We start from the raw sequence: 55,705 nt of genomic DNA, 5'->3' as shown, positions 1-55,705 counted from the left end.
TGGGACGATTTCGCTATGGTGCCGGCGAATTTGATTGAAGTGGAGTTTTCGTATGGCGGATGAGCGCGTATCGGCGGGTGGCGGGATGGAGACATCCTTCGGCTTCCGCGAAGTCGGCGCGGACGAGAAACAGCCGCTCGTCAACGACGTCTTCCACAAGGTCGCCAAGCGCTACGACATCATGAACGATGTGATGTCGGCAGGTCTGCACCGCATCTGGAAGGATGCGATGATCGCCGCGCTGAACCCGCCAAGCCGGGAAGATTATCGCGTTCTCGACGTGGCCGGCGGCACCGGGGACATCGCCTTCCGCATCGTCGAGGCATCGGACCGAAAGGCGCACGCGACCGTGCTCGACATCAACGGTTCGATGCTCGCCGTCGGCGCCGAGCGCGCCCGCAAAAAGGGTCTTCTCGCCAATCTCGACTTTGTCGAGGCCAATGCCGAGGACCTGCCCTTCCCGGCAAGTTCCTTCGACGCCTATACGATCGCTTTCGGCATCCGCAACGTGCCGCGCATCGAGGTGGCGCTGAAAGAAGCATACCGGGTGCTGAAGCGCGGCGGGCGGTTGCTCGTGCTCGAATTCTCCGAGGTCGAGATGCCGCTGCTCGACAGCTTTTACGACGCTTGGTCGTTCCATGCGATCCCGAGATTCGGCAAGCTCATCACCGGCGACGACGCGCCCTACCAGTATCTGGTCGAATCGATCCGGAAATTCCCGAACCAGCGCGATTTCGCGACCATGATCGGCAATGCCGGCTTCTCCCGCGTTTCCTTCACCAACTATACCGGCGGTATCGCGGCGCTGCATTCCGGCTGGAAAATCTGACCGCATGAGCACGCCTGGAGCATATTTCCGTCTTGTGCGGATCGGCTGGGTTCTGGCACGCGAGAACGCCTTTGCGGCGGTCCCGTCCGAACACCTTCCTCCGCTGGCGCGTCTCGTGCAAAGGCTCGCCGGTCTGCTTGCGCGCCGCGAGGCGCGGCTCGAGGCGCGCAGTGGTCGGCTCGCTCGTGCCGTCGAGCGACTCGGCCCCTCCTATGTCAAGATCGGGCAGTTTCTGGCGACGCGCCCGGATGTCGTCGGCGCCGAGCTCGCCGCTGACCTCTCGCTCCTGCAGGACCGGATGGCGACTTTTCCGCAAAGCGACGCCAAGGCGGCGATCGAAGCCTCGCTCGGCCGCCGCATCGAGTCGCTCTTCACGGAATTTGCCGAACCGATGGCCGCGGCATCGATCGCCCAGGTGCATCCGGCTGTAATCCTGCGCGACGGCCGTCACGAGAAAGTGGCCGTCAAGGTTATCCGCCCGGGTGTGCGCCAGCGCTTCGCCGCCGACATCGAGGCGATGTATCTCGTCTCGCGCATGCAGGAGCGCTTCCTGCCCTATACGCGCCGGCTGAAGCCGGTCGAAGTGACGAAGACGCTCGAGCAGACGACCAAGGTCGAAATGGACCTGAGACTCGAGGCCGCGGCGCTTTCCGAACTTGCCGAGAACACCAAGGAAGATTCCGGGTTTCGCGTACCCAAGGTCGACTGGGAACGCACGGGCCGCGACGTCGTGACGATGGAATGGATCGACGGCGTGAAAATGTCGGACATCGAAGGCCTGAGGGCCGCCGGCCATGATCTGAACCGGCTTGCCGAAACGCTGATCCAGTCCTTCCTGCGGCACACGTTGCGCGACGGCTTCTTTCACGCCGACATGCATCAGGGCAATCTGTTCGTCGATGAGGCCGGCCATATCGTCGCCGTCGACATGGGTATCGTCGGCCGGCTCGGCCGGAAGGAGCGCCGCTTCCTTGCCGAGATCCTCTACGGCTTCATCACGCGCGACTACCAGCGCGTCGCCGACGTGCATTTCGAGGCCGGCTATGTCCCCTCGCATCACGACGCCGCGAGCTTCGCTCAGGCGATCCGCGCCATCGGCGAGCCGATCCACGGTCAGCCGGCCGAGACGATCTCGATGGCGAAGCTGCTGACGCTGCTTTTCGAGGTCACCGAACTCTTCGACATGCAGACGCGGCCCGAGCTCGTGATGCTGCAAAAGACGATGGTCGTCGTCGAGGGCGTCGCGCGCACGCTCAATCCGCGCTTCAACATGTGGCGGGCGTCCGAACCGGTCGTCGGCAAATGGATCAGGGACAATCTCGGGCCGAAACGCATCGTCGCGGATTTGCGCGACGGTCTGCATGCGGCGCTCAGGGTCGCCGAAGCGGCCCCCGAAATCGCCGCCCGCACGGAACGCTTCTCCGCGGAAATCATGGCCATGACCGAGAACGGTCTGCGCTTCGATGCGGAGACGGCCGAAGCGATCGGCAGGGCGGAGGCGCGCCACACCCGCTCCGGCCGCATCGCCCTTTGGCTCATCGCGGCAACGCTTCTTTATATCGCCTGGCACCTTGCTTGAGAGATCGTGCCGTGGTGATTTGCCCCTCACCTACGGCGCCGTGCGTCTTTTCAAACGTACAAAGGACGCGGTAGCACTCTAAATTGCCGCATGTTTTTGTCCTTAAATCAGCTACGATTCAAGGAAACATGCAGTAGCCCTCTCCCGGCAAGCGGGGGCGAAGGGTAAGGGCAGTGCGGCAAATTACTTTCTTGTCCACCGAAGAGGAAATGATGAGCACACCTTCTCTCCGTATCCGTGCCGCCTCTGTCTCCGATTGGGAGGCGATCGCTGCCCTGCGGGACCTGCCCGGCGTTCGCGCCGGCACGCTGCGCCTGCCCTTCGCGCGTCCGGAACAGACGCGGAAATGGCTCGAAAACTTCACGGAGACTGACACGCTCATCGTCGCCGAGCTCGAAGGCATCATCGTCGGGGTCGCCGGCTTGCACCGGCACAGGGGCCGGCGGCAGCATGCTGCCGATCTCGGCATGTCAGTCCATGACGACTACAGGCGCCGCGGCATCGGCAAGGCATTGCTCGAGGCGCTGATCGAGGCGGCAGACCGCTGGCTCGGCATTTCCCGCATCGAACTCACCGTCTTCACCGACAACGAGGCCGCGATCGCCCTCTACCGGCAGGCGGGCTTCGTCACCGAGGGCACCCTGAAGTCCTACGCCATGCGCGACGGCGTGCTTGCAGACGTCTTGGCGATGGCGCGCCTACGCCCGTGATCGCAAAGACAGTCCCGCCCGCCTTTGACCGGGCGGAGCAAGCTTCAACGGCGGGAACTGGAGACGGAGGTAACGAACCATGGATCTCGGCATCGGAGGCAGACGAGCTCTCGTTCTCGGCGGCAGCAAGGGACTCGGACGCGGCATCGCCGAAGCGCTCGCGGCCGAAGGCGTCGCCGTCGCGTTGACGGGCCGGAACGAAGAAGCGGCGATGAAGGTCGCTAGCGAGATCGGGCCTGCCGCGGCGGGCTTTTCGCTCGACCTTGCAAATCCGGAAGCCATAGACCCGTTCCTCAACCGGTTGGCGACCTTCGGCACGATCGACATCCTGGTCCTGAACGGCGGCGGACCGCCGCCGACGCTCGCCGCAGATGTCGATTCGGAATTCTGGCGGGCACAGTTCGAGGCGATGGTGCTTTCGGGCATGCGCATCGTCCACCGTCTGCTGCCGGCGATGCGGGCGCGCCGCTTCGGCCGCATCATCGCCGTTGCCTCCACCAGCATCCGCGAGCCGATCCCGAGCTTGACCGCTTCCAATGCGCTACGCAGCGCACTAGCCGGTTGGATGAAGACGCTCGCCGGCGAGGTCGCGGTCGACGGCGTCACGGTCAACATGCTGCTCCCCGGGCGGCTCGCGACAGACCGGACGCTGAGCTTCAATCGAACGGATGCTGCGAGCGAGGGCGTGAGCGTCGAGACGGTCGCCGCGCGCAGCCAGTCCGAGATCCCTGTCGGCCGTTACGGAACGCCCGCCGAATTCGGGGCCGCCGCGGCTTTTCTCGCGAGCCGCCAAGCTGCCTACATCACCGGCGTCGCGCTCCCCGTCGATGGCGGGCTCTGCCGGTCGATGCTTTAGATAAGCGCGGGATGCGGGCGAAAAACCGCGCACACTTTTTCCTCGTCCCACGCTGATGCACGTCGAATGGCGCCAACGGGCCAGACGCGGTGCTTCCGAGCGGAGGCTTGCCTCAATGCATGTCGAAGATCAGCGAACGGTGCGCAGCCATGCCTGCCGTGACGCCGTCGCCAACGGCATGGGAGACAGAGCCCGCCGCCCGTGCCGCATCGCCGCAGGCATAGATGCCGGCGACGCTCGTCTCCTTTGCCTCATTCGTCCGGATGTAGGGGCCGAGCGGCCCCTCGTCGAAAGCGCAACCGAGCGCGGCTGGCAGGTCGCTCGCCATGCGCATCCGCGGAGTGACGAACAGACCGTCGAGCGAGACCTCCCGCCCGCCGGCCAGGATCACGATCGCTTTTGACCCTTCAACGGCGACGACGCCTTCCCTTGCGATCTCCACACCGCGTGCCGCGAGCATCGCCTCCTCAGCGGCATCAGGCTCGAACGTGCCATTGACGAAAAGCGTGGTCGGTCCCCAGTCCGGCAGCATCATCGCCTGATGGAAGCTGTGGTCTCCCGTCGCCAAGATGCCGATCCTGCCCTGGCCGAGTTCATAGCCGTGGCAATAGGGGCAATGAAAGACGCTGCGGCCCCAGCGTTCCTCAAGTCCCGGTATCGGCGGCAATTCATCGACCACTCCCGTTGCCAGGATCAACCGGCGTGCTCCGATCTTCTCGTCCCGAAGCGAAACCAAGAAGTCGGCTCCCTCTCGTCCCGCCGTTTCGGCCGTCCCTTCGACGAAGCGCACATTGGGATAGGCCAGCAATTGTCGTCGGCCGCTCTCGGCGATCGCCGAGGGCGCCTCGCCGTCACGGCTCAAGAAACCATGGGAGGTTCGGCGAAACGGTTCCTGCGCAACCCGGCGTCGATGATGACGACGGAGCGCCTCGCCCTCGCCAGTTGCAGCGCCGCCGAGAGCCCCGCATAGCTTCCACCCACGATCGCCACATCAACCGCCATAATTCGACTCCTTCATGTTCTGGTGACGAAGCGCCATGCGGCGCTGAAAATCCTCCGAAAGATCCGCAAGGCTAATCCCCCGCAGCCGCTCGAGGAGCAGAGCCTCGGCATCGCGCAGCGCCCCGTCCATGGCCGCATTGACGGCCTGCTCGACGAGGCATCCCGGGGATTCGGTTCGGTTGCCGATTGCAAAAAAAGCGGCCTCGCCGAGCGCCTCATGGACGTCCGCGAGCGAAACGGTGGCGAGATCGCGCGCAAGCGACCACCCGCCGCCATGTCCCTTTTCGGAACGGACGAGACCCGCCTCGCGCAGGCCCGCCATCGTGCGGCGAACCACGACGGGATTGGTCGAGAGGCAGGCGGCCAGCTCATCGGAGGTAATGATTTGACGCTCCGCCATGTGCAGCAGGGCGTGCAGAGTGATCGAAAGTCGGCTATCGCGTTTCATGTAACTTATCGTGTTACATGATGCTGACTTAGTCAAGTCTCCCGCCGCCTTTCATGTGCTCGACTTCCGGCAATTGCGCGCGCCAAGGCGGTCGAGTAGGGTCCCATCAAAAGAAAAGGGAGCGGCCAGGCAGGACCGAAACCGGATGGCTTTATCGGGCAAGCGCATTCTTCTCATCATTTCCGGCGGCATCGCGGCCTATAAGAGCCTCGAGCTCATCCGCCGCCTGCGCGAGCACGGCGCGGAGGTCCGGCCGGTGATGACGGCGGCGGCGCAGCAATTCGTGACGCCGCTTGCCGTCGGCGCGCTTTCCGCCTCCCATGTGTTCATCGACCTCTTTTCGCGCGAGGACGAACAAGATGTCGGCCATATCCGGCTTGCGCGCCATTGCGATCTCGTCGTCGTGGCGCCGGCGACGGCCGATCTGATGGCCAAGATGGCAAACGGCCACGCCGACGATCTCGCCTCCACGGTGCTGCTTGCGACCGACAGGCCGGTGCTGATCGCGCCGGCGATGAATCCCAAGATGTGGATGCATCCGGCGACGCGCCGCAATCGTGCGACGCTCGCTGGCGACGGGGTCCGCTTCGTCGGCCCGGCGACCGGCGAGATGGCCGAGAGCGGCGAAGCGGGAGAAGGCCGGATGGCGGAGCCGCTCGAGATCGTCGCGGCGGTCGAGGCGATGCTCAGCGAAGCAAGGCCGCTTGCCGGCAAGAAGGCGATCGTCACCTCCGGCCCGACGCACGAGCCGATCGACCCGGTGCGCTACATCGCCAATCGCTCGTCCGGCAAGCAGGGCCACGCGATCGCTCAGGCGCTTGCGCGGCTCGGCGCGGAGGTGACGCTCGTCTCCGGGCCGGTGACGATCCCGGATCCCGCCGGCGTCCGCGTTGTCCGAGTGGAGCGCGCCGAAGAGATGCGCGACGCCGTGCTGGCGGAGCTTCCTGCAGACGTCGCGGTGATGGTGGCGGCGGTTGCCGACTGGCGCGTGGCATCGGCTGCGGGCAACAAGATCAAGAAGCGGCCCGGCGAGACGCCCCCGCCCCTTCAGCTTTCGGAGAACCCGGATATCCTGAAGACGGTCGGCCATCACGCTTCGCGCCCGAAGCTCGTGATCGGCTTTGCCGCCGAGACCGAGAATGTCGCGGAAAACGGCCGCACCAAGCTCGAAAAGAAAGGTGCCGATTACATTCTGGCAAACGACGTTTCGCAGGCGACCGGCATCATGGGCGGCGACCGCAACCGGGTGAAGCTCATCGGCCGGGACGGTAGCGAGGATTGGCCGGAAATGGGTAAAGACGACGTGGCCACGAGACTGGCGGCGCTGGTCGTTGCGAAGCTCTCCGAGTAACCGTCAAGATATGGGGCTCACCCGCCTTACACCCGGGTCCTCTCATGTGAGTTCGAGGTCGCTTCCGGCCGCCAGCGGCAGGGAATTGGCCACGGGTCGGTTCTGGACCGGAGCGTCGGTCGCGCCGAAAAGGCGAACGTCGACGCCATTTTCGCCGACGATCACCGCGGAACCGTCCGGGATTTCGGCCCAGGCGGTATCATCATTGAGGGGCTCGGAAACCAAACAGTAACCGCCCTGCGGCCCCATCGGCGCGGCGTAGAGCGTCGGCGCCTTGCGATCGGAAGCGTAGCGGACGGCGAAGAGTTCTTCGCCGTTGGAAAAAGCCGCGGTGAAGCGAACGAGGCCGCGGCGACCGAGTTGCCCGGCGAGCCGTTCGACGAAGCCGAGCACATCGGCGACGGCGCCGAGCGGATTGCTTTCGAGGCCGAACTGCAGGGCGAGCAGGAACAAAAGCTCCGAGTCCGTGGTCCCGGTGCGCGCCGCATAGAGCTCGTCGTCGAGCATGTTTTCCATCGGCCGGCGCAGATGCTCGAAGTCACCGATCTGGCCGTTATGCATGAACGCCCAGCGGCCGAAGACGAAGGGATGGCAATTGTCGCGCCGCGTGCCGCCGCCGGTCGCCGCACGGACATGGGCGAGGAAAAGGCGAGAGCGGATCTGTCGTGCGATGCTTTTCAGGTTGCAATCGGACCAGGCGGGCAGGATGTCGCGATAGCGGCCGGGCTCGGGACGGTCCCCATACCAGGCGATGCCGAAGCCGTCACCATTGGTCGCGGTCTTCGCTCGCGTCGCGCAATGGGATTGTTCGATCAGTGAATGCGCCGGCGACGATACGAGCTCCTCGAGGTAGAGCGGCTCTCCACGATAGGCAGCCCAACGGCACATGCATCATCACTCCGGTTTTTTTGCTCTCTGACAAGAGAAGCGATTCGTTAACCATCGTCACGGCGATGTTTCAACGGAACATGGTAAAAATGCGTTAACACTTGTCGCATCGAGTGCTTTCGACGGTAGCAAGACGCCGCTATGAACGCTGTTTCCATCGGCACAATGGGAAGCGATTTCGAACAAATATTCCACATTGACAAATTTCGTTCATTTCGTTTCATTTTCGACCCATTATCAAAAGGGCTCAGCCGGGAGGAACGACATGAACGTCAAGCGCAAACTGGGCGTCGGCCTGATCGGCACGGGCTTCATGGGCAAGGCCCATGCGCTCGGCTTCACCATTGCGGTGCGGGTCTTCGACCTCCCCTTCGAACTGGATCTGGTTTCGGTTGCGGACGTGACGCAGGAGAGCGCGGAGGCCGCCCGTGGGCGCCTCGGTTTCCGCAAGGCGACAGCGGACTGGCGCGATCTCTTGACCGATCCGGACATCGATATCATCGACATCACCACGCCGAACCTTCTGCACAAGGAGATGGCGCTTGCAGCCATTGCGCACGGCAAGCATGTCTATTGCGAGAAGCCGCTGGCGCCGACCGTCGCCGACTGCGCCGAGATGGTCGCGGCGGCGGAAGGAGCGGGTGTCGTCACCCAGGTCGGCTTCAACTATCTGAAGAACCCGCTGATCTTTCTCGCCAAGGACATCATCGAAAGCGGCGAGATCGGCGAAATCCGGTCGTTCCGCGGCATCCATGCGGAAGATTTCATGGCGGACGCCAGCATTCCATGGGCATGGCGGCTGGATCCCAGGAGCGGCGGCGGCGCGCTCGCCGATATCGGCAGCCATATCATCGCCTGCATGCGCCATCTGGTCGGGCCGGTCAGGTCCGTACTCGCCGAGACCGTGATCCATATTCCCGACCGCCCCGTCTCGCATGGCGCGACGGAGACCCGGCCGGTCGAGGTGGATGACATAGCCCGTGCCTTCGTTCGTTTCGAGAACGGTGCCTCGGGCAGCTTCGAGGCGAGCTGGATCGCAACCGGCCGCAAGATGCAACACGATTTCGAGATTTACGGCTCCAAGGGCAGCATCGTCTTCACCCAGGAGCGGCTGAACGAAATCAAGATCTATAATGCCGGCGACGACATCCGCAGCCGTGGCTTCCGCACGATCTGGGCCGGACCGGAACATCCGCCCTATGGAGCCTTCTGCGTGGCACCCGGACACCAGATCGGCTTCAACGATCTGAAGGCGATCGAAGTCAACGAATTCCTGGAGGCGATCGCCAAGGGCGGCAAACCTTCCACCGACTTCCGCGAGGGCTACGAGGTGCAGAAGGTCCTCTCCGCGACTTATCAGTCGGCCAGGACGAAGGAGTGGGTGGAAATCGGCTAGGGCGATTTAGCAGGCCCCGCGCACCTGCCGGCAACAAGGGAAAGAGCGGGAAAATGGAACGTTCGTTCTATCCCATTAACCGCTAATCGATTAGACTAAGGAAAACGGAACACGAGCAAGCTGGAGACGCTGAACGATGCCCACGCCGGAAACGACCACCGATGTCCCTCAGGATTTCGAGGCGCTGAAGGCCGTGATCCTCGAGCGGAAGGCGCAACTGCCGAAACGGCTGAAGCAGGTGGCGGCCTATTCGCTCGACAATCCGGACGAGATCGCCTTCGGCACGGCAGCAAGCATAGCGACCTCCGCCGATGTCCAGCCGTCGACGCTCGTTCGCTTCGCCCAGCATTTCGGTTTCGAGGGCTTTTCGAGCCTGCAGCAGATCTTTCGCGCCCGGCTCAGAGAGCGAACCCCCGGCTACGAGGAACGGCTGAAGGCGCTGCGCAGCAACGATCACAGCAAGCTTGAAAGCGGCTCGATCTTCAACGGCTTCGTTGCGGCCGCACATCGATCGCTCGACAATATCGCGACATCCGTGGACCCGCAAGCCTTCGAGCGCGCCGTCGACATCCTCGCCAAGGCGGATACGATCTACCTCATCGCCAAGCGGCGTTCCTATCCCATTTCAAGCTACATGGCCTATGCCTTCGGCAAGCTGAAGGTGAAATACCAGCATGTCGGCACGGCCGCGGGGATCGACGACGACATGCTGGCGATGGCGACGAAGCAGGATGCCGCCTTTGCGGTGAGCTTCTCGCCCTACGCCTCCGAAAGCGCCAGCCAGGCTCGCCTGCTTGCCAGTCGCAAGGTGCCGGTGGTGTCTTTGACCGACTCCGCCTTCTCGCCGCTCGCCGAGTCCTCCAAGGTCTGGTTCGAGCTCGTCGAGGCCGATCACGCCGGCTTCCGCTCGCTTTCGGCAAGCATGGCATTCGCCATGGCCTTGACGGTTGCAATTGCCGAAAAGCGCCGCCGCACGGAGGATGCCGCCACAAGATAGAACGGAAATTCCATATTGACGAAGAGACGGAATTTATGTTTCATACGCTCATCGCCCATGAGATAACGACAACTGTCGGCGCCCGCGCGGCGTCCGCGGGGAGGAAGCAGTGAGCCAGATTCCATCGACAAAGGGCGGCGACAAGCCCCTCGACATCATCACGATCGGCAGAGCCTCCGTCGACCTTTACGGCCAGCAGATCGGCACGCGGCTCGAAGATGTGTCGAGCTTTGCCAAATCCGTCGGCGGCTGCCCCTGCAACATCTCGGTCGGCACGGCACGCCTCGGTCTGAAATCGGCGCTGTTGACGCGCGTCGGCAACGAGCAGATGGGCCGCTTCATCCGCGAGCAGCTTGAGCGCGAAGGGGTCGAAACGCGCGGCATCGTCACGGATCCGGAGCGGTTGACGGCACTCGCGATCCTGGCGGTCGAGAACGAGAAATCCTTCCCGCTGCTCTTCTATCGCGACAATTGCGCGGACAACGCCCTTAACGAGGACGACATCGCAGAGGAATTCATCTGCTCGGCCAGAGCGATCCTCGTCACCGGCACGCATTTCTCCAAGCCGAACACCGACGCCGCCCAGCGCAAGGCGATCAGGATCGCCAAGGAAGGCGGCGCGAAGGTCGTCTTCGATATCGACTATCGCCCGAACCTCTGGGGCCTTGCCGGCCACGACGCGGGCGAGAGCCGCTATATCGCTTCGGACCGCGTCTCTGCCCACCTGAAGACCGTGCTCGGCGATTGCGATCTCATCGTCGGCACCGAGGAAGAGGTCCTGATCGCCTCCGGCGAGAGCGACCTGCTCCAGGCGCTGAAGACCATCCGCTCGCTCTCCACGGCGACGATCGTCTTGAAGCGCGGGCCGATGGGCTGCATCGTCTATGACGGGCCGATCTCGGACGATCTCGAGGACGGCATCGTCGGCAAAGGCTTCCCGATCGAGGTCTACAACGTCCTTGGCGCGGGGGACGCATTCATGTCCGGCTTCCTGCGAGGCTGGTTGAGGGGCGAGCCGCATGCGACCTCCGCCACCTGGGCCAATGCCTGCGGCGCCTTCGCGGTCTCGCGGCTGCTCTGCGCGCCGGAAATCCCGACCTGGGTGGAATTGCAATATTTCCTCGAGCACGGCAGCAAGGAAAAGGCGCTGCGCAAGGACGAGGCGATCAACCACGTCCACTGGGCGACGACGCGCCGGCGCGACATCCCGCTCCTGATGGCGCTCGCCATCGATCATCGCAGCCAGCTTGAGGATATCGCCGAAGGCAAGCCGGAGCTGCTGGCGCGCATCCCGGCCTTCAAAGCGCTTGCCGTCAAAGCAGCCGCCGAGGTCGCCGCTGGCCGGTCGGGCTTCGGCATGCTGATCGACGACAAATACGGCCGCGATGCGCTGTTCGCGGCCGGCGCCCACCGCGACTTCTGGATCGCCAAGCCGATCGAGCTTCCGGGCTCGCGGCCGCTCAAGTTCGAATTCAGCCAGGACCTCGGCAGCCGCCTCATCGACTGGCCGGTCGACCATTGCATCAAGGTGCTCTCCTTCTATCATCCGGACGACCCGGCCGAACTCAAGGCTACCCAGATCGCCAAGCTTCGCTCGGCCTTCGAGGCCGCGCGCAAGGTGGGCCGCGAAATCCTGATCGAGATCATCGCCGGCAAGCACGGCCCGCTCGACGATCAGACCATTCCACGCGCCCTTAACGAGCTTTATGATGCCGGGCTGAAGCCCGACTGGTGGAAACTCGAGCCGCAGGCGAGCCGCGGCGCCTGGGCTGCCATCGACGCGGTGATCGAGAAGCGCGATCCGCTCTGCCGAGGCGTCGTCCTGCTCGGCCTCGAGGCGCCCTACGAGGTGCTGAAGGATGGCTTCGTGGCGGCCAGAACTTCGAAGACGGTGAAGGGCTTTGCGGTCGGCCGGACGATCTTCGCTGATGCCGCCAAGGGCTGGCTCGGCGGCACGATCACCGACGATCAAGCCGTCGCCGAGATGGCGGCGAAGTTCAAGGCGCTGGTGGATCTCTGGCTGCAACTCGGAGAGACAAAGGCCGCATAGCGAAAAGCTGTCGACGGCCTTAAACGAAAGGGCGGAGCCAAAACTTCGCCGCTAGGAGGAAACAAAATGAGCCAGAAAACCGTGCGCCTCACCATGGCCCAGGCCGTGGCGCGGTTCCTGACCCGGCAGATGACCATCATCGACGGCAAGCGGGTGCCGATCTTCGGCGGCGTTTTCGCGATCTTCGGCCATGGCAATGTCGCCGGCGTCGGCGAAGCCCTCTATGCCGTGCGCGAAACCCTGCCGACCTACCGCGCGCAGAACGAACAGGGCATGGCGAATGCCGCGATCGCCTTCGCCAAGGCGAGCTTCCGCCGCCGTTTCATGGCGTGCACGAGCTCGATCGGCCCGGGCGCGCTCAACATGGTGACCTCGGCGGCCCTCGCCCATGTCAACCGGCTGCCGGTCCTCTTCCTCCCCGGTGATGTTTTCGCAAACCGCCGGCCTGATCCGGTGCTGCAGCAGGTGGAAGGCTTCGCTGACGGCACGATCTCGGCCAATGATTGCTTCCGCCCGGTGTCGCGCTACTTCGATCGCATCACCCGGCCCGAGCAGATCATCCCGGCGCTTCGCCGTGCCATGCAGGTGCTGACGGATCCTGCCGACTGCGGTCCGGTCACGCTCTCGCTCTGCCAGGACGTCCAGGCCGAGGCCTACGACTATCCGGAATCCTTCTTCGACGAGAAAGTGTGGGTGCCGCGCCGCATCGAGCCCGATCTCGACGAATTGGCCTCCGCGATCGCAACTCTCAAGGCGGCGAAGAAACCGATCATCATCGCCGGCGGCGGCGTGCTCTATTCCGAAGCGACCGCCGAACTTAAGGATTTCGCCGAGAAGCACGGCATTCCGGTGGTCGAGACGCAGGCAGGCAAGTCGGCGCTGCCGCATTCGCATCCGCTCAACATGGGTTCGGTCGGCGTCACCGGCACCTCCGCCTCGAACCGGCTTGCCGAGGAGACCGACGTCGTGCTCGCCGTCGGCTCGCGGCTGCAGGATTTCACCACCGGCTCCTGGGCCCTCTTCAAGAACGACGAACTCAAGATCATCGGCCTCAATGTCCAGCCCTTCGACGCCGGCAAGCACAATGGCCAGCCGCTGATTTCCGACGCGCGGACCGGCCTCAATCGCATGTCCGGCGGGCTCGGCGGCTACAAGGCGGACGCGAGCTGGACCGAGAAGGCCAGGGCCGGCAAGGCCGAGTGGCTCGAGGCGGCCGACAAGGCGACCGCCACCACAAATGCGACGCTTCCCTCGGATGCCCAGGTGATCGGCGCCGTCCAGCGCGCCCGCGGCGGCAGGAAGACGACGCTCGTCTGCGCCGCCGGCGGTCTGCCCGGCGAGCTGCACAAGCTCTGGCAGGCGGAAGAGCCCGGCGGCTACCATATGGAATATGGCTTCTCGACCATGGGCTATGAAGTCGCCGGCGGCCTTGGCGTCAAGCTCGCCAAGCCGGACAGCGACGTGATCGTGATGGTCGGCGACGGCAGCTACATGATGCTGAACTCGGAGATCGCCTCGTCGATCATGCTCGGCGCCAAGTTCACCATCGTGCTCTTGGACAATGCCGGCTATGGCTGCATCAACCGGCTGCAGATGGAAACCGGCGGCGCCAACTTCAACAATCTGCTAAGGGACACGCACCACGTCGAGCTGCCGCAGATCGACTTCGCCGCGCATGCGGCCGCGATGGGGGCGGTCACCCGCAAGGTCGGCTCGATCCCGGAACTCGAAGCGGCACTCGCCGAAACGGCCGGAGAGACGCGCACGACGGTGATCGTCATCGATACCGATCCGCTGATCACGACGGAGACCGGCGGCCACTGGTGGGACGTCGCGGTTCCGGAAGTGTCCGACCGGGAACAGGTGAAGGTGGCCCGCGAAGGCTACGAGAAGGCGCTCCAGTCGCAGCGCTTCGGCTGAGTCGACGATCGGCGCCCCGCGTTCTCGCGCGGGCGCTTTTCCATGCCCAGTCGCCCCTCACCCCTAGCCTTCTCCCCGGCGGCGGGGAGAAGGTGGCGGCAGCCGGATGACCGGATGAGGGGCAGATAACGAAGCATCCGCTTCAAGCAGACGACGAAACAGAAAGTGACAGACATGATCCGCTACGGAACCAATCCGATCGCCTGGAGCAATGACGACGACCATACGATCGGCGCGCATCTGACGCTCGAGGATTGCCTCTCCGATTGCCAGAAGATCGGCTTCGACGGCATAGAAAAGGGCCACAAGATGCCCACCGATCCGGAAGCGCTGAAGCAGAAGCTCGCCGCCTATGACCTCGTCTTCGTTTCCGGCTGGCATTCCACCAATCTGCTCACCCATGACGTCGGGGCCGAGAAGAAGGCGATCCAGCCGCACCTCGATCTCTTGAAGCACAATGGCTGCAAGGTGGCGATCGTCTGCGAGACATCGAATGCGATCCACGGCGACGACTCCAAGTCGCTCGTCAAGGACAAGCCGGTGCTGCCGGCCGACCAGTGGAAGAAATTCGGCGCCGATCTCGAAGCGATCGCAGAGTATTGCGCCCACCAAGGCATCGATCTCGTCTACCACCACCATATGGGTACGATCGTCCAGACCGGCGAGGAGATCGATCTCCTGATGGAGAACACCGGTCCGGCAACGAAGCTGCTGCTCGATACCGGCCATGCCTGGTTCGGCGGGTCCGACCCGGCGGAAGTGGCGCGGAAATATATGGACCGCGTCCGCCATATCCATTGCAAGAACGTCCGCCCGGCTGTCCGCAGAGTGGTCGAGAGCGAAGGCCTCTCCTTCCTCGAAGGCGTGCGCCGCGGCGTCTTCACGGTGCCGGGCGACGCTGAAGGCGGCGTCGACTTCCTGCCGGTGCTGAAAATCGCCGCCGAACACGGCTATGATGGCTGGCTGGTGATCGAGGCCGAGCAGGATTCGGCCGTGCGCAACCCGTTCGAGTACCAGTCGCTCGGGCTGAAATCGCTGAAGGCGTTTGCGAAGGAGGCGGGGCTGGACTGGGTATAATCGCATCGTCCGGCTGCCGGTACGCCCCTCATCCGGCTGCCGCCACCTTCTCCCCGCCTGCGGGGAGAAGGGTATGCCGCGCTCTCCCGGTCCACCTCTTCGCGAAAGGGGAGAGGAGACAGCGGCAAGCTCAGAATCCCTTCTCCCCGCGAGCGGAAGAGGGCTAGTCCTCGGGTTAAACCCAAGGAGCGGGGCAGGTCGCGAATGCGGCTATCAAGGAAGAAGTCAGGAGACCGTCGACATGTCCAAACTACTCGTCAAACCGAAGGCACAATCCGGCCTGATGCAGGACATTACGCCCGAAAGCGCCGGCTGGACGTATGTCGGCTTCGCGCTTCAGCGGCTGAAACCCGGCGAGACGACCGGCGGCGAAGCGGGAGACAAGGAACTCTGCCTCGTGCTCGTCAGCGGCAGGGCGAAGGTCTCCGTCGACGGTGAGAATTTCGGCGAACTCGGCGAGCGCATGACGCCCTTCGAAGGCCAGCCCTATGCCGTCTATGTGCCTAAGGGCAGCAGGTGGCAGACTGAAGCCACGACCGATCTCGATCTTGCGGTCTGCTCAGCACCCGGCGGCGAAGGCTTCAAGGCCAAGGTCATCCGTCCCGGCACGCACCCGCAGATGACGCGCGGCAGGGGCACCAACATGCGCTATGTCACCAATATCATGCCGGAGGACGACGGTTCGGCTGAGTCGCTGCTCGTCGTCGAGGTGATCACGCCCGGCGGGCACACGTCCTCCTATCCGCCGCATAAGCACGACCAGGACAACCTGCCGGCCGAAAGCTATCTGGAAGAAACCTATTACCACCGCCTCAATCCGCCGCAGGGCTTCGCCTTGCAGCGCGTCTATACGGACGACCGCTCGCTCGATGAGACGATGGCGGTCGAAGACGGCGACGTCACGCTGGTACCCAAGGGCTACCATCCGGTTGCCGCCGTTCACGGCTACGACGTCTATTATCTCAACGTCATGGCCGGGCCGAAGCGGATCTGGAAGTTCCACAACGCCAAGGAACATGAGTGGCTGTTCACGGGCGTCTGAGCCGGTACGGCAAGCTCTCGACGAATAGTGCGGACGCTCTATCGTATCTTGCTTGAGACAGATACGAGGAGCGTCCGATGCACATCGACGGCCAATGCCATTGCGGCTTCGTTACTTACGAGGCGGAAATCGATCCTGAGCACGTAACCATCTGCCATTGCACCGATTGCCAGCGGCTGACGGGTTCCGCCTATCGAGTGACTGCGAGCACGCAGCGCGCATCCTTCCAGCTGACGGGCGGGGAGCCGAAGCTTTACGTCAAGACCGCTGAAAACGGGCGCCAGCGACTGCAGTTCTTCTGTCCGCAATGCGGTTCACCGGTTTACACGACCGGCACCGACGAGGACGCGGAGGAAGTGGGAATCCGCGTCGGCACGATCAACCAGCGGCGCGAACTTGCGCCACGCTCGCAGATCTGGTGCTCCTCCGCCCTGCCCTGGATCGGCGACATCGGCAAGCTGCCGGGGCGGCCTCGGGACTGAGAGCGGAGGGGGCCCACCCTGTGCAGCTCGCGGACACGAGCAACCGCCTCAACGGCACGATCACGCGACCGGATAAGGCCCGTCGGAAAAGACGGTATCGTGATAGCCTTTCGAGCCGATTTCGATCGCCAGCGGGCTGCGGAAATCCTCGCCGCGCCGAAGGCATCGGAGCACATGGCGGAAATCGTACTTCGGCCGCCAGTCGAGCGAGGCCATCGCCTGGGCGCTCACATAGACGCGGTCGATCGTCGGGAAGAGCCGCCATCCGCGCTCGGCATAAAGCTCCTCGCATTCGGGAAAGTGACGCAGCACGACGGCAGGCGCGTCCTTCCGCAGCGTGGCGAGATCGTCACGCGTGAAGGGGGTCGGCGCCGAGACGATATAGCGGGCGAAGCGGATCTCTGCCGCCTTCTCGAGCGCCAAGAGATGCGCGCTCACCACGTCCTCGATGTCCGCGCGGCGGTAGAGCAGCTCGTTTGCCTGCGCGTTCGCCGTATCGTAGTGGCCGCGGATTTCCGCATCGTCGTCTGCTTCTGGAAAAAAACGCGAGGTGCGCAGGACGATTGCGGGCAAACCGTGCCGGCGAGAGAAGAGTTCGCATAAGCCTTCCGCCGCGACTTTGCTGACGCCGTAGATGTTGCGCGGAATCGGCGTCACCTCCTCGGTGATCCATGCCGCCGGCTCACCGGGCGCCGGCGTCAGCGCCGAGCCGAAAGCGCTCGTGGTGCTGGTGAAGACGAAGGCGCCGACGCCCGCCTCAGAGGCCTCTTCGAGCAGATTGAGCGTGCCGGTGACATTGGTCTCGATGAATTCGGAATAGCCGTGCGTTGCGACATGCGGCTTGTGCAGCGTCGCGGCGTGGACGACGGCGTGCACATTCTTCAGTGCCCGGCGGACGAACGTGCGGTCGGCAATCGATCCGACAAGATCGGTGAAATCGGAAGGCTTGATATCGATGCCGCGAACATCGCGGCCTGCCGCGCGCAGGCTTCGCATCAACGCTTCGCCCAAGTGGCCGGCGCTTCCCGTCACCAGAATCGTCATGCATCACTCCTCAAGAAGTTGGAACGGGATGCGGGCGGAAAACCGCGCATACTTTTCCTCATCCCGAACTTGAGGCTAGCCGGAGCCGAGCGGGAGGAACAACGCATAAAATATGCGCCGCGATCACATCAGCGTCGTCACCAGGCGGCCCGTCGCACCGTCGGCAAGCGGAATGCGCTCCCAAAGCACACGGCCCGCGACGATCGGCACGTCATCGCGGCCGTTAGGGCCTGTCTCGACGACGAGCGAGGCTATCCGGGCCTCGTGCCAGCCGAGTTCGGCAAGGTCGCCTTCCGCCTTCCGGATATCCTCCGACGCGTAACGGAACATCGGCGCTCCCAGCAGGTCCCGCCGCCATTCCATTCGCCGGGCGGACGAGGCCGCGAGCAGCCGATGCGAGTGATCGCAGATCAGATGAACCCGCGCCGTCGAGGTTTCAACCAGCCGTTTGAGCGCCGCATCGGCCGTCGACGGCACTTTCGCGAACAGGCGCTCCAGCGCCCGTTGCTGGCTCTCGGAAGGTGTCAGGATGCCGGCCTCCCAGCGCGACACGGTCGTCTGTGTGACCTGCAGGAGCTCAGCCACATGGCTCTGCTTCATGCCGGCGAAGAGCCGCAGGCGCTTCAGCGTCCGCCCCGTGTAAAGCATCGCAACCTCCTTCGCGTCTTCGCTTTGCCGCAAGACCACGGAAACGCTATACCAGCATCAGAGCTCAACGAAAACCAATGACGAGCGGACATGCCGAGGGGCGATTTCAGGGTGCTGCCGCGCCGCATTGCCGGCGTCGACGTGGTGGAGGCCGCGACGCGCCACGCCTTCGCGCGCCATACGCACGAGCAGTTCGGGATCGGCCTGATCCTTGAGGGGGCGCAGAAGTCGCTCAGCGGCCGCGGCATGGTCGAGGCGAAAGCGGGCGACGTGATCACCGTCAATCCTGGAGAGGTCCATGACGGCGCGCCGATCGGCAATGCCGGCCGCTCCTGGCGGATGCTCTATCTCGATCCCGCCGTGGTCGCCGCGGCAGTCGACGACATCAGCGAAGGGCGCAAGTACAGCTGCGAATTCAGTGACCCGGTGATGCGGAATGCACGGCTTGCCGCCCGCTTCCGGGCGACGTTTGCGGCCGCGACGGCGACCGGTGCCGATGCGATGCTTCGTTGGGAGGAGCTCACCGTCACTCTGCTCGCCGAGGCGATGCAGCTTGCCCCACGGCAAGGCACTCCGGTGAAGGGGCCTAAATCGATCGCTGCAGCCGTTAGCCTCATCGACGACAACCCGCTGGGGCCGCTCACGCTTTCGGACCTCGCGCGCGAGAGCGGGCTGAGCCGTTATCAGGTCGTGCGCGGCTTTGCCAAAACGACGGGGCTCACGCCGCATGCCTATCTCATCCAGCGACGGATCGACATCGTCCGGCGGCTGATCGCCGAGGGTACGCCACTCGCGGAAGCGGCGATTGCCGGCGGCTTCACCGACCAGAGCCATATGACGCGCGTTTTCGTGCGCAAATACGGATTCTCTCCCGGCGCCTACGCGCGGGCAGCGAACTGACTTCCGAACCTGCAATTCCGTACAAGACCACTCGCGCCCGATCGGTTCATCTGCCGCCATCATCGATCGGAATGGCAGCAGGATGTCGAAACGATTTCAGGGATATATTCAGTTGTCGCTCGCCATGGTGCTCGTCGGCAGCACCGTTATCGCGAGCAAGATCATAGCCTCCGGCCTGCCGCCATTTACGGCAACGGCGCTGCGCTTCGCGATCGCACTCCCGCTTTTCCTTGGGCTGATGCGCGCAACCGCAACCCCTTGGCCGCGGCTGCCGAAGGGCGATTGGCTGATCCTCTTCCTGCAGGCGGGCGCCGGCAGCGTCGGCTATACGACCCTGCTCATTTCCGGTTTGAAGCTCACGCCCGCGGCCGATGCCGGTGTCATAATCGGCACGCTTCCCGTGGTCTCGGCCGCCATTGCCGTCATCATCCTTGGCGAAAGGCCGCAGCGCTCCGTGCTCATGGCCGCTCTCCTCGCCGCTGCGGGCGTTCTCGCGATCGTCTTTCGGCTCGAGGCGGCCGGCCCGCATTCGCTCGCCGGCGCTGCTCTGATCTTCGGCGCCGTCATCTGCGAAGGTCTGTTCATCCTCCTCGGCAAGCGCCTCGACTCCGAGATTCCGCCGCTGACCCTGTCGGCGCTGATGGCGGGGTTCGGCGGCGCGATCGCCATCCCGTTTGCACTTGCGGAGCTTCCTCTGGCGGGGACAACAGGCGCACCGGCCCTTGCCGCCGTCGCATATTACGCGCTCGTGCCGACAATTGGCGGCTTCCTGCTCTGGTATGCTGGACTGGAGAAGGTAAGCGGTACCGAGGCCTCAGTCTTCACCGCGCTTGCCCCCGTCTCCGCCCTTCTCCTCGCCGCTGCCGCTCTTGGCGAGCCGATTGCCGCCAATCAGATGATCGGCATGGGCTCCGTGCTCCTGGCCGTCTTGAGTCTCAGCCTCCGGACCACCAATCTCACACGTACCGGACACGCGGCGCAGCCCACGACCAGCCTGCAGGAAAGGTGACCTCATGTCTTTTAAGCACTCAGACGATATCTGGAACGACTTCCCCGAACTGGCCGCGGGCGCGCTTCACGTCGGGGGTATCCGCAAGGACGTCGCGGTCGACGCGCAGGTCGCTCATTTCGATGCGGTGGCGAGGGCACGGCTTTCGGAGCGCACGGAGGGCGAATTCCCGGAAATACAGGCTTGGCGCCGCGCCTTCGCACGGATGGGACTGAAGCCGACGCAATATCGCTCGGCCTCCGAAGCGCTTCTGAGGCGTTTCCGGAAGGAGGGAACGCTACCAAAAATCCATCCGACCATCGATCTCTGCAACGCGGCGTCGCTGGCGTTTGCCATCCCGATCGCTGTCTTCGATCTTGGGAAGGTCACCGGCGATCTCGAGGTCCGGCCTGCCGTCGGTGATGAGATCTACACGACCTTCTCCGGCGACATGGAATTCCCTGAGCCGCAAGAAATCATTTTCGCCGATACGAGCGGACGCGCGCATGCGCGGCGCTGGACAAATCGCCAGAGCGGGTATTCGGCCGTCCGCGAGGAGACGACGGCCGTGCTCATCGTCGCCGAGGCGCTGCATGCCGGCGGCGAGGCCGATGTCAGGCGGCTCATCGACGCGCTTCGCGAGGCCGTCGGCACGATCTGGTCCGTTGATCCCGAAGTCGCAATGTTGGAACGCGCGGCGCGGCGCTTCGATTTTTGAGGCGCAGCCGCCGCGGACGAGGGACCCGCCTTGCACGTCCGCCGAAAGGCTTTGACGGGCGAGAATCCGCTCGAATATCATCCCGCCTGCAACCGCAATTCGAGATGGAGTCGCATGTCCGGTCGCCGCATCCCGTCGTTTCTACTGACCGCGAAACGCGCCTTGTTCGATCGCGGCGGCCTTGAGGAGATATTTCGGCACACGCGCAACCTCGTCGTCGCGACGTTGATCGTGGCGGCGGGCATGCATGCCGTCGAGAACCCCGACATCATTACCGCCAAGGGCATCATAAACACGCCGATTGCCGGCTACATTGTGTTCTCGATCGGCATCGCCCTGTTTTTGCTGAACTTTGCGGACGGGCTTTACCGGCTATCGAAAGTCAGGCGGCACCTCGCGCTTCAGCTTCTCGTGGTCGCCATCTATCTCATCGCGGCCGTACGCGTCGCGCAACTGGTGCTGGCGCTGCGAATGACGGATCCTGGATGAATGCGATGCGGAGCCGCGAAAGGTCCGCCGGCGTGCCGGCGCAATCGCCCTCGTCCGACTGTCGTTGCCTTCTCCCTTTATGACGGGAGGAAGGACGGACGCCGCACCCGCCAGTGCTCTCGCCCCCGCGGGGGCCAGGGGCCTATGTTCACAGGCCTTGGCATTGGTCGTCACGCCGCCTTGGCGACGTGATACTCCTTGATCGCCACCATCTTGATCGCCGGATAGCGTTCCGACTCATACCGCAGCGAGAAACCGTCCTGCGCCATGAACACCGGATCGCCGTCGAGATCGCGTGCGATGTCGCCGCGGTGGGCCGCGATGAACTTGTCGAGGTCGGCCGGGTTGTCGGCGGAGATCCAGCGGCAGACGGAGAAGCGCGGCATTTCGAAGGAGACGGGCAAACCATATTCCGCCTGCAGACGTTCCTTGAGCACGTCCAACTGCAGCGCACCGACGACGCCGACGATCGCCGGCGCCCCATCGTCCGGCGAGAAAAGCTGAACGACACCCTCTTCTGCCATCTGCTGCAGCGCCTCTTTCAGTTTCTTCGCCTTCATCGCGTCCCCGAGCCTGACGCGGCGGAGGATTTCCGGCGCGAAGTTCGGTACACCTTGGAAGACGAGCGGCTCGCCCTCGGTGAGCGTATCGCCGATCCTGAGCGTGCCGTGGTTCGGGATGCCGACGACGTCGCCCGCAAAGGCGGTATCGGCGAGCTGGCGCTGCGAGGCGAAGAAGAATTGCGGCGCAGTCAGCCCCATCTGCTTGCCGGTGCGCGAGAGACGCGCCTTCATGCCGCGTTCGAGCTTGCCCGAGCAGACGCGCACGAAAGCGATGCGGTCACGATGGTTCGGGTCCATGTTCGCCTGGATCTTGAAGACGAAGGCGGTCATCTTGTCATCGGTCGCCTCGACGGTACGGATGTCGGCGACCTGGGAGCGCGGCGGCGGTGCGAAATCGCTCAACGCATTGATCAGATCGCGCACACCGAAATTGCGGAGCGCCGAGCCGAAGAAGACCGGCGTCAGGTGGCCTTCGAGAAAGGCCTTGCGGTCGAAGGCCTTACAGGCCTCGATCGCCAGCGTCGTCTCCTCGATGAAGGCATCGCGTTCGTTTTCCGGCAGCCGGTGCGAGGCCATTTCCGGTTCGTTGACCTTGGTCAGCCGCTCCTGCGTGTCGGCGCCTCGCACCTCGTTGGTGGCGAGATGATAGGTGCCGCAGAAGCTCTTGGAACGGCCGATCGGCCAGGTGACAGGCGCGCAATCGAGTGCCAGCTTATGCTCCACCTCGTCGAGGATCTCGAAGGGATCGCGGCTCTCGCGGTCCATCTTGTTGACAAAGGTGATGATCGGGATGTCGCGCAACCGGCAGACCTCGAAAAGCTTCAAGGTCCGCGGCTCGATACCCTTGGCCGCGTCGATCACCATGACCGCCGCATCGACCGCCGTCAGCGTGCGGTAGGTGTCGTCGGCGAAGTCCTCGTGGCCGGGCGTGTCGAGCAGGTTGAAAACCGTGTCGTTGTATTCAAAGGTCATCACTGAGGTGACGACCGAGATGCCGCGCTCACGTTCGATCTTCATCCAGTCGGAACGGGTCTGAATCCGGTCCTTCTTGGCTTTGACCTCGCCGGCGAGCTGGATCGCGCCGCCGAAGAGCAGGAGCTTTTCGGTGAGCGTCGTTTTACCGGCGTCCGGGTGCGAAATGATCGCAAATGTGCGGCGGCGGGAAACCGCCTCGGCAATGCTTTCGGCCATGATGTGAGTATCCTGTGAGTTGCCGCGTCCTTTACAGGCTCGGGGCCGAATATGCAATTGACTGCGGCAGGCCCCGCTATGCTTATGACGGAATGATCATGAACGCCCCCGAAAACCACCCCGCCCTCACGCTCGTCCGCCTGCCGCATGCAGAGGGCCTCGATCTGCCGGCCTACGAGACCGCGGGAGCCGCCGGCATGGACTTGCGCGCGGCCGTCCCGGCCGATCAACCGATGACAATCCGCCCGGGAGGCCGGGCGCTGGTGCCGACGGGCTTCATCTTCGAAATCCCCGCCGGCTATGAGGGCCAGGTGCGGCCGCGCTCCGGGCTTGCCTTCAAACACGGCATCACCTGCCTCAATACGCCGGGCACCGTCGACAGCGATTATCGCGGCGAGGTGAAGGTCCTCGTCGTCAATCTCGGCGAGGAGGATTTCATCGTCGAGCGCGGCACGCGCATCGCTCAGATGGTGATCGCTCCGGTCACCCAGGTCGCGATCCGCGAGGCCGACGGCGCGACGACGACCGCGCGCGGCGCGGGCGGTTTCGGCTCGACCGGCACTAACTAATGCATGTCGCCCAAAAGTGTGGAGCGGTTTGGGACAACGACACGCATAAACAAGAACCTAAAGCGGCGGCAGACGCCGCTTGACCGGCGACGATTTGACGATCGAGGTGTTGGTCTGTGCCTTTTCCGCGATGCGATCGAGGATCGTGTCAAGTTCACCCATATCGCGCACCAGCATCTTGGCGATGAAGCAGTCGTCGCCCGTGACCTTGTCGCACTCGACGATCTCGGGCGTTTCCTGGATCAGCCTTTCGACGATGTGCAGCATACCGGGCATGGGCCGAACGCGGACGACCGCTTGCAGCGGATAGCCGAGCCGTGCCGGATTGACCGAGATCGTGAAGCCGTCGAGCACCCCGCGCTCCTCGAGCTTGCGCAACCGTTCCGCCGCGCTCGGCGAGGAGAGCCCTGCCTCCTGCGCGAGTTCCTTCAGCGACACGCGGGCATTGGCCGCGAGAATTTCGAGAATCCGCCGGTCAAGCTCATCCAGCATCGGCAACCCCATAAGGCAATTCGGCACGTCTGCCTTCCATAATTAGGTACTCTTCCACATATTCCTGTTCTCATCCATATCAAACTGGCACTAGGCTCATTATTCTTTGCTGAGTTTCAGGAAGGAGCCAATACCATGGATAGGGATTTGCGGCGCGGAAGCGCGGAAATGACGGCGGCAATGCTGATTTCGGGGACGATCGGCTGGTTCGTGCTGATGTCTGGTCAGCCGGTCACGGGCGTCGTCTTCTGGCGCTGCATTTTCGGAGCCCTCACGCTCGCGGCATTCGCGGCCCTGTTCGGACTGATCGACCTGCGCCATCTCCGGATGAAGGTGGTCGCCCTCTCCGCGCTCGGAGGTGTCGCGATCGTCGTCAACTGGCTCCTGCTCTTCGCCGCCTATCCCCGCGCGTCGATTTCGATCGCAACGATGGTCTACAACACGCAGCCCTTCATGCTGCTCGGGCTCGGCGCGCTCTTTCTCGGCGAGAAGATCACGATCAGCAAGCTCTTCTGGCTCTCGGTGTCCTTTGCCGGAATGATCGCGATCGTCTCCGCCAAGCCCACAGGCGCCTTTGAGCCCAGCGACTACCTCGCCGGAATCGCGCTCTCGCTCGGGGCTGCTTTCTTCTACGCCATTGCCGCGATCGTGACCAAGCTCCTCAAGGGCACGCCGCCGCATCTGATCGCGCTGGTCCAGGTGATCACCGGAGCAGCGATGCTCGCCCCCTTCGCGCTGGCCGCGCCGCTGCCGCAGGGCGCGCTCCAGTGGACGCTGCTCATTACCGTCGGCGTTGTCCACACCGGCATCATGTATATCCTGCTCTATGGCGCGATCCAGAGACTACCGACCCACGTGACCGGCGCGCTCTCTTTCATTTATCCGATCGCCGCGATCCTCGTAGATCGCATCGCCTTCGGCCACGCGCTGCAGCCGGTGCAAATCGCAGGCTCGGCCGCGATCCTGCTCGCCGCCGCCGGTACCAATCTTGGCTGGACCCTCCGGTCGATGCCGCTTATCAAACAAGAAAGCGAACGGAGGGCCTCATGATCACCTGCTATCTGAAATACGTCATCGACCCTTACAAGCTTGCAGAGTTCGAGCATTACGCGAAGCTCTGGATTCCGCTTGTCAATCGACTCGGCGGCACTCATCACGGCTATTTCATGCCGCATGAAGGGGCGAACAACATCGCCCTCGCGCTCTTCAGCTTTCCCTCGCTTGCCGCCTACGAAGCCTATCGCGAGAAGATGGCTGCGGATCCCGAATGTCGCGCGGCCTTCGCCTATGCCGAGGAGACGCGCTGCATCATGAGCTACGAGCGCAGCTTCATGCGACCGGTGTTCGAATAAGCTTTTTACTCGCGAGCCTCCGCCGCCATGCTGACGGCGAGGCTCCCTTCGAGGCGCCGCAAAAAGATTCCCCAACCGGCGGTTTCACAAGCGTTTTTTGCTTCGCTCACGAGCCTCGGGGGCTTTCCCGCTCTGGAAGAGGAAACGCATTGCTCCTATTCTCCCCGGCAACATCGAAATGAAGGGAGAAACATATGCCTGAAGCGCGCAAGCCCGGCCGCGGCCGCGTCTTTTCCTCGATCACCGAAACGATCGGCGACACTCCCATCGTGCGGCTCGACAAGCTTGCCAAGGAAAAGGGCCTGAGGGCGAACCTGCTCGCCAAACTCGAATTCTTCAATCCTATCGGCTCGGTCAAGGACCGCATCGGCGTCGCCATGGTCGAGGCGCTTGAAGCGCAGGGCAAGATCGCCCCCGGCCGCACGACGCTCGTCGAACCCACCTCCGGCAATACCGGTATCGCGCTCGCTTTCGTCGCGGCGGCCAAAGGATACCGGCTGATCCTCACTATGCCTGAGACCATGTCGGTCGAGCGGCGCAAGATGCTGGTGCTGCTTGGCGCGGAACTGGTGCTGACGGAGGGCGCCAAGGGCATGAAGGGCGCGATCGCCAAGGCGCAGGAACTCGTTGAAACGCTTCCCGACGCGATCATTCCGCAGCAGTTCGAAAATCCGGCCAATCCGGAAATCCACCGCAAGACGACGGCCGAGGAAATCTGGAACGACACCGAGGGCAGCGTCGACATCCTGGTTTCGGGCATCGGCACGGGCGGCACCATCACCGGCGCCGGCCAAGTGCTGAAGGAGCGCAAACCGTCGGTCAAGGTGATTGCCGTCGAGCCCGAAGAGTCACCGGTTCTCTCCGGCGGCATGCCCGGCCCGCATAAGATCCAGGGCATCGGCGCCGGCTTCGCACCGCCGATCCTCGACACCGGCATCTATGACGAGGTGATCACCGTGAATGCGGCCGAAGCCGTCGAAGCCGCGCGCCTCGTTGCCAGACTCGAAGGCGTGCCGGTCGGCATCTCCGCCGGCGCCGCGCTCCGGGCAGCAATCGAGGTTGGGCAGCGCGAGGAGAACGCCGGCAAGAATATCGTCGTGATCATTCCCTCATTTGCGGAGCGCTATTTGTCGACGGTGCTTTTCGAGGGGCTGGGGGCTTAAGTCAATTCCTCTCTACGTCTGGTTTTCATCCGGCGGCACACATTGAAGAACCGAAGAGCGCACCCGGGGCTCTTCTTAACGCGACTGTGACTAAAGCGCGTTCGCGCTCAAACGCATTCACGCGGCGCGCTCTGGATCTTCGTTTTCGTGTGTGTCGTGCCCCAAACCGGTGCACATTTTTGGCCTAATCAGGGAAAGGAACCAGCTTTTCCCTTTCCAGATAGGCATCGACGCGTTCCCTGACGTCGGAGAGCTTCGTTTCCGGTGGCACCATGTCCAGCATGTTCATCCATGTGCGCTCGTCGCCCCCTCGACCAATCGGCAGCGACGTTTCGCTTCGGGAGAACGCGAAAATCGGCTTGGCCGGAGAAAAGTCGCTGAAGAGTTGCTCGACCGTGCCCGCATATTTGTAGAAAACGCCCGGGTCGATCCGATCCCCTTCGAAGATGCACCAGACGAAAGACTTTTCGTCCTCGGTCTTGTCGACCGCCATATAGGCTAGCCAGCGTCGCCCCATCTGCGCCTCTTGGCGATAGCCGAAGGCACGGCTTTCCTCGCCGTTTCGGAGAAGCTTCGACCCTTCGATAAACTCTTTCATCACGGACGCTGCCCGGGAAAAACCCGATCGGCTTCGATGCTCCTGCAGGTGGTGATACCGGTTGATGCAAGCGTTCATGATCATCGACCGTGTAACGCCCGGCAAATTTCCCAGGATGAGGTCCTTGTCATAATCGATGCCGAGCGAACGGACCGCCTCGACCGTGTCGATCCGATAAGGCTCGTCCTCCGCGGCTTCCAGAATCGGGGCGATGGCATCGGCGCTGACGTGCAACTCTTCCGCCACGTCCAGAAGTCGAGCAAAATCCGAAAGCGCTGCCGAATGGGCCTTGGCAGCAGCACTCGGGGTCGTGAGCAGTCGCGGCAGAGCGATGCGCGGAGGGCTAAAGGCGAGTTCCGCGCCTGGTTCGAACGAACGGTCGGGCGCCCGTCGCGGCAGGGCGTCTCCATCGGGGAACGAGGGGTCCGCCCCGCTTGTACCGCCGAGGAACGCCAGTGCACAAGCGGAGATGCAGCGATCGCCGGTCTTGACCACCGTCGCAAATCCCCTCTGCCTGAAGAACAGCGCGAGATCGATGGCCGCTTTATAGGACCCACCTGCGCTGTTCAGCGATACGACTATCTCGTCCCACTCGCCTGGCCTGTTCATGAGGTCGGCCTTGGCCAGGGCAGCCTTCGCATGCTCCACATCCGCGTCGGCGATCTCACCTTCCAGGCGAAACTCGGCGATCTTGAACGGCTCGTCCGGCGTGATACCGCGAGATGTGAACTCTGCCGCCTGAGGTTCGCCGCCGAGGAGAGCGCTGGCAATGAGAGCGAGCACGCTTTGGCGTTTCATGGCACCACCTTCACGATTCCGGGGCAAAGGGCCTGAAAAACTTCCAGGGCTTCGTAGTAAGAACTGGGGCTGGTCGGGAGGAAGCGTTCGTCCCCGTCGCGGCGAATGAGATAGTCCGACTCCGAGAAAGAACCGTCCTCCATTAACTCCGGCGACTGCCGGGCGGAGCCGTGGAAGGAGTAGCTCGAGCCGTGCGTGTCCGTGCGCTCGACGCAGTTGCCGGTGACGCGGTCAGAGAGCTTCGTGGTTGCGATCACGTCTCTGACGCAACGCATCGAATAATCCCGCAGGTATTCGACGCAAAGACTTTTGCGTCTTCCGGCGTGTGCTTTATCCGGATCACGGCGTTTGCAGTTCCAATCCCCTCCTTCGCAACAATGGTCACCGTCATACCCATTCTCGATCCATAAGACAGCTTGCCGGGGTTCTCGGTCGCGGCATTCCCCCCTGCCGGTGCAGGAAGTATTCCTGTCACCAGCGCGATCGGGACGACGAAGCGGGTACCGTTGAAGAAGAACACGCTTGGGCCCTTAGGTAAGATTTCGGTCGAATATGACTGAACGGCGCAGCATCGCTACGCCGCCACCGGCAGGCGTTCGCCGGCGACGCGGTAGGAGATCGCTTCGGCGAGATGGATACGCCCGACGGTCGGCGCCTCGTCGAGATCGGCGAGCGTGCGGGCCACCTTCAGCACGCGGTGGTAGCCGCGCGCCGAGAACTTCATCTTTTCCGCCGCGTCCCTCAAGAGCTGCAGACCCGCCGCGTCGGGTTCGGCGATCTTCTCGATCATCGTCGTCGATGAGCGGGCATTGCTCGTCAGTTCCGGATGGCCGAGTGAGGCGAACCGATCCCGCTGGAGTTCGCGGGCGCGGGCGACGCGCCCGGCGACGACGGCGCTCGACTCGGCTGTCCCCGGCCGAATGAGGTCGGCGGCGCTGACGGCAGGCACGTCGATGCGGATGTCGATGCGGTCCATCAAGGGACCGGAAATCCGCGCCTGGTAATCGGCCATGCAGCGCGGGCCGCGAGCACAGGTACGTCCCGGCTCGCCGGCCATGCCGCAGCGGCACGGGTTCATCGCCGCGACCAGTTGGATAGCCGCCGGATAGCTGACGCGGTGATTGGCGCGCGCGATGATGCATTGCGCGGATTCGAGCGGCTGGCGCAGCGCATCGAGCACTTGCGGCGCAAATTCCGGAAACTCGTCGAGGAACAGCACGCCGTTATGGGCGAGCGAGGCCTCGCCCGGTTTCGCCCTGAGTCCGCCGCCGATCAGCGCCGCCATGGTGGCGGAATGATGCGGCGCGCGGAACGGCCGGCGGTCGGAGAGCTTGCCGCCCGGTAGCTGCCCGGCGATCGAATGGATCATCGAGACTTCGAGCAGCTCGGCGGGAGAAAGCGGCGGCAGGATGGAAGGGAGACGCGCCGCGAGCATAGACTTGCCGGAGCCGGGCGGACCCACCATCAGGAGATTGTGATTACCCGCCGCCGCGACCTCGAGCGCCCGTTTGGCGCTTTCCTGACGCTTGATATCGGCGAGGTCTGGAAGATCGGCGGCAGCCGTCCGGATCGCCGGCTCGGGGCGGGAGAGCACTTGCGTTCCGCGAAAATGATTGGCGATCGCGATCAGGCTGCGCGGCGCGAGGATATCGATCTCGGAGCCGGCCCAGGCCGCCTCCGAGCCGCTTTCGGCCGGGCAGATCAGCCCCTTGCCAAGGGCATTGGCGCCGATCGCCGCCGGCAGCGCGCCGGCGACGGGCGCGATCGTACCGTCGAGATTGAGCTCGCCGATAACGACATAGCCGGAGAGCGCATCGGCCGGGATCGCCCCGAGCGCCGCCATAAGGCCGAGTGCTATGGCGAGATCGAAATGGCTGCCCTCCTTCGGCAGGTCGGCCGGCGCCAGATTGACGGTCACCCGCTTAGCCGGAAGCGCCAGGCCCGACGCATGGAGTGCCGCTTGGACCCGCTCGCGGCTTTCGGCGACCGCCTTGTCCGGCAGGCCGACGATCTGCATGCCGACCTTGCCGGGCGCCACCATCACCTGAACATCGACCGGAACGCCCTCTATACCCTGAAACGCAACCGTGCTGACGCGCGCGACCATGATGCCCCCTGAAATCGGAGCGAAAACACGCTAGGCCACCCCGGCCCCTCGTTCATTCCGCCCCAGCACGGCAGCACCTACGCATGCCGCCACAACCGCCCCCGGTTGCGAGGACAAATCTTGCACGGAATGCGCTTGAAAACAAGAACAATGATAGAACAAACGAGCGCCCGCTGTGCTCCCGGCTGCCGTAATCAGGCGCGCTTCTTCTCGATTGCGTCCCACAGCAGGCTCGCGACGTCGGCGCCGCCGAATTTCTTCACTTCGCGTATGCCGGTCGGCGAGGTGACGTTGATCTCGGTCATATAGTCGCCGATCACGTCGATACCGACGAAGAGGAAGCCGCGGGCTTTGAGCGCCGGGCCGATGCGGGCGCAGATTTCACGCTCGCGGGAGGTCAATTCGGTCGCCTCGGCCCGCCCGCCCACATGCATGTTGGAGCGGGCATCATGCTCGGCGGGAACGCGGTTGATGGCGCCGACCGGCTCGCCGTCGACGAGCAGGATGCGCTTGTCGCCCTTGCGAACCGCCGGCAGGTATTCCTGAGCGATGAAAGGCTCGCGGAACATCTGGCCGAACATTTCGAGCAGCGAGGAAAGATTGCGATCGTCGCGCGTCGAGTGGAACACGCCTGCGCCGCCATTGCCGTAAAGCGGCTTCAGGATGATATCGCCCATCTCCTGGCGGAAGCGGGCGATCTCATTGGCATCGCGGGTGATCAGCGTCTTCGGCATCAGGTCGGGGAATTCGGTGACGAAGATCTTCTCCGGCGAGTTCCTGACCCAGGCCGGATCATTGACGACAAGCGTCTTCGGATGGAGACGCTCCAAGAGATGCGTCGAGGTGATATAGGCCATGTCGAAGGGCGGATCCTGACGAAGCAGGATGACGTCCATGGTCGAAAGATCGACCCGCTCCGGCTCGTCGAGCGTGAAATGATCACCCTTGACGTCGCGCAGCGTCATGTGCTGCACGGTTGCGTAGACTTTGCCATCGCGCAGCGACAGCTTGTCGGGCGTATAGTGGAACAGGCGATAGCCGCGGGCCTGCGCCTCCAGGCTCATCGCGAAGGTCGAGTCGCCCGCAATGGTGATGCCCGAAACATGGTCCATCTGGACCCCGACATTGACGATTCCTGCCATCTTCCCGTTCCCGATTGGACCTCGACCGGATAATTCCTCGGACCGGCCTCGGTTCGAGCTGGAATTATACAGCAACTCAAAGCGCTACAGCGGCCGCCCACGCTCCCAAACCGGGCGCCACCGCAGAAAAGCCCGCAAGATGTAGAGTGCGTGGCCTGGTTAAGCAAGGTGGGCGGAGGCTATTCGAAACCCTCGACGACGCAGGTGATGAGGTCATGGTCGGAGAGCGGTCGGCCCGAGGCGTCGAGCGAAGGAACGATGCGGCTCTCGCCGACCTTGAGACCTCGCGCGAGAAACCAGTCGAGCTTCATCGCCCGTTTCGGCCAGCGCGTGATCAGGCTCGGGCGCGTCGTCATCTGGTCGATCGGTCCGCCGTGGCGGGTGAAACCGCGAGCAGCACTCATTGCGAAAAGCCCTTCGGCCTCGAAGTCGCCGCCGATGTGGTTGCCGGTGTTGAGATCGCCGCCGATGAGGACGGGGAGTCCGGGGAAGGCCGCATCCAGCGCATCGATCAGTTCCTTGACCTGGCGTTCGCGATAGGCGGCAGTCGTGGCGCTCTCGAGATGCGTGGGTACGGCGACGAACGGGCCGGCCTCGGTTTCGACTAGGCCACCGATCGCGAGGCGCTCTCCGACGCGCGGCTGGTCGCCGCCGTCCATGAACCACAGGCGCTCGCCCCAGAGCCGCACGAGGAAGCTCCGGCTGAGCGCAACGGACGCCATCAGCGCATTGCCGTGGAAGCCCTTCTCGTTGACGTCATCCTTGCAGAATTCGCGTTCGGTATCGGAGCCCAATCCGAGCTCGATAAACTCGACGCCATAGGCATATTGCATGCCGAGCGCTGCTGCGATCTCGGCGGTCGTGTGGCGCTGACTGGTGCGGGCCATGCCGTTGTCCATCTCCGACAGCAGCACCAGCGGCGCACCGGTGGCGCGGAGATGTTCGGCGCTCTCCTCCGGAAAGAGGCAGCGCTCGAGGTTCCATGCCGCCACGGTGAAAGGAAAGGCGAGCGGCGCGTCGGCGGAAGCAGAACCGCCGATCTCGACCGCGTTCATCGCCCCGAGCCGCGCCATGGTCTCATCATGGGCGGCTATGCTGCGCTCCATCCGCGCGAAGCCCTCGCGGGTCTCCTGCGAGGGCACGGGAAGCGTCGATACGGTCTCTTCGATCATAGCGCCGGCTCCGGATTGACGGTTGGCGTGCGGGCAGACGCGAGGCCCGTCGTCGCCTGTCGGTAGAGGCGCTTGCCGTTAGCGGCGAAGAAATGCAGGCGGTCGGCTGGAATGGTGATTGCGAGTTCGTCGGCGAGCGGCATCTCCGGAGCGAGCACCACGGTGAGCTCCTGATCTTCGACCGCGCCGTGCACCAGGCGCTGCGCCCCGAGTTCCTCCACATAGTCGACTCGAAAGAGCAGTGCCTGCTCGCTGATCGCGGCCGGGCGCAGGTCTTCGGCCCTGAGACCGACCGTCACGGGACCTGCCGCCGGGGCCGGATAGCCGAGCTCGATCGTATGCGTGCCGATTTTGAGCCTGCTGCCCTCCAACGTGCCTTTGACGAGGTTCATCGCCGGCGAGCCGATGAAGCTCGCGACGAAGGTCGAGGCCGGCGCGTGATAGACGTCGAGCGGCCGGCCGATCTGCTCGATGCGGCCGCCGTTGAGCACCACCAACCGGTCGGCGAGCGTCATGGCTTCCAACTGATCATGAGTGACATAGAGGGAGGTGGTGCCGAGGCGCTTCTGCAGGCGCTTGATCTCGCCGCGCATCGAAACCCGGAGTTTCGCGTCGAGATTCGAGAGTGGCTCATCGAAGAGGAAGGCGGCGGGCTTGCGCACGATCGCCCGGCCCATGGCGACGCGCTGGCGCTGGCCGCCCGAGAGCGCTCGCGGCTTCCGATCGAGATAGGGTTCGATCTCCAGCATTCGCGCAGCTTCCGTGACACGCGCGTCGATCTCGGCCCTCGGCGTTTTTCGGTTCCTGAGGCCGTAAGCGAGATTGTCGTAGACAGTCATATGCGGGTAGAGCGCGTAGTTCTGGAACACCATGGCGATGTCGCGCTCGGCGGGATCGACCTGGTTTACGATCCGCGTGCCGATCTTCACCGTCCCCTTCGAAATCGTCTCCAGCCCCGCAACCATGCGCAACAGCGTGGACTTGCCGCAGCCGGATGGGCCAACGAGCACGATCAACTCGCCGTCTGTAATATCGATCGAGACGGATTTCACCGCTTCGACGCCGCCCGTGTAGATTTTCGAGACCTCTGCGATATCGATAGCCGCCATTGGCTGCCTCCGTTTAAGGATTGCGGAGCGGGCGACTGGCAAACCCACGCCGCCCTTCTCTCGTTCCGCTCCAATTCTTTATTCTTCGCATTTTCCGGACGCGAACCGCTGCACACTTCGCCTAGAAATGCTTTATTTGTCGCTTTCGGTCAGACCCTTGATGAACCAGCGCTGGAAAACGACGACGATCATCACAGGCGGCAGCATGGCGAGGATCGCCAGTGCAAAGGCCTCGTTGTAATCGGGAATATTTGAGCCGACCCAGACGAGCAGAATCTGCTTGATGCCGCGCACCAGCGTGAAGAAGCCCTCGTCCGTCGTCATCAGCGTCGGCCAGAGATACTGGTTCCAGCCGTAGACGAACATGATGATGAAGATCGCTGCCATCATGGTGCGCGAGAGCGGCACGAGCACATCGATGAAGAACTTGAACGGCCCCGCACCGTCGATCCGCGCCGCCTCGAGCAATTCGTCGGGCACCGACTTGAAAAACTGGCGGAAATAGAAGGTGCCGGTCGCGGACGCGAGCAGCGGCACGATCAGCCCCGGATAGGTGTTCGTCAGCTTCAGAGTGTTCATTACCTCGTAGGAGGGCAGGATGCGCACTTCGAGCGGCAGGAGCAGCGTCGTGAAGATGATCCAGAAGGCCGCGGTCGCCAGCGGAAAGCGGAAATAGACGATCGCATAGGCCGCAAGCATCGAGAGCACGATCTTGCCCGCGGCAAAGCCGAGGCCGAGGATCATCGAATTCATCATCATGTTGAAGCCGGTGACCTTGCCGGTGAAGCCGCCCTGGCGCGTGAGCACCGTCTCGTAGGTCTCGGCGAAATGGCCGCCCCAGGTAAGGCTCAGGCCGTTGCTGTGGATGTCGGCGGCCTCATGGGTCGAAGTCGTGAAGGCGACGACGACCGGCGCCACCATGATGAAAACGCCGATCAAGAGGATGATATGGTCGAGGACTTTCGTGCGCTGCATGGCCATCGCCTCAGTTGTAATGCACGCGCCGCTCGATGAAGCGGAACTGGAAGATGGTCAGCACCAGGACGATGATCATCAGGATCACCGATTGCGCCGAAGAGCCGCCGAGGTCATTGCCGCGGAAGCCGTCCATGTAGACCTTGTAGACAAGGGTGATCGGATTGTTGGCCGCCTTGTCCTTCACCATCACGTCGATCACCCCGAAGGTGTCGAAGAGCGCGTAGGTGACGTTGATGATCAGCAGGAAGAAGGCCGTCGGCGCGAGCAGCGGCAGCACGACCGTCCAGAAGCGGCGCAGTCCCGAACGGCAATCGAGCGCCGCCGCCTCCCGCACCGAAGTGGGGATGCCCTGCAGCCCCGACAGGAAGAAGATGAAATTATAGGGAATCTGCTTCCAGACCGAGACGACGATCATGGCGAAGGCCGTGTCGAAATAATCGAGGCCGACCCTGATATCCCAGCCGAACCAGGCCGCGAGCTTGACGATCGGCCCGATATGCTGGTCGAAAAACATCATGCCCATCAGGCCGGCGACCGGCGGTGCGATGGCATAGACCCAGATCAGCAGCCTTATAAGCGGCATTCCCGCGGATGACGCCGTCCGCCTTCACGGCGAGCAAGAGACCAATCGACAGCGCGAAGAAGGTCACCAGGAAGGTGAAGATGGCCGTAAAGCGCGCGATGCCGAGATATTCGGTGGATTTCAGGACGTCGGCATAATTGCTCAATCCCACGAAGGTGGAGCCGAAGCCAAAAGGGTCCTCGAGATAGAAGGATGAGTGAATCGCCTGAGCCGATGGCCAGTAGAAAAAGCCGAAGATGATCGCGAGCTGTGGCGCGAGGAAGAGGTAGGGCAGAAAGGGGGAAGAGAACTGCACGCGCTTGGCGGTCGTTTCCCCGCTCCTCTCTGTACCAAAGAGCAGGAGGGCGCTCGAACGGCGCCTTCCGGTCTTGGTTCCGGTCCCTCCCCGCGGCGCGGGGAGGAGGTCTGTTCCGGCAGTCATCGAGATCAGCCGGCGGTCTTGGCGAAGCGGGCGAGCAGTTCGTTGCCTTCCTTATCGATGGTCTCGAAGGCGTCCTTGACGGTCGTTTCACCCGAGAAGATACGGCCGTATTCACGCTCCATGATCTCACGGATCTGCGGATAGAAGCCGAGACGGTAGCCCTTCGACCATTCGCCAGCCGGCAGCAGGAGCTGCTTGATGCCGACTTCGGCGACCGGCTTCTCCTTGTAGTAGCCGTCCTTCTGGGCGAGCTCGTAGGCGGCCTTGGTGATGGCAACGTAGCCGGTCGCCTTGTGATAGAAGTACTGGATCTCCGGCGAGGTCAGGAACTGGAAGAAGTCGGCGACGCACTTGTTCTCCTCGTCCGACTTGCCGGACATCGCAAAGAGCGCGGCGCCGCCGATGAAGGAGTTGGTGCCTGCGCCCTTGATCGAGCCCCAATAGGGCAGGAACGTCGCGGAGAACGGCATCTTCGCCGTCTTCTGCAGACCGCCGAAGGAACCGGAGGAGCCGACCCAGAAGGCGGCCTTGCCTTCTTCGAAGACCTTCTGGTTGTCGTTCCAGCCGGCGCCGTAGAAGGCGAAGTAGCCTTCGTCCTTCCAGGTCTTCAGCTTCTCGAACATCATCTGAAGGTTCGGGTCGGTGACTTTAAGCCTCGTATCTACGACGCTGTCGTAACCGTTGCTGTTGGTGGCGAACTGGATGTTGTTGCGCGAGAAGAAGTTCTCGGTGAACTGCCAGGTGAGCTGCGATTGCACGAGCGGGATGTAGCCGGCTTCCTTCAGCTTCGGAGCGATCGCCTCGAACTCTTCCCAGGTCTTCGGCGCCTCGACGCCGGCCTTCTTCAGAGCCTCGTCGTTGATGTACATGATCGGCGCCGAGGAGTTGAACGGCATGCCGACGAACTTGCCTTCGCTGTCGGCATAGAAATAGCGCACACCATCGATGAAGGCGCCGCGGTCAAAGCTGTAACCGGCCTTGGTGATCAGATCTTCCGCCGGGATGACGGCGCCCTTGGCGTTGATGATGGTCGCGGCACCGGCGTCGAAGACCTGCAAGATGTTCGGCTGTTCGCCCGAACGGAAGGCGGCGATACCGGAGGCGAGCGCCTCTTCATAGGTCCCCTTGCTGACCGGGGTCAGCGCGCAGGCGCTCTGGGACGCGTTGAATTTCTGGGCGACCTCGTTGATGACCTCGCCATTGCGGCCGGCCATGCCGTGCCACCAGGTGATGTTGTTCGCGGCGAGCGCCGTGGTTGCGGAAAATGCGAAAGTGACGGCTGCAAGCGAAATCTTTTTGAACATATCCCTGTCCCTCTCCACCGTGGTTGCGGTGGGAGTGGACTAGTGACGTTCAGTGACAGGCCCTTAACGGTTTTATGTCCGGACGATTACAAATTGCCGAGATCGCTCCGTCGCGGAATGCGGGCGGAAAACCGCGCACACTTTTCCATGATCCCGCTGAGGGTCAAAAAGCGTTCGGCAGATGCCGTGGCCAACGCCAGGGCATGACGGCAACGATGTCGTAGCGCACGGAAAGGCGGTGGAAATCGACCTGGCGCGAAAGCCACAGATCGCTTGCCGCCCTGATGCGCCGCTGCGCCGTGTCGGAAACGGCGAAGACCGCCTCGTCGAAGCTGCCGCGGGCCTTGACTTCGACGCAGGCGACGAGGTCGCCGCGCCGGGCGATGATGTCGATCTCGCCCAGTTTGGTCCGATAGCGCATGGCGACGATGCGGTAGCCTTTGAGCATCAGGCAGAGAGCGGCGCGGTATTCGGCAAGAAGCCCGCGCTTCAGCGCCTTCAGCTTGCGGACGTCCGGGCGCTCAACTTTCATTGCTGTCCTTGAGATGGAGAAGCCGGTCATAGAGCTCCTTGCGCGTGAGCCCCGTGCGGCGGGCGGCTTCCGTCGCAGCCTTGCCCATTGGCATGTTGCGGGCGAGCGCCTTCAAAAGCGCATCGACATCCGCCTCCTCCGGCGCGGGCCTTGCCTGCGGCGGTCCGATCACCAGGACGATCTCTCCCTTGACGCTGGCGCCTTCGTCATAGAAGGCCTTGAGCTCCCTGAGTGTGCCGCGGCGGAATTCCTCGAAGGCCTTGGTCAGCTCGCGGCAGACCGCGGCCTTTCTGTCTTCGCCGAGGACCTCGGCGGCCGCCGCAACGGTCGCGGCGATGCGATGCGGCGACTCGAAGAAGAGGAGCGTTGCCGGGACGGCGGCGACTTCCGCGAGACGGTCGCGTCTGGCCTTGTCCTTCACCGGCAGGAAACCGGCAAAAAGAAAGGCATCACTTGGAAGGCCCGAGCCCACAAGCGCGGCAAGCGGCGCCGACGGTCCCGGAATGGGGACGACCCGATATCCGGCTTCGATCGCATGCTGGGCCAGGCGGTAGCCCGGATCGGAAACGAGCGGCGTGCCGGCATCGGAGACGAGTGCCACTGATTTCCCTTCGGCAAGCGCCGCGATCAGCCGTGGCCCGGCCTCGGCGGCATTGTGCTCGTGATAGGCGAAGGGTCGGTTGACGATGCCGTACCGGTCGAGCAGCACGCGCGTCACGCGCGTGTCCTCGCAGGCGAGCACGTCGGCGCCGGCGATCGTCTCCAGGGCCCGCAGAGTAATGTCGGCGAGATTTCCGATTGGCGTAGCGACAAGATAGAGGGCGGGCTCCAGCGGGCGCGCGGGAACAGTTGCATTCTGAAGGCGGTAGCTGCGCTGTCCGTCCTTCTCCGCCGCTGCGGCCGATTGTTGCTTTTCCAACGCCCAAGTTCCCGATCATGCCCGACTTGCCGGTTCGCGCTCTTTATGAGTGAGCGACGGGGCCAGGGCAAGGGTGAGCGTGGACAGCCACCCCGCGATTTGGGGAAAACGCCTGCGAAAGCCCTTGCTTTCGCCGCGATTTATCTGCCATTTTGCCCGTCCACATCTCTCCGGCCGACCGGCCGGATCACACGCAGTTGATGCTGCGGCGGGCGCCTCGTCCGCCCGGCGATGGTTGAAAGCGGTAGCATCCCATGCGCATTACTCTCGAGCGGTCCAACCTTCTGAAATCGCTGAACCATGTCCACCGTGTGGTCGAACGGCGCAACACGATTCCGATCCTTTCGAACGTGCTGCTCCGCTCGGACGGCGCCAGCCTCGAAATGAAGGCGACGGACCTCGATCTCGAAATCACCGAAGCGACGCCGGCGCAGGTGGAACAGGCCGGCGCAACGACCGTTCCGGCGCACCTGCTCTATGACATCGTCCGCAAGCTTCCGGACGGCTCGGAAGTGCTGCTTGCCACCAATGCGGAGGGCACGGCGATGACCGTCGCCTCCGGCCGCTCCAAGTTCTCGCTGCAGTGCCTGCCGCAGTCGGATTTTCCCGACCTGACCGCCGGCTCCTTCTCGCATTCGTTCCGGCTGAAGGCGACCGATCTCAAGATGCTGATCGACCGCACGCAGTTCGCGATCTCGACGGAGGAGACCCGCTACTACTTGAACGGCATCTTCGTGCATACGGTCGAGAGCAAGGGCGAGCTGAAGCTGCGCGCCGTCGCGACCGACGGCCATCGCCTCGCCCGCGCCGATGTCGAGGCACCGTCCGGCTCCGAGGGCATGCCCGGTATCATCATTCCGCGCAAGACGGTGAGCGAGCTGCAGAAGCTGCTCGACAATCCCGACGTCATGGTGACGGTCGAGGTCTCGGACGCGAAGATCCGCCTGACGATCGGCTCCATTGTCATGACCTCCAAGCTGATCGACGGAACCTTCCCGGATTATCAGCGGGTGATCCCGGCCAATAACGACAAGGAACTGCGCGTCGATTGCCAGTCCTTCGCGCAAGCGGTCGATCGCGTCTCGACGATTTCCTCCGAACGCGGGCGCGCCGTGAAGCTGGCGCTTGCCGACGGACAGATGACGCTTACCGTCAACAACCCGGACTCCGGCAGCGCAACGGAAGAGCTGCCGGTCGGCTACGAAAGCGATCCGCTCGAGATCGGCTTCAACGCCAAATATCTCCTCGACATCACCGCACAGCTCACCGGTACCGACGCGGTCTTCCTGCTGGCGGATCCCGGTTCGCCGACGCTCGTGCGCGATCTTGCCGCCGAGGACGCGCTCTACGTGCTGATGCCGATGCGCGTTTGACACAGCACCCCATAGAAAAAGGCCCGCCACAAGGCGGGCTTTCATGGACTCGACTGTCGCGCTTTGTCGATTAGTTGTCGCTTTTAGACGCAGCTAGACTTGTTTTTGCCGCAGATGGGAGCACATTATAACAAAAGCGCTCACGTAGCCTGCCGAATCGGGATAAGGAGCGCACATCTGCAAGTAACGGTGAGGGGGTTCGATGCGTTTGCACTTGAAGGTGAAGGAAAAATTCGGCCGGAAATTCGACGAAGAAATCCGCTTCTTCAAGGGCTGGATGCATAACACCCGCGCGGTCGGCGCGATCCTGCCGACATCCTCGATCACGGCGCGCCGCATGGCCAGCATCATCAACCCGAGTTCCGGATTACCGGTGCTTGAGCTTGGGCCGGGAACCGGCGTCATCACTAAGGCGATCCTGGAGCGCGGCATCGCACCCGAAAAGCTCGTATCGGTCGAGTATTCCACCGAGTTCTTCAACCACCTCAAGGCGCGTTTCGACGGCGTGCAATTCATCAATGGCGACGCATTCGATCTTTCGCGCACGCTGGGGCCGCTGGCGGATCAACAATTCGACAGCGTCGTCTCCGCGGTACCGCTCCTGAACTTCCCGATGCACCGCCGCGTCGAGCTGATCGAGGACCTGCTTTCACGCATCCCCGTCGGTCGGCCCGTGGTGCAGATATCCTATGGCCCGCTGTCGCCGGTCGTCGCGATGCCGGATCGCTACCGCATCCAGCATTTCGACTTTGTTGTTCGTAACATTCCGCCGGCTCAGCTCTGGATCTATCGCAAGACGCATTGAGGCACCCCACGGCGCCGTGCGTCCTTCAGGCGCATGAAGGTCGCTGTAGCGCCTTGAACGGCTGCATGTTTTTTATCCCTAAATCGGCGGCGACTTAGTGGTGTTCGGTCTCTATCTCACCCATCCGCAAGTAGCGATCGATCCGACGGTCCCCGTGCCGGAATGGGGCCTCTCCGATCTCGGCAGGGAGCGGACGTACGCCACGGCGAGACAGCCGTGGGTGCGGTTGCTCGGCCGCATCGTTTCCAGCACCGAGAAGAAGGCGATCGAAACGGCGGCGATCCTGGCGGAGGCCGCCGACATTCCAGTCGAGACCGACGGGGAGATGGGCGAAAACGACCGCTCCGCCACCGGCTTCCTGCCGCCGGAGGAATTCGAGACGGCGGCCGACTGGTTCTTTGCGCGTCCCGATGAAAGCTTCAGGGGATGGGAGCGTGCCGTCGATGCTCAGGCGCGCATCTGGAGAGCCGTGTCCTACATACTCGACCGACACGATCCGACTGTTCCAATCGCCTTTGTCGGCCACGGCGGCGTCGGAACCCTGCTCAAATGCCGGATGACGGGTGGCGCGATCGCCCGCAGTGCCGACCAATTGCCGGGCGGCGGCAATCTCTTCGCTTTCCGTCTTGCCGATCGCGCCGTCACATGCGACTGGACGCCGATGGAGTTCTGGCAGGGATAGCTTCGACATGACCACAAGCCCACGCGACCGGCTGATCGTCGGCCTTGACCTTCCGACGATCGCCGAAGCCGAGAAGATCGTCTCGACGCTCGGTGACGAGGTCGTCTTCTACAAGATCGGCTATCAGCTCGCCTTTGGCGGCGGCCTCGAATTCGCGCGTGATCTCGCCGCTGGCGGCAAGAAGGTCTTCCTCGACATGAAGCTGCTCGATATCGACAACACGGTGGCCAAGGGCGTCGAGAACATCGTTAGGATGGGCATGTCGATGCTGACGCTGCATGCCTACCCCAAGGCGATGAAGGCGGCCGTCGAAGCGGCGAAGGGTTCCGATCTCTGCCTGCTCGGCGTCACTGTGCTGACGTCGATGGACGAGCAGGACGTGATCGACGCGGGTTACGAGTACGATCCGCACACGCTGGTCCTGCGCCGCGCCGAGCAAGCCCGCGCCGTCGGCATGGGCGGCATCGTCTGCTCGGCGGAAGAAGCGGCCGCCGTGCGCAAGATCATCGGTGCGGACATGGCACTGGTGACACCCGGCATCCGGCCCACCGGCGCCGACAAGGGCGACCAGAAGCGGGTGATGACGCCGGCCGAGGCGATCCGCGCCGGATCGAGCCACCTCGTCGTCGGGCGCCCGATTGTCCAAGCGCCCGATCCGCTCGCTGCAAGCCGCGCAATCCTCGCCGAAATGGACAGCGCCCTCCCCGCCTGATCCGCCCTTCGGACGGTTGCGAGCTGTCCGCGTATTCTCGCGCCGCGAGCGTGCCCGCGTGCTTGACCTCGGCCGCAATTTGCCGGAAGTAACGATCCCGTCTGCATTTTTTCGCAAAAGACGAGGAGCTCATCATGGCCAAGGGATACTGGATCGCTCGGGTCGATATAAGAGACCCCGAACGCTACAAAGACTACGTGGCGGCCGCGAAGCCAGCCTTCGAGAAATACGGCGCGACTTTCCTCGCCCGCGGCGGGCAATTCCATCGCCTGGAAGGCGCCGTCCGTACCCGCAACGTGGTGATCGAATTCCCCTCGCTGCAGGCGGCTATCGACTGTTACAATTCCCCGGAATACCAGATTGCCGCGGCGATCCGCCAGGAGGTTGCCGACGCGGAAATGGTCGTCGTGGAGGGCGTCTGACGGCTACGGTTCTGGCCTCCTGGAGGCGACGAAAGACGTCTCGCCGGTATGCCTGGATTGGCCTTCACCTCGCCCGCCGCTTGGGCTATGTAGCAAGCAATTCTTCCCATTGACATCAGGAGTGCGTTTCCCATGACCTTGTCCAACCTTCCGCCGCTGGTAACGATTTTCGGCGGATCCGGTTTTGTCGGCCGTCATGTGGTGCGCGCGCTCGCCAAACGCGGTTATCGCATTCGCGTCGCCGTGCGCCGGCCCGATCTCGCCGGCCATCTTCAACCGCTTGGCACCATGGGCCAGATTTCCTTCGTTCAGGCTAACCTGCGCTATCGCACGTCTGTCGATCGCGCCGTCGAGGGTGCCGACCACGTGATCAACTGCGTCGGCGTGCTCTTCGAGAGCGGCCGCAACACCTTTGACGCGGTACAGGACTTCGGTGCCCGGGCCGTCGCGGAAGCAGCCCGTGCAGCCGGTGCGACGCTGACGCATATTTCGGCGATCGGCGCCAATACGAATTCCGAATCGAAATACGCCCGCACCAAGGGCCGGGCCGAGATCGCGATCCTCGAAACCGTCCCTGAGGCAGTCATCCTGCGCCCATCTATCATCTTCGGGCCCGAGGACGACTTCTTCAATAAGTTCGCCGGCATGGCACGCTTGTCGCCCGTCCTGCCGCTCGTCGGCGGCGGCCATACGAAGTTCCAGCCGGTCTACGTGGCTGATGTCGCCGAGGCCGTCGCCCGCGCCGTCGACGGCAAACTCAAGGGCGGCACGATCTACGAACTCGGCGGGCCGCAGGTGCTCACCTTCCGCGAGTGTCTCGAGATCATGCTGAAGACGATCGACCGCAAGCGCCGCTTCGTGTCGATCCCCTTCGGCATCGCGTCGCTCATGGGAAGCGTCGCCTCGCTCGTGCCCTTCATCACGCCGCCGCTCACGGCCGATCAAGTGGTGTTGCTGAAAACCGACAATGTCGTCTCCGCCGAGGCCGAGGCCGAGGGACGGACGCTTGCCGGCATAGGCATCAAGTCGACGATGCTCGATTCGATCCTGCCCACCTATCTTGTGCGATATCGCCCGCAGGGACAGTACACGGGCACCGGCCGCTCCGCCTGAGCCATTGTGGCAAGCACGACTTTCTGCCGCCGCCGGTCCTCGCCGGCGGCATTTTACTGTAGTCCCACCTGTGACCTCGACGCAACATTGTTGCAATTCTGCCGCAGTTGAAAATCCGAATAGCGTTTACCGCAGATTCAGCATGCGCTGATATTGATCATGACATATCCGGCGAATAAACACCGCTCGCACCCCTCGCTCGGGCGAGCGCAGCCGGTGCCAACATCATAGTCGAAAGGCACAACGTTCCATGGGCAAGTCGATCGCAATTTTTTTTGCGTCTGCGGCACTGATCATTTTGGCTGGCTCATTCATGGCACCGGGCACCGTCGCGAGCAGCAGCAAGGGCTGCGCGCCGGCCTATGGTGTGGACCCGTGCACGACGGCTTCGGTCGATTTTTCCGGCGAGTGAGCCGGGCAACTGCCTTGCCGCGAAGAAGTTCGCGGCACGGATAGAGGGCGGGGATTTCAGTTTATTGGCGGGGGCCAGGGGCCGCATGCGTTTCGCAAGAAACGCATGCGGCTTTAGTTTTTTCACTATCCAAACAGCCAGAGGCCGATGAGCCCGGCGGTGCCGACGAGGACGCGCCAGATTGCGAAAGGCGTGAAGCCGCGGTGCGAGACGAAGTCGAGCAGCGAGCGCACGACGAAAATCCCCGCGACGAAGGCAGCGATGAAGCCGACGGCGATCAGGCCGATATCGTCGAAGGAGAGCGCGTCGCGGTTCTTGTAAAGATCGATCGTGAAAGCGCCCAGCATGGTCGGCATGGCGAGGAAGAAGGAAAATTCCGCGGCCGAACGCTTGTCGGTCCCCATCAGCAGGGCGCCGGCAATGGTGGCGCCGGAGCGCGACGTTCCCGGGATCATTGCCAGACATTGGAAGAGGCCGATCTTCAACGCCAGCGACGGCGGATAGTCGAAGACATCGGTGTAGCGCGGCGAGAGCGGCAGGTGATCGATGGCGTAGAGGATGATGCCGCCGACGATCAGCACGATGCAGATCAGCATCGGTGTTTCAAAAAGAACCGACTTGATGAAGCCATGCGCCGCCGCGCCGATGAGCGCCGCTGGGAGGAAGGCGAGCAGAACCGAGAAGACAAAGCGTCGAGCCTTGATGCTCGTCGGCAGGGCGAGCGCGATCGACAGGAGCTTTTGGAAATAGACGAGCAGGATCGCCAGTATGGCGCCGAGCTGGATAAGAACAGCGAATGTATTTCCGGGCGACCGGAATCCGAGGAAGTGTCCGGCGAGCAGCACATGCGCCGTCGACGAGACCGGGATGAACTCCGTCAGCCCTTCAATGAGCCCGAGAACGAGCGCGCTTACGATCGATTGATCCGCCATGTATAAGAAGTTCCTGATATACTTGGATTTGGGAGGAGAAGGTCGATTCTCTTGTGTTTGCCACCGCAACTACCTATAGCTCGTTGTATGAAGCCGTGGCCAGTTGCATATGCCGCGACGCTGACATCCCCGAAAACAGCTGCAATCTGATCATCGATGCCGACACTGTATCATCACCCCATGTCCTCAGCCTCGCGGTTCGTACGCCTTATTCTCTCAGAATATGGCTATCAGACGGAATTGAGCGAGGAACAGCCTTGGGAGAATCGGCGGGACTTTCTGGCGCTGAACCCGGCCGGTACGCTGCCGGTCTATGTCGATGACAGTATGCGCGCGCTCTGCGGCGCGACCATCATCTCGGAATATCTCGACGAGACCAGCGGCATCATGAAGCGCGACCGCCGGCTGCTTGCCGAGGATCCCTTCCAGCGCGCCGAGATCCGCCGGCTCACCGAATGGTTCCTGCAGAAAATGGAAGCCGACGTGACGCGCCCGCTGGTGCGCGAGCGTATCTTCAAGCTGCAGATGACCCCTGATCAGGGTGGCGGCGCGCCGGATTCGAAGATTCTCCGCACGTCGCGCAGCAATATCCGCCAGCATATGAAATATCTCTCCTGGCTTGCCGGATCGCGCCCGTGGCTCGCCGGCGACCGCATCTCCTACGCCGACCTCGCTGCTGCGGCCGCGATCTCGGTGCTCGACTATCTCGGTGAAATCGACTGGTCGGAATTTCCCGCCGCCAAGGAATGGTACCAGCGGCTCAAATCGCGCCCGTCCTTCCGGCCGCTGCTTGCAGAGCGCGTGCGCGGCGTCACCCCCGTCTCGCATTATGCGGATCTTGACTTCTAAGGACATTATCATGCCCGGCGACGCTGCCAGAGCGGAGAACCAGGGCAGGAAACGACGGACACTCACCGCCTTCCTGAAGGAGGAAGCCGCGGCCAAGGGCTTCGACGTCTGTCGCATCACGCACCCGGACGCCATACCGCATGCACCGGATCGGCTGCGGCAATTCCTTGCCGCCGGCTGTCACGGCACGATGGATTGGCTTGCCGAGACGGCCGAGCGCCGCTCCGATCCGCGCGTGCTCTGGGGCGATGTCCGTTCGATCGCCCTCTTCGGCATGAACTACGGTCCCGAGGATGATCCGCGCGGAATTCTCGCCAGACGCGACCGCGGCGCGATCTCCGTCTATGCCCAGAACCGCGACTATCATGATGTCGTCAAAGGCAGGTTGAAGGAGATCGCCACGCGCTTCGCCGCCCGCGCCGGCGAGGACGTGAAGGTCTTCGTCGACACGGCCCCGGTCATGGAGAAGCCGCTTGCGGAAAAGGCCGGCATCGGCTGGCAGGGCAAGCACACCAATCTCGTCAGCCGCGAATTCGGCTCCTGGCTCTTCCTCGGCAGCCTGTTCACGACTGCCGATCTGGACCTCGATGAACCCGAGCGGGACCACTGCGGATCCTGCCGCGCCTGCCTGGACGTCTGTCCGACGAATGCCTTTCCGGCCCCCTACCGGATCGATGCGCGGCGCTGCATCTCCTATCTGACGATCGAGCACAAGGGGTCGATCGCGCCGGAACTTCGCCCGCTGGTCGGCAACCGCATCTATGGCTGCGACGATTGTCTTGCCGTTTGTCCGTGGAACAAGTTCGCGCATTCGGCATCGGAAATGAAGCTCAAGGCGCGCGAGGAGCTCAGGGAACCGGAGCTCTCCTTCCTTCTGAAGCTCGACGATGCAGCCTTTCGCAGCTTCTTCTCGGGTTCGCCGGTGAAGCGTATCGGGCGCGACCGCTTCATCAGAAATGTCTTGATCGCGGCCGGCAATTCCGGTGAGAAGAACTTGATACCGGTCTGCAAAGCGCTCACGGCCGATGCGTCGCCGACGGTCAGGGGAATGGCGGTCTGGGCGCTTTCGCAGCTCATGCCGCCGGGCGATCTGGTCGCCTTCGCCCGACAATGCGGGCCTGAAACCGACAACGAGGTTCTTTCGGAATGGGAAATGGCAGGAGTGAGCCGATGCATGTCCTGATTCTTGGCGCCGGCTATTCCGGTACGGCGATCGCCAAGGCGCTCGCACCCGCCGCGCAATCGGTAACCGGAACGACCCGCTCGCCGGAGAAGCTCGCGGACCTGAAGGCCGCCGGCATCGAACCGTTGCTCTTCGACGGAAACGAGATTTCGCCGGAGCTTGCCGATGCCATGGGCAGGGCCACGCACCTGGTCCAGTCCATCGCCCCGGGCCGCGACGGCGACCCTATGTTCCGCGTTGGCACGCCGCCGCTTGGTCAGCTGCTGCCGAAGCTCGAATGGGTTGGCTATCTTTCCACCGTTGGCGTCTACGGCGACCACGGCGGCGCCTGGGTGACCGAGGACACGCCGGTCAAGCCCGTCTCCGAGCGCTCCCGCGAGCGGGTCGAGGCGGAAGATGCCTGGCTCGAACACGGCGCGAGGCAGGGCATTCCGGTCGCGGTGCTCAGGCTTGCCGGTATTTACGGGCCTGGCCGGAACGCCTTCCGCAACCTCGCCGAAGGCACGGCGCGCCGTATCATAAAGCCGAATCAGGTGTTCAACCGCATCCGCGTCGAGGATATCGGCGCCGCCACGGCCTTCCTCGCTCAGCGCGGCATAGGCGGGGTCTTCAACGTGACCGACGACGAACCCGCTCCACCGCAGGACGTCGTCGCCGAAGCCGCGCGGCTGATGGGCGTCGAACCGCCGCCGGAAATCCCCTTCGAGAAGGCTGAGATGTCGCCGATGGCGCGCTCGTTCTACGGCGAGAACAAGCGTGTTTCGAATGCGCGGCTCCGCAACGCCGGCTTCGAATTCGCTTTCCCGAACTATCGCGTTTCGCTTGCACAGTTATGGGCGACGGGCGCCTGGCGGCAGCAGTAGAACCACTCTTAAAACTCTCCGCTCAGAATATCGTCTGCGGATGAAAGCATGTTCTGATGAACTTGCGGAAGTAACGATTCCGGCCGACTCAGCTTGACACGCCGTTGCTATCAATATTCAGCCTATACTTTGCCATTTTATGCAACCATAACGATAGTAGCGCAATTTCGACCATCATGGTTCATGAAATTTCATGCGGATCGAAATTTTTAATGATCTTTTTTCATGCCAGGGCCAGCTCGCCGCCGCAGGGCCCCGCCGGAAACGTTTAGTTGCTGATTCCAAAGGGATTCACGCAGCTTTCTAAAATAATTCAAACCTGTCTCTTCATTTTAAATTTCACCACTTTTCAATAATTTCTAATGAAAGGTTAACGGTTGAAGCACGTTTTCGCCATTTTTCCCGCCAATTAGCTCAATTCGCAAGGGAACTTACGACATCTTCAAACCGAAGGGGGCATCGCTTGAAGCCAGCGAAAATCAAGACTGCTGCCGCGGCAGCGCTATTCACCGTCGGGATGGGTTTGGTCTCGGTATCCGATAGTCAGGCAGCAGGCAACGGTTGCGGCGGGGCGTCCTGGTACGCGCTCTCCTCCAAAACGGCTTCCGGTGAAAGAATGAACGCGGCCCATCTGACCGCCGCGCATCGCAGCCTGAAGTTCGGCACCAAGGTGCAAGTGACCAACAAGCGCAACGGCAAGACCGTCGTCGTGCGGATCAACGACCGCGGCCCGTTCATCCGCGGCCGGGTGATCGATCTCTCCAAGGCCGCCGCCTCCCGGATCGGCATGATCCGCTCCGGCACCGCCAGCATCTGCTACCAAGTCATCAATTCCTGACCGATCATGCGCCCGCCCGGGTTATCGGGCGGGCTGGTCTGCGCGGGCGATCGGTCCGCAGATAATGCGGCCACCGTCTTGCTCTTCGATGTCATCGCCGCTACCACGGCGAAAAAGGAGTTCATCGAAGATGCGTTTGGGCGGAAGGCTCGCGGGAGCCATCGAGGTTCTTGACGATATCGAAAAGCGGAAGCGCCCTGTCGCCGACGCGCTCAAGGACTGGGGCCTCTCGCACCGCTTCGCCGGCTCCGGCGACCGCGCCGCCATCGGCAACATCGTCTACGATGCCCTGCGGATGAAACTCTCCCACGCCTATCTCATGGACAGCAACAGCGCCACGGCGCTTGGCCACGCCGTCATGTACCGGCAATGGGGCTTTACCGTCGACGCTCTCGCGGCGGAACTCGCTGACGACAAGTTCGCCCCCGAGGCTCCTTCGGAAGCCATGATGACGGCCTTCAGGGAGCGCCGGCTCGAAGATGCGCCGCTCTACGTGCAGGGCGATATACCGGAATGGGTTCAGCCCTCCTTCGAGGAGAACTTCTCGGACGACTGGCTTGCCGAGGCGAAGGCGCTTGCCGGCCGGCCGACGCTCGATCTCAGGGTCAACACGCTGAAGGCAGCGCGCGAGAAGGTGTTGAAGGCGCTGGAGCGCAGCGGCGCGGAGCCCGCGGCGATCGCCCGCCATGGCGTGCGTATCCCCGCCGGCGAGGGCGCTTCACGCCTGCCGAACGTGACGGCGGAGATCTCCTTCCAGAAGGGCTGGTTCGAGGTCCAGGACGAAGGCTCGCAGATCGTCGCCGATCTCGTCTTGCCGCAGGAGGGCGAGCAGGTGCTCGACTATTGCGCCGGTGGCGGCGGCAAGACGCTCGCCATGTCGGCCGCCATGAACAACAAGGGCCAGGTCCACGCCTACGACGCCGACCGCAAGCGGCTCGCGCCGATCATCGAACGGCTGAAACGCGCCGGCACCCGCAATGTGCAGGTGCATGAATCGGCCGAGTCGCTCAGCTCCCTCGTCGGCCGCTGCGACCGGGTGCTCGTCGATGCACCCTGTACCGGCACTGGGACGTGGCGGCGCCGCCCGGACACGAAATGGCGGCTGACACAAAAGAACCTGGAGGAGCGGCTGGCGCAGCAGGAGGAGGCGCTCGCCGGCGCCGCCCAGTACGTGCGCCCGGGCGGCCACCTGATCTACGTCACCTGCTCCGTGCTTCCGGAGGAAAACGAGTCGCAGGTCTACGGCTTCTGTGAGGACAATCCGGAATTCGAGATCCTCTCGGCCGCCGATAATTGGGCGGCGCTTTTCGGCACCGACACGCCGCGGCCCTGGTCGGCCGACATGAAGACCGTCACGCTGACGCCGGCCTCGACCGAAACCGACGGCTTCTTCTTCTGCCTGATGGGCCGGAAGTCTTAAGTTCCGCTACGGGCCGCCGGTCAAAGTAGTAGTTTGAAAATGTTCTAAACTATACACTTTGACACCAGTTTACTTTTGGTTCATGACATTTCCGCTTTACCGGGCCTTGAGCCGTTTGCTGGCTACCCCGAGACAAGCGAAGGAGAGGGTCATGAAGAATTTCATCCGCGCCGCCGCGTTGGCACTGATGACGGCAACATCGGCGCTGGCCTTGCAGCCGGCACACGCGGCGAGCGACGCAGCCGCGGTCGTCAAACACTACGCGGCGATCGCGCACGCCAAATATGAAGACGCGTTGACGACGGCGGAAGCGCTCGACAAGGCCGTCGATGCGTTGATCGCGGCCCCAAGCGAAGAGACGCTAAAGGCCGCCCGCGAGGCTTGGCTCAAGGCTCGCAACCCCTATCAGGAGACCGAGGTCTACCGCTTCGGCAATGCAATCGTTGATGAATGGGAAGGCAAGGTGAATGCCTGGCCGCTCGACGAGGGGCTGATCGATTATGTCGACCCGAGCTATGGCACCGAGAGCGATGAGAACGCCCTCTTCACCGCCAATGTGATCGCCAACAAGACGATCAAGGTCGACGGCAAGGACGTCGACGCGACGAACATCACGCCCGAGTTCCTCTCCGGCACGCTGCAGGAGGCGGGCGGCATCGAGGCGAATGTCGCGACCGGCTATCACGCGATCGAATTCCTGCTCTGGGGCCAGGACCTCAACGGCACCGGACCGGGCGCGGGCAACCGGCCCTATACCGATTTCGACAGCAAGGCTTGCACCAACGGCAATTGCGATCGCCGCGCCGCCTATCTCAAGGCCGCTTCCAGCCTGCTCGTCTCCGACCTCAAGGAGATGGCCGCGAACTGGGCGCCGGACGGGGCTGCGGCCAAGGCGGTCGAGGCCGACCCCAAGGCAGGCCTTACGGCAATCCTGACCGGTATGGGCTCACTCTCTTACGGCGAGCTTGCCGGCGAGCGCATGAAGCTCGGCCTGCTGCTGCACGATCCGGAAGAGGAGCACGATTGCTTCTCGGACAACACCCACAACTCGCATCTGCACGATGCGATCGGCATCCAATCGGCCTATACGGGCGAATATACCCGCGTCGACGGCAGCAAGTTGACCGGTCCCTCGCCTTCCGAACTCGTCGCCGCCAAGGACGCAGCGCTCGACAAGGAGATGAAGGAGAATCTCGCGGCCACGGTCGAGAAGATGCAGGCGATGGCCAAGCGCGCGAAGACCGTCGAGGCCTACGACCAGATGATCGGCGAAGGCAATGCGGAAGGCAACGCCACCGTCCAGGCCGCGATCGACGGGCTGATCACCCAGGCGAAAACCGTCGAGCGTGTCATCGCGGCGCTCGATCTCGGTACGATCGAGCTTGAAGGTTCGGACAGCCTGGATAATCCTGGCGCCGTCTTCCAATAAGCTGAAAAGGCGGGCCGCGCCTTGAAAATTGCGGCCCGACCCCTCCGATGAACGTGACCGCCCGTCCCCTCGCGCTGCCGCTCGCCGCGTTTATCGGCCTCGCCTCCACGGTCGTGGCGATAGGCGAGGATGCCGGCCTTGCGGCCAGAGCGGAGGCCGATCAGCTTGCAACGGCGAAAATCCGGAAAGCGGGTGTTGATACCCCCCTCTGCCCTGCCGGGCATCTCCCCCACAAGGGGGGAGATCAGCCAGAAGCAAAGCCCTGCCCGATAGTGATCTCGCAAATGCCGAAGGCGAATTCAGGCGAGCAGCGTAATTGGTTCAGCGGAACATCGCGGGTTGCCGATCTTCCCCCTTGTGGGGGAGATGCCCGGCAGGGCAGAGGGGGGTGTGAACGTGACGACCTTTCCGAACAGGATCTCGAGCGCGTCCTGACGGTGACGCGACCGGCGACCAACTTCTCCAAAGCCGAACAGTTCGAGGCGCTCCCCGGCGGTGCTACCACGACGCTCGCGGCCCCCGACCGGAAGGCCTTTTCGCAGTTTTCTGCCAATCTCCCCTTCGAGGACGAGCAGAACTTCAAGCTCGGCAAGGCGCTCTTCGAGAAGCTCTGGGTTTCCTCCCCCTCCTCGACGCTAGCCTCCGACGGGCTGGGGCCACTCTACAACGCACGGGCTTGCGAGAGCTGTCATCCGCGCGACGGGCGGGGCCGCCCGCCGGAAGGCGCTACCGACGCGACCTCGATGTTCTACCGCCTTGCCCGCGCCCCGCGCGACGATGCCGAGCGCCGGGTGATCGCCTCATATGAGGCGCTCAATTTTTCCGATCCGGTTTATGGCGCGCAGCTTCAGGACAGCGCCGTGCCGGGGCTTGCCGCCGAAGGCCGCGTCAGGATCGCCTACACGGAAGAGCCGGTGACGCTCGCCGGTGGCGAGACGATTTCGCTCAGGAAACCGCAATATTCGGTCGGCGACCTCGGTTACGGCGCGATGGACCCGACGACGACACTGTCGCCGCGGGTCGCCTCACCTATGATCGGCATGGGCCTGATCGAAGCCATCCATGAGGCCGACATCTTGGCGCGCGCCGATCCGGACGACCGCGATGGTGACGGCATCAGCGGCCGGCCGGCACTGGTGCGCGAGCGCAAGACAGGCGGCGTTACGCTCGGCCGCTTCGGCTGGAAGGCGCAGAACCCCACCGTCCGCCAACAGACCGCCGACGCCTTTGCCATCGACCTCGGCCTTTCCACGCCCGACCTTGACCTGAGTCACGGCGATTGCACGGCCGCGCAGCAAGACTGTCTCAAGCTGCCGACCGGCGTACAACCGCGGCTCGGGGCCGTCGAAGCCCCCGCGCCGGTGCTCGATCTCGTGGCATTCTACTCCTCGAACCTCGCCGTCCCCGTCCGGCGTCGGGCGAGTTTCCCGGAGACCCTGAAGGGCAAGCGGCTTTTCTATGAAGCGGGCTGCGCCGCCTGCCACACGCCGAAATTCGTGACCCGCCGCGACGCGCCGCACAAGGAGCAGGCGTTCCAGCTCATCTGGCCCTATTCGGATTTCCTCCTGCACGACATGGGCGAAGGCCTCGCCGACGGCCAACAGGTCGGCGTTGCCACCGGGCGCGAATGGCGCACGCCGCCGCTCTGGGGGATCGGCTTGACAAGGACCGTCAGCGGCCACAGCTTCCTGCTCCATGACGGGCGCGCCCGCAATCTGGCCGAGGCCATCCTTTGGCACGGCGGCGAAGCTGAAAAGGCCCGCAACGCCTTCGCCGCGATGCTTAAGGACGACCGCAAAGCCCTGATCAGATTTCTGGAGTCCCTCTGATGCGCCTCGCTCTTCCGCTCGCTCTTGGCCTCCTGTTGTTTGTCGCCGTCGCTGCGCCGGCGCCGGCACAGGAGGGCGGCGCACTCTTGCCGCGCGTCGTCGACGAGGCGGCAGTGCCGGGTGTCATGGCGAAGGCGGTGGACGGTTTCATCCTGCCCGGCTACCGCAACCTCGCCGAGACGACGAAGGCGCTTTCGGAAGCGACGGCCGCACTTTGCAAGGCGCCGTCGGCCGCTAGCCTCGAAGCTGCGCGTTCGGCCTTCTCCGGCGTCGTCCAAAGCTGGTCTGCGATCGAGATCATCCGCCTCGGCCCCGCGCTCGAGCAGAACCGTTTCGAACGCTTCCTCTTCTATCCGGACCGCAAGAGCACCGGCCTTAAACAGGTGCAGGCCATTCTTGCCAAGGGCGACGAGAGCGCCACACAGGCGGAGACGCTGAAGGCGAAAAGCGTCGCGGTCCAGGGGCTCGGCGCGCTCGAATACGCGCTCTACGGCACCGGGGCGGAGACGCTCTCCGGCAAGCAGGGCGACTTTCGCTGCCGCTACGGCCTTGCGATATCGGAGAATCTCGACACGATCGCCGGCGAGCTGCTTGCCGAATGGGACAAGCCGGACGGCATTCAGGCTGCATGGAAGCAGCCGGGTCCCGGCAATCCGCTCTTCCGCGACAACAAGGAGGCCGCCACCGAATTGCTGGGCGTGCTCGTCCATGGCGTCGAAATGGTGAAGGATCAGCGGTTGCGCCCCTTCTACGCCGGAGCAGTCGATGGAAAGCGGGATCCGGGCCATCCGAGGCTTGCGATCTATTGGCGGTCGGTCAATACCATGCCCTCCGTCTCCACGAATTTCCGCGCCCTGCAGAAGCTCTTCGACACGGCGGGCATGGAAAGCCTGCTTCCGGCCGACAGCCGCTCGATTGCCGGGTCGATCAATTTCCTCTTCAAGGCGCTGATCAATGCTGCCGACCGGATCAACGGACCGATCGACGCGGCGCTCGCCGACGAAAGACAGCGCAGCACGCTCGACTTCATCGCGCTCAACACCGCCGACCTCACCGACCGGCTCAACCGCGACTTCGGCGGCGCGATTGGGCTCGGCGCCGGTTTTTCCTTCGCCGACGGAGACTGACGCGCTGCAGCGGGAGAAGGAAAGTATTTCCCGCCCGCATCCCGCTCCAAAATCAATCTAACGTGAAACGGCTGCGGGAGCCGGCGGTTGACAAGGCAGGCATTTGAGAGCAAAGCCCATTCCATGTCCGCTCGCGCGGGCATGTTTCAGCAACAAGGATCAACTGAAGATGAACCCCGACAGTCGAAGTCGAGCCTTCATGCTCACGACCGTGCGGACCTGATTGATCAGGGCTCCAGCGGTCGGATGACTCGGCCCCCATGGAGCCCAAAATGCTGCGCATCTACAAAAGCCAGAACAGCCGCCTCGTGCTCGTCGATCTCCTCGACGGCCTGGCGTCCCAGGAACCAATGATCTGGTTCGATCTCTTCAATCCCTCAAGCGAAGAAACGCGCCTTGTCGAGGATCGCCTCGGCATCGAGATCCCGACGCGCGACGAGATGCAGGAGATCGAGCTTTCCGACCGCCTGTATCAGGAGGACGGCGCCGAGTTCATGACGATGACGGCGACCGCCAAGCTCGACAGCGACTATCCGGTCAAGGTGCCCGTGACCTTCATCCTCAAGGGAACGACACTCGTCACGGTGCGCCACGCGGACCCCAAACCGTTCCAGATCTACGCAAACCGGATCCAGAAGCCGAACGGGGCGGTCTGCGAAACCGGCGAACTGGTGATGCTCGGTCTGCTCGAGGCGATGATCGACCGCACGGCCGATGCACTCGAGCGCGCAGGCAGCGACATCGACGCAATCTCGCGCGAGGTCTTCCGCAAGTCGAATGCGAGCGCGACGAAGAAGACGCGTGACCTGCAATCGCTGATCGAACAGATCGGCCAGAAGGGCGACCTGTTGACGGTCATCCGCGAAAGCCTCGTCAGCATCGGCAGGCTCGTCGCCTATCACGTCGCCATCGAGGGCAGCACTCCTCGCAAAGCGGCCAAGGAGAGCCGGCAGCGGGTCAAGCTGATCCAGCGCGACGCGGCCTCGCTCGGCGACCACGCCCTCTTCCTGTCGAACAAGATCAATTTCCTGCTCGACGCGACGCTCGGCCTCATCAATCTCGAGCAGAACCAGATCATCAAGATCTTCTCGGTCGCCGCCGTCGTGTTCCTGCCGCCGACGCTGGTCGCCTCGATCTACGGCATGAACTTCGAGGCGATGCCCGAGCTGCATTGGAAGCTCGGCTATCCTTTCGGGCTTGCGGCGATGGTGATTTCGGCGCTGTTGCCGTATCTCTATTTCAAGCGCCGAGGTTGGCTGTAGCCATGGCAAGACCCTCCTCGCAAGGGGAGGGTTGGGCGGGTCTTTGC

Annotated in this window: 54 protein-coding genes and 2 pseudogenes; 36 read left to right on the top strand and 20 right to left on the bottom strand. The window is 63.3% G+C overall.

Going from position 1 to position 55,705, the window contains the following annotated elements; genetic code table 11:
* The first annotated feature begins 52 nt into the window (after positions 1-52).
* The 4 genes from ubiE (at position 53) to AYK65_RS01820 (ending at position 3,974) form a co-directional block, all read left to right on the top strand.
* Positions 53-829, top strand: a complete 777-nt coding sequence (gene ubiE, locus AYK65_RS01835; RefSeq protein ID WP_026613495.1) for a bifunctional demethylmenaquinone methyltransferase/2-methoxy-6-polyprenyl-1,4-benzoquinol methylase UbiE — start codon at positions 53-55, stop codon at positions 827-829.
* Positions 830-833: 4 nt separating this feature from the next.
* Complete coding sequence (gene ubiB / locus AYK65_RS01830) at positions 834-2,408, top strand: 2-polyprenylphenol 6-hydroxylase (protein ID WP_081157848.1); 1,575 nt, start codon at positions 834-836, stop codon at positions 2,406-2,408.
* A gap of 212 nt (positions 2,409-2,620) precedes the next feature.
* On the top strand, positions 2,621-3,118 hold the full coding sequence (locus AYK65_RS01825; RefSeq protein ID WP_244559944.1) for a GNAT family N-acetyltransferase: 498 nt from the start codon (positions 2,621-2,623) through the stop codon (positions 3,116-3,118).
* 79 nt (positions 3,119-3,197) lie between these two features.
* Positions 3,198-3,974 (top strand): SDR family oxidoreductase, encoded by a 777-nt coding sequence (locus tag AYK65_RS01820; protein ID WP_046120007.1) that lies wholly within the window; start codon positions 3,198-3,200, stop codon positions 3,972-3,974.
* Positions 3,975-4,086: 112 nt separating this feature from the next.
* Here AYK65_RS01820 and AYK65_RS01815 read toward each other — a convergent pair.
* Together AYK65_RS01815 and AYK65_RS01810 are read right to left on the bottom strand one after the other, a co-directional pair.
* A pseudogene (locus AYK65_RS01815) lies at positions 4,087-4,976 on the bottom strand (NAD(P)/FAD-dependent oxidoreductase).
* Positions 4,966-5,424, bottom strand: coding sequence for an Rrf2 family transcriptional regulator (locus AYK65_RS01810; protein ID WP_081157846.1), 459 nt, complete (start codon positions 5,422-5,424; stop codon positions 4,966-4,968). The pseudogene AYK65_RS01815 and the gene AYK65_RS01810 overlap by 11 nt, the downstream one beginning before the upstream one ends.
* A gap of 145 nt (positions 5,425-5,569) precedes the next feature.
* Between AYK65_RS01810 and coaBC the strand changes: the two genes are divergently transcribed.
* A complete protein-coding gene (coaBC, locus tag AYK65_RS01805) occupies positions 5,570-6,775 on the top strand; it encodes a bifunctional phosphopantothenoylcysteine decarboxylase/phosphopantothenate--cysteine ligase CoaBC (RefSeq protein ID WP_081157845.1) in 1,206 nt (401 codons plus the stop codon).
* Between the two features lie 42 nt (positions 6,776-6,817).
* Here coaBC and AYK65_RS01800 read toward each other — a convergent pair whose 3' ends face one another.
* A complete protein-coding gene (locus AYK65_RS01800; RefSeq protein ID WP_046120009.1) occupies positions 6,818-7,663 on the bottom strand; it encodes a class II glutamine amidotransferase in 846 nt (281 codons plus the stop codon).
* A 265-nt stretch (positions 7,664-7,928) separates the two neighbouring features.
* On the opposite strand from AYK65_RS01800, the gene AYK65_RS01795 reads away from it, so the two are divergent.
* The 7 genes from AYK65_RS01795 (at position 7,929) to AYK65_RS01765 (ending at position 16,627) form a co-directional block, all read left to right on the top strand.
* On the top strand, positions 7,929-9,059 hold the full coding sequence (locus tag AYK65_RS01795) for a Gfo/Idh/MocA family protein (protein WP_081157844.1): 1,131 nt from the start codon (positions 7,929-7,931) through the stop codon (positions 9,057-9,059).
* Between the two features lie 136 nt (positions 9,060-9,195).
* Positions 9,196-10,056 (top strand): MurR/RpiR family transcriptional regulator, encoded by an 861-nt coding sequence (locus AYK65_RS01790; protein ID WP_026613504.1) that lies wholly within the window; start codon positions 9,196-9,198, stop codon positions 10,054-10,056.
* Between the two features lie 109 nt (positions 10,057-10,165).
* On the top strand, positions 10,166-12,106 hold the full coding sequence (locus tag AYK65_RS01785) for a bifunctional 5-dehydro-2-deoxygluconokinase/5-dehydro-2-deoxyphosphogluconate aldolase (RefSeq protein ID WP_081157843.1): 1,941 nt from the start codon (positions 10,166-10,168) through the stop codon (positions 12,104-12,106).
* Positions 12,107-12,172: 66 nt separating this feature from the next.
* The gene (iolD, locus tag AYK65_RS01780; protein ID WP_046120010.1) at positions 12,173-14,026 is read left to right on the top strand and encodes a 3D-(3,5/4)-trihydroxycyclohexane-1,2-dione acylhydrolase (decyclizing); all 1,854 of its coding nucleotides are present in this window, start codon (positions 12,173-12,175) and stop codon (positions 14,024-14,026) included.
* A gap of 174 nt (positions 14,027-14,200) precedes the next feature.
* Positions 14,201-15,103, top strand: coding sequence for a myo-inosose-2 dehydratase (gene iolE / locus AYK65_RS01775; protein ID WP_046120011.1), 903 nt, complete (start codon positions 14,201-14,203; stop codon positions 15,101-15,103).
* 241 nt (positions 15,104-15,344) lie between these two features.
* Positions 15,345-16,145, top strand: a complete 801-nt coding sequence (gene iolB, locus AYK65_RS01770) for a 5-deoxy-glucuronate isomerase (protein WP_026613508.1) — start codon at positions 15,345-15,347, stop codon at positions 16,143-16,145.
* A gap of 77 nt (positions 16,146-16,222) precedes the next feature.
* Complete coding sequence (locus tag AYK65_RS01765) at positions 16,223-16,627, top strand: GFA family protein (RefSeq protein ID WP_081157842.1); 405 nt, start codon at positions 16,223-16,225, stop codon at positions 16,625-16,627.
* A 60-nt stretch (positions 16,628-16,687) separates the two neighbouring features.
* Here AYK65_RS01765 and AYK65_RS01760 read toward each other — a convergent pair whose 3' ends face one another.
* Positions 16,688-17,671: an NAD-dependent epimerase/dehydratase family protein gene (locus tag AYK65_RS01760; protein ID WP_046120013.1), complete on the bottom strand. Its 984-nt coding sequence runs from the start codon at positions 17,669-17,671 to the stop codon at positions 16,688-16,690.
* Positions 17,672-17,794: 123 nt separating this feature from the next.
* Positions 17,795-18,319, bottom strand: coding sequence for a helix-turn-helix transcriptional regulator (locus AYK65_RS01755; protein ID WP_081157841.1), 525 nt, complete (start codon positions 18,317-18,319; stop codon positions 17,795-17,797).
* Positions 18,320-18,409: 90 nt separating this feature from the next.
* Between AYK65_RS01755 and AYK65_RS01750 the strand changes: the two genes are divergently transcribed.
* The 4 genes from AYK65_RS01750 to AYK65_RS01735 all read left to right on the top strand — a co-directional run bounded on the left by AYK65_RS01750 (position 18,410) and on the right by AYK65_RS01735 (position 21,414).
* Positions 18,410-19,219 carry an AraC family transcriptional regulator gene (locus tag AYK65_RS01750; protein WP_046120014.1) on the top strand — a complete coding sequence of 270 codons (810 nt, stop codon included), beginning with the start codon at positions 18,410-18,412 and terminating at the stop codon, positions 19,217-19,219.
* Between the two features lie 82 nt (positions 19,220-19,301).
* Complete coding sequence (locus AYK65_RS01745; protein WP_046120015.1) at positions 19,302-20,228, top strand: DMT family transporter; 927 nt, start codon at positions 19,302-19,304, stop codon at positions 20,226-20,228.
* 4 nt (positions 20,229-20,232) lie between these two features.
* Complete coding sequence (locus AYK65_RS01740) at positions 20,233-20,925, top strand: B3/B4 domain-containing protein (protein ID WP_046120016.1); 693 nt, start codon at positions 20,233-20,235, stop codon at positions 20,923-20,925.
* A gap of 114 nt (positions 20,926-21,039) precedes the next feature.
* Positions 21,040-21,414: a hypothetical protein gene (locus AYK65_RS01735; RefSeq protein ID WP_052728601.1), complete on the top strand. Its 375-nt coding sequence runs from the start codon at positions 21,040-21,042 to the stop codon at positions 21,412-21,414.
* Between the two features lie 170 nt (positions 21,415-21,584).
* Here the strand turns inward: AYK65_RS01735 and AYK65_RS01730 are convergent, their stop codons facing one another.
* Positions 21,585-23,168: a peptide chain release factor 3 gene (locus AYK65_RS01730; RefSeq protein WP_046120017.1), complete on the bottom strand. Its 1,584-nt coding sequence runs from the start codon at positions 23,166-23,168 to the stop codon at positions 21,585-21,587.
* Between the two features lie 98 nt (positions 23,169-23,266).
* On the opposite strand from AYK65_RS01730, the gene dut reads away from it, so the two are divergent.
* Positions 23,267-23,737 carry a dUTP diphosphatase gene (dut, locus tag AYK65_RS01725; protein ID WP_139015606.1) on the top strand — a complete coding sequence of 157 codons (471 nt, stop codon included), beginning with the start codon at positions 23,267-23,269 and terminating at the stop codon, positions 23,735-23,737.
* Positions 23,738-23,794: 57 nt separating this feature from the next.
* On the opposite strand, the gene AYK65_RS01720 is transcribed toward dut, so the two are convergent.
* Positions 23,795-24,229: an Lrp/AsnC family transcriptional regulator gene (locus AYK65_RS01720; RefSeq protein WP_026613518.1), complete on the bottom strand. Its 435-nt coding sequence runs from the start codon at positions 24,227-24,229 to the stop codon at positions 23,795-23,797.
* A 135-nt stretch (positions 24,230-24,364) separates the two neighbouring features.
* Between AYK65_RS01720 and AYK65_RS01715 the strand changes: the two genes are divergently transcribed.
* From AYK65_RS01715 to cysK, 3 genes are all read left to right on the top strand, one after another.
* Complete coding sequence (locus AYK65_RS01715) at positions 24,365-25,279, top strand: DMT family transporter (RefSeq protein ID WP_026613519.1); 915 nt, start codon at positions 24,365-24,367, stop codon at positions 25,277-25,279.
* Positions 25,276-25,581, top strand: coding sequence for an NIPSNAP family protein (locus AYK65_RS01710; protein WP_026613520.1), 306 nt, complete (start codon positions 25,276-25,278; stop codon positions 25,579-25,581). Before AYK65_RS01715 ends, AYK65_RS01710 begins: the two co-directional genes overlap by 4 nt.
* A gap of 194 nt (positions 25,582-25,775) precedes the next feature.
* Positions 25,776-26,744: a cysteine synthase A gene (cysK, locus tag AYK65_RS01705; protein ID WP_081157840.1), complete on the top strand. Its 969-nt coding sequence runs from the start codon at positions 25,776-25,778 to the stop codon at positions 26,742-26,744.
* A 184-nt stretch (positions 26,745-26,928) separates the two neighbouring features.
* On the opposite strand, the gene AYK65_RS01700 is transcribed toward cysK, so the two are convergent.
* The 12 genes and pseudogenes from AYK65_RS01700 to rsmI all read right to left on the bottom strand — a co-directional run bounded on the left by AYK65_RS01700 (position 26,929) and on the right by rsmI (position 38,407).
* Positions 26,929-28,140, bottom strand: coding sequence for a hypothetical protein (locus AYK65_RS01700; RefSeq protein WP_081157839.1), 1,212 nt, complete (start codon positions 28,138-28,140; stop codon positions 26,929-26,931).
* Complete coding sequence (locus AYK65_RS01695; RefSeq protein ID WP_081157838.1) at positions 28,137-28,415, bottom strand: hypothetical protein; 279 nt, start codon at positions 28,413-28,415, stop codon at positions 28,137-28,139. The genes AYK65_RS01700 and AYK65_RS01695 overlap by 4 nt, the downstream gene beginning before the upstream one ends.
* Entirely contained in the window at positions 28,394-28,660 is a 267-nt protein-coding gene (locus AYK65_RS31405) for a hypothetical protein (RefSeq protein ID WP_139793104.1), read from the bottom strand. The genes AYK65_RS01695 and AYK65_RS31405 overlap by 22 nt, the downstream gene beginning before the upstream one ends.
* A 54-nt stretch (positions 28,661-28,714) precedes the next feature.
* Positions 28,715-30,247 (bottom strand): YifB family Mg chelatase-like AAA ATPase, encoded by a 1,533-nt coding sequence (locus tag AYK65_RS01690; RefSeq protein ID WP_081157837.1) that lies wholly within the window; start codon positions 30,245-30,247, stop codon positions 28,715-28,717.
* 194 nt (positions 30,248-30,441) lie between these two features.
* Positions 30,442-31,389: a glutathione synthase gene (gene gshB, locus AYK65_RS01685; protein WP_026613524.1), complete on the bottom strand. Its 948-nt coding sequence runs from the start codon at positions 31,387-31,389 to the stop codon at positions 30,442-30,444.
* A gap of 179 nt (positions 31,390-31,568) precedes the next feature.
* Entirely contained in the window at positions 31,569-32,561 is a 993-nt protein-coding gene (locus AYK65_RS01680; RefSeq protein WP_081157836.1) for an endonuclease/exonuclease/phosphatase family protein, read from the bottom strand.
* Positions 32,558-33,670: a sn-glycerol-3-phosphate ABC transporter ATP-binding protein UgpC gene (gene ugpC / locus AYK65_RS01675; RefSeq protein ID WP_046120021.1), complete on the bottom strand. Its 1,113-nt coding sequence runs from the start codon at positions 33,668-33,670 to the stop codon at positions 32,558-32,560. The genes AYK65_RS01680 and ugpC overlap by 4 nt, the downstream gene beginning before the upstream one ends.
* Before the next feature lie 132 nt (positions 33,671-33,802).
* Positions 33,803-34,645, bottom strand: coding sequence for a sn-glycerol-3-phosphate ABC transporter permease UgpE (gene ugpE, locus AYK65_RS01670; protein ID WP_046120102.1), 843 nt, complete (start codon positions 34,643-34,645; stop codon positions 33,803-33,805).
* 10 nt (positions 34,646-34,655) lie between these two features.
* Positions 34,656-35,652 (bottom strand): annotated as a pseudogene (locus tag AYK65_RS01665) (ABC transporter permease subunit).
* Positions 35,653-35,657: 5 nt separating this feature from the next.
* Positions 35,658-36,956, bottom strand: coding sequence for an extracellular solute-binding protein (locus tag AYK65_RS01660; RefSeq protein ID WP_081157835.1), 1,299 nt, complete (start codon positions 36,954-36,956; stop codon positions 35,658-35,660).
* 163 nt (positions 36,957-37,119) lie between these two features.
* Positions 37,120-37,488 (bottom strand): YraN family protein, encoded by a 369-nt coding sequence (locus AYK65_RS01655; protein WP_046120022.1) that lies wholly within the window; start codon positions 37,486-37,488, stop codon positions 37,120-37,122.
* A complete protein-coding gene (rsmI, locus tag AYK65_RS01650; RefSeq protein ID WP_046120023.1) occupies positions 37,478-38,407 on the bottom strand; it encodes a 16S rRNA (cytidine(1402)-2'-O)-methyltransferase in 930 nt (309 codons plus the stop codon). The genes AYK65_RS01655 and rsmI overlap by 11 nt, the downstream gene beginning before the upstream one ends.
* Before the next feature lie 254 nt (positions 38,408-38,661).
* Here rsmI and dnaN point away from each other — a divergent pair, with 254 nt between their 5' ends.
* The 7 genes from dnaN to AYK65_RS31400 all read left to right on the top strand — a co-directional run bounded on the left by dnaN (position 38,662) and on the right by AYK65_RS31400 (position 43,926).
* Complete coding sequence (gene dnaN / locus AYK65_RS01645) at positions 38,662-39,780, top strand: DNA polymerase III subunit beta (RefSeq protein WP_026613532.1); 1,119 nt, start codon at positions 38,662-38,664, stop codon at positions 39,778-39,780.
* Between the two features lie 202 nt (positions 39,781-39,982).
* Positions 39,983-40,585, top strand: coding sequence for a phospholipid N-methyltransferase PmtA (gene pmtA, locus AYK65_RS01640; protein ID WP_026613533.1), 603 nt, complete (start codon positions 39,983-39,985; stop codon positions 40,583-40,585).
* Positions 40,586-40,685: 100 nt separating this feature from the next.
* Positions 40,686-41,267 carry a histidine phosphatase family protein gene (locus tag AYK65_RS01635; protein ID WP_026613534.1) on the top strand — a complete coding sequence of 194 codons (582 nt, stop codon included), beginning with the start codon at positions 40,686-40,688 and terminating at the stop codon, positions 41,265-41,267.
* A gap of 7 nt (positions 41,268-41,274) precedes the next feature.
* Positions 41,275-41,979: an orotidine-5'-phosphate decarboxylase gene (gene pyrF / locus AYK65_RS01630; protein WP_046120024.1), complete on the top strand. Its 705-nt coding sequence runs from the start codon at positions 41,275-41,277 to the stop codon at positions 41,977-41,979.
* 134 nt (positions 41,980-42,113) lie between these two features.
* Positions 42,114-42,401, top strand: coding sequence for a DUF1330 domain-containing protein (locus AYK65_RS01625; RefSeq protein WP_026613536.1), 288 nt, complete (start codon positions 42,114-42,116; stop codon positions 42,399-42,401).
* A 132-nt stretch (positions 42,402-42,533) separates the two neighbouring features.
* On the top strand, positions 42,534-43,514 hold the full coding sequence (locus AYK65_RS01620; protein WP_026613537.1) for a complex I NDUFA9 subunit family protein: 981 nt from the start codon (positions 42,534-42,536) through the stop codon (positions 43,512-43,514).
* A gap of 250 nt (positions 43,515-43,764) precedes the next feature.
* Positions 43,765-43,926 carry a hypothetical protein gene (locus AYK65_RS31400; protein ID WP_046120025.1) on the top strand — a complete coding sequence of 54 codons (162 nt, stop codon included), beginning with the start codon at positions 43,765-43,767 and terminating at the stop codon, positions 43,924-43,926.
* Positions 43,927-44,051: 125 nt separating this feature from the next.
* Here the strand turns inward: AYK65_RS31400 and AYK65_RS01615 are convergent, their stop codons facing one another.
* Complete coding sequence (locus AYK65_RS01615) at positions 44,052-44,858, bottom strand: undecaprenyl-diphosphate phosphatase (RefSeq protein ID WP_026613539.1); 807 nt, start codon at positions 44,856-44,858, stop codon at positions 44,052-44,054.
* 156 nt (positions 44,859-45,014) lie between these two features.
* Between AYK65_RS01615 and AYK65_RS01610 the strand changes: the two genes are divergently transcribed.
* The 9 genes from AYK65_RS01610 (at position 45,015) to AYK65_RS01570 (ending at position 55,658) form a co-directional block, all read left to right on the top strand.
* Positions 45,015-45,707 (top strand): glutathione S-transferase family protein, encoded by a 693-nt coding sequence (locus tag AYK65_RS01610; protein WP_026613540.1) that lies wholly within the window; start codon positions 45,015-45,017, stop codon positions 45,705-45,707.
* A 10-nt stretch (positions 45,708-45,717) separates the two neighbouring features.
* Positions 45,718-46,890, top strand: coding sequence for a tRNA epoxyqueuosine(34) reductase QueG (queG, locus tag AYK65_RS01605; RefSeq protein WP_026613541.1), 1,173 nt, complete (start codon positions 45,718-45,720; stop codon positions 46,888-46,890).
* Positions 46,878-47,753: an SDR family oxidoreductase gene (locus tag AYK65_RS01600; protein WP_081157834.1), complete on the top strand. Its 876-nt coding sequence runs from the start codon at positions 46,878-46,880 to the stop codon at positions 47,751-47,753. The genes queG and AYK65_RS01600 overlap by 13 nt, the downstream gene beginning before the upstream one ends.
* A gap of 463 nt (positions 47,754-48,216) precedes the next feature.
* Positions 48,217-48,591, top strand: a complete 375-nt coding sequence (locus AYK65_RS01595) for a septal ring lytic transglycosylase RlpA family protein (protein ID WP_081157833.1) — start codon at positions 48,217-48,219, stop codon at positions 48,589-48,591.
* 130 nt (positions 48,592-48,721) lie between these two features.
* Positions 48,722-50,011 (top strand): RsmB/NOP family class I SAM-dependent RNA methyltransferase, encoded by a 1,290-nt coding sequence (locus tag AYK65_RS01590; RefSeq protein WP_081157832.1) that lies wholly within the window; start codon positions 48,722-48,724, stop codon positions 50,009-50,011.
* Positions 50,012-50,162: 151 nt separating this feature from the next.
* Positions 50,163-51,440: an imelysin family protein gene (locus AYK65_RS01585; protein ID WP_081157831.1), complete on the top strand. Its 1,278-nt coding sequence runs from the start codon at positions 50,163-50,165 to the stop codon at positions 51,438-51,440.
* Positions 51,441-51,487: 47 nt separating this feature from the next.
* Positions 51,488-53,269, top strand: a complete 1,782-nt coding sequence (locus tag AYK65_RS01580) for a di-heme oxidoreductase family protein (protein WP_244559943.1) — start codon at positions 51,488-51,490, stop codon at positions 53,267-53,269.
* On the top strand, positions 53,269-54,396 hold the full coding sequence (locus tag AYK65_RS01575; protein ID WP_046120029.1) for an imelysin family protein: 1,128 nt from the start codon (positions 53,269-53,271) through the stop codon (positions 54,394-54,396). The genes AYK65_RS01580 and AYK65_RS01575 overlap by 1 nt, the downstream gene beginning before the upstream one ends.
* A 272-nt stretch (positions 54,397-54,668) precedes the next feature.
* A complete protein-coding gene (locus tag AYK65_RS01570; RefSeq protein WP_046120106.1) occupies positions 54,669-55,658 on the top strand; it encodes a magnesium transporter CorA family protein in 990 nt (329 codons plus the stop codon).
* Positions 55,659-55,705: the final 47 nt, after the last annotated feature.

It is taken from the genome of Ensifer aridi (assembly GCF_002078505.1).
In the GTDB taxonomy this organism is placed as follows: Bacteria; Pseudomonadota; Alphaproteobacteria; order Rhizobiales; family Rhizobiaceae; genus Sinorhizobium; species Sinorhizobium aridi.
This window is presented reverse-complemented; position numbering and strand designations above follow the sequence as displayed.

What these genes read in the sequence shown, in the direction of transcription:
- AYK65_RS01735 (WP_052728601.1), top strand. Translation starts at nt 21,040, where the DNA reads ATGTCCGGTCGCCGCATCCCGTCGTTTCTACTGACCGCGAAACGCGCC.
- AYK65_RS01700 (WP_081157839.1), bottom strand. Translation starts at nt 28,140, where the DNA reads ATGAAACGCCAAAGCGTGCTCGCTCTCATTGCCAGCGCTCTCCTCGGC.
- AYK65_RS01680 (WP_081157836.1), bottom strand. Translation starts at nt 32,561, where the DNA reads ATGATCGAAGAGACCGTATCGACGCTTCCCGTGCCCTCGCAGGAGACC.
- cysK (WP_081157840.1), top strand. Translation starts at nt 25,776, where the DNA reads ATGCCTGAAGCGCGCAAGCCCGGCCGCGGCCGCGTCTTTTCCTCGATC.
- AYK65_RS01585 (WP_081157831.1), top strand. Translation starts at nt 50,163, where the DNA reads ATGAAGAATTTCATCCGCGCCGCCGCGTTGGCACTGATGACGGCAACA.
- AYK65_RS01610 (WP_026613540.1), top strand. Translation starts at nt 45,015, where the DNA reads ATGCCGACACTGTATCATCACCCCATGTCCTCAGCCTCGCGGTTCGTA.
- AYK65_RS01695 (WP_081157838.1), bottom strand. Translation starts at nt 28,415, where the DNA reads ATGCGTTGCGTCAGAGACGTGATCGCAACCACGAAGCTCTCTGACCGC.
- AYK65_RS31400 (WP_046120025.1), top strand. Translation starts at nt 43,765, where the DNA reads ATGGGCAAGTCGATCGCAATTTTTTTTGCGTCTGCGGCACTGATCATT.
- AYK65_RS01710 (WP_026613520.1), top strand. Translation starts at nt 25,276, where the DNA reads ATGATCACCTGCTATCTGAAATACGTCATCGACCCTTACAAGCTTGCA.
- AYK65_RS01825 (WP_244559944.1), top strand. Translation starts at nt 2,621, where the DNA reads ATGAGCACACCTTCTCTCCGTATCCGTGCCGCCTCTGTCTCCGATTGG.
- gshB (WP_026613524.1), bottom strand. Translation starts at nt 31,389, where the DNA reads ATGGCAGGAATCGTCAATGTCGGGGTCCAGATGGACCATGTTTCGGGC.
- AYK65_RS01790 (WP_026613504.1), top strand. Translation starts at nt 9,196, where the DNA reads ATGCCCACGCCGGAAACGACCACCGATGTCCCTCAGGATTTCGAGGCG.
- coaBC (WP_081157845.1), top strand. Translation starts at nt 5,570, where the DNA reads ATGGCTTTATCGGGCAAGCGCATTCTTCTCATCATTTCCGGCGGCATC.
- dut (WP_139015606.1), top strand. Translation starts at nt 23,267, where the DNA reads ATGAACGCCCCCGAAAACCACCCCGCCCTCACGCTCGTCCGCCTGCCG.
- iolB (WP_026613508.1), top strand. Translation starts at nt 15,345, where the DNA reads ATGTCCAAACTACTCGTCAAACCGAAGGCACAATCCGGCCTGATGCAG.
- AYK65_RS01730 (WP_046120017.1), bottom strand. Translation starts at nt 23,168, where the DNA reads ATGGCCGAAAGCATTGCCGAGGCGGTTTCCCGCCGCCGCACATTTGCG.
- AYK65_RS01625 (WP_026613536.1), top strand. Translation starts at nt 42,114, where the DNA reads ATGGCCAAGGGATACTGGATCGCTCGGGTCGATATAAGAGACCCCGAA.
- ubiE (WP_026613495.1), top strand. Translation starts at nt 53, where the DNA reads ATGGCGGATGAGCGCGTATCGGCGGGTGGCGGGATGGAGACATCCTTC.
- AYK65_RS01715 (WP_026613519.1), top strand. Translation starts at nt 24,365, where the DNA reads ATGGATAGGGATTTGCGGCGCGGAAGCGCGGAAATGACGGCGGCAATG.
- ugpE (WP_046120102.1), bottom strand. Translation starts at nt 34,645, where the DNA reads ATGCAGCGCACGAAAGTCCTCGACCATATCATCCTCTTGATCGGCGTT.
- AYK65_RS01755 (WP_081157841.1), bottom strand. Translation starts at nt 18,319, where the DNA reads ATGCTTTACACGGGGCGGACGCTGAAGCGCCTGCGGCTCTTCGCCGGC.
- AYK65_RS01580 (WP_244559943.1), top strand. Translation starts at nt 51,488, where the DNA reads ATGAACGTGACCGCCCGTCCCCTCGCGCTGCCGCTCGCCGCGTTTATC.
- AYK65_RS01660 (WP_081157835.1), bottom strand. Translation starts at nt 36,956, where the DNA reads ATGTTCAAAAAGATTTCGCTTGCAGCCGTCACTTTCGCATTTTCCGCA.
- AYK65_RS01745 (WP_046120015.1), top strand. Translation starts at nt 19,302, where the DNA reads ATGTCGAAACGATTTCAGGGATATATTCAGTTGTCGCTCGCCATGGTG.
- AYK65_RS01800 (WP_046120009.1), bottom strand. Translation starts at nt 7,663, where the DNA reads ATGTGCCGTTGGGCTGCCTATCGTGGAGAGCCGCTCTACCTCGAGGAG.
- AYK65_RS01690 (WP_081157837.1), bottom strand. Translation starts at nt 30,247, where the DNA reads ATGGTCGCGCGCGTCAGCACGGTTGCGTTTCAGGGTATAGAGGGCGTT.
- AYK65_RS01600 (WP_081157834.1), top strand. Translation starts at nt 46,878, where the DNA reads ATGCATGTCCTGATTCTTGGCGCCGGCTATTCCGGTACGGCGATCGCC.
- queG (WP_026613541.1), top strand. Translation starts at nt 45,718, where the DNA reads ATGCCCGGCGACGCTGCCAGAGCGGAGAACCAGGGCAGGAAACGACGG.
- AYK65_RS01765 (WP_081157842.1), top strand. Translation starts at nt 16,223, where the DNA reads ATGCACATCGACGGCCAATGCCATTGCGGCTTCGTTACTTACGAGGCG.
- AYK65_RS01820 (WP_046120007.1), top strand. Translation starts at nt 3,198, where the DNA reads ATGGATCTCGGCATCGGAGGCAGACGAGCTCTCGTTCTCGGCGGCAGC.
- dnaN (WP_026613532.1), top strand. Translation starts at nt 38,662, where the DNA reads ATGCGCATTACTCTCGAGCGGTCCAACCTTCTGAAATCGCTGAACCAT.
- AYK65_RS01720 (WP_026613518.1), bottom strand. Translation starts at nt 24,229, where the DNA reads ATGCTGGATGAGCTTGACCGGCGGATTCTCGAAATTCTCGCGGCCAAT.
- iolE (WP_046120011.1), top strand. Translation starts at nt 14,201, where the DNA reads ATGATCCGCTACGGAACCAATCCGATCGCCTGGAGCAATGACGACGAC.
- AYK65_RS01570 (WP_046120106.1), top strand. Translation starts at nt 54,669, where the DNA reads ATGCTGCGCATCTACAAAAGCCAGAACAGCCGCCTCGTGCTCGTCGAT.
- AYK65_RS01590 (WP_081157832.1), top strand. Translation starts at nt 48,722, where the DNA reads ATGCGTTTGGGCGGAAGGCTCGCGGGAGCCATCGAGGTTCTTGACGAT.
- AYK65_RS01750 (WP_046120014.1), top strand. Translation starts at nt 18,410, where the DNA reads ATGCCGAGGGGCGATTTCAGGGTGCTGCCGCGCCGCATTGCCGGCGTC.
- AYK65_RS01760 (WP_046120013.1), bottom strand. Translation starts at nt 17,671, where the DNA reads ATGACGATTCTGGTGACGGGAAGCGCCGGCCACTTGGGCGAAGCGTTG.
- AYK65_RS01740 (WP_046120016.1), top strand. Translation starts at nt 20,233, where the DNA reads ATGTCTTTTAAGCACTCAGACGATATCTGGAACGACTTCCCCGAACTG.
- AYK65_RS01795 (WP_081157844.1), top strand. Translation starts at nt 7,929, where the DNA reads ATGAACGTCAAGCGCAAACTGGGCGTCGGCCTGATCGGCACGGGCTTC.
- ubiB (WP_081157848.1), top strand. Translation starts at nt 834, where the DNA reads ATGAGCACGCCTGGAGCATATTTCCGTCTTGTGCGGATCGGCTGGGTT.
- iolD (WP_046120010.1), top strand. Translation starts at nt 12,173, where the DNA reads ATGAGCCAGAAAACCGTGCGCCTCACCATGGCCCAGGCCGTGGCGCGG.
- AYK65_RS01615 (WP_026613539.1), bottom strand. Translation starts at nt 44,858, where the DNA reads ATGGCGGATCAATCGATCGTAAGCGCGCTCGTTCTCGGGCTCATTGAA.
- pmtA (WP_026613533.1), top strand. Translation starts at nt 39,983, where the DNA reads ATGCGTTTGCACTTGAAGGTGAAGGAAAAATTCGGCCGGAAATTCGAC.
- pyrF (WP_046120024.1), top strand. Translation starts at nt 41,275, where the DNA reads ATGACCACAAGCCCACGCGACCGGCTGATCGTCGGCCTTGACCTTCCG.
- AYK65_RS01810 (WP_081157846.1), bottom strand. Translation starts at nt 5,424, where the DNA reads ATGAAACGCGATAGCCGACTTTCGATCACTCTGCACGCCCTGCTGCAC.
- AYK65_RS01575 (WP_046120029.1), top strand. Translation starts at nt 53,269, where the DNA reads ATGCGCCTCGCTCTTCCGCTCGCTCTTGGCCTCCTGTTGTTTGTCGCC.
- AYK65_RS01655 (WP_046120022.1), bottom strand. Translation starts at nt 37,488, where the DNA reads ATGAAAGTTGAGCGCCCGGACGTCCGCAAGCTGAAGGCGCTGAAGCGC.
- AYK65_RS01620 (WP_026613537.1), top strand. Translation starts at nt 42,534, where the DNA reads ATGACCTTGTCCAACCTTCCGCCGCTGGTAACGATTTTCGGCGGATCC.
- ugpC (WP_046120021.1), bottom strand. Translation starts at nt 33,670, where the DNA reads ATGGCGGCTATCGATATCGCAGAGGTCTCGAAAATCTACACGGGCGGC.